A 41647-nucleotide genomic window follows, 5' to 3' on the forward strand; every position below is an offset into this window, starting at 1 on the left:
CCCGCCGTAGTTCACGTCGAGCACGCCGATGCCCCGGCTCGTGAAAAAGGCGATCTTGCTGTCGGCGACGCCCGCGACGTGTGCCGTCGGTCCGCCGTGGACGAACACGATATAGGGCGGTCGTTCCCCCTCGGGCGCCCGCATGTCGGGGTTCGTCGGTGGATAGTCGAACGCGTGCACCGGTCCGTGGGGGCCGTCGAAGCTCACGGCGCGGCTGGTCGGAAGGAAAGGCAGGATGCCGGCATCCACGGTCTCGCCGACGACCTGGCGCGCGGTGCCGTCGGCGTCGACGAGCCAGAGCCCCGTCGTCCCGGGTGCGGAACCGGATACGAGGACACGGGTGCCGTCGCACGCTTCGACGGTGAGGCGGGAGCGCGCGGGGAGCGACACCGGCGTCACCTCGCCCTCGGCGGAGATCCGTACGAGACTGTCGTCACCGTGGGTCCGGACGGCGAGGGCATCGCCCCCGGCGAGGGCAGCATGCCAGCGCGCGCCGAGGACCCAGAGCGGTCCGCCGGTGTCGGCGTCGGCGGGTGCGAGCGCGGTGGGCGCAAGGTCGGCATCAAGCCGCACTTCCCACAGATTCCACCGCCCGGTCGGATCGTCGAGATACCGGATGACCTCGTCGCCGATCCATTCGGGCTGCAGAGCGGCAGTGCCACCGGATGTGATCGTCGTCCACTCCGATACGGTGCCGTGCTCGATACGCCCGACGCACACCTGTGTGCGGTCCCAGGGCATATCCGGGTGGTCCCAGGCAATCCAGGCGAGCCGGTCACCACGGGGTGAGAGAACCGGCTGGGCGACGAACGCGCTCCCGGCGACGAGTGCGGCGATCTCGGGCTCGTCACCCGTGCCGATCGCGACGATCGCTCGGGCGGGGAGGGGTGTGTCGTCGTGGCGCTCCTGCACGGCCAGCAGGACCCCGACCTGCCAGCGCAGCCCGCCGTAGCGGACATTGGGCGCCGGGGGCGTGAGCGCGCGCGGGGCGGTACCTGGGCGTTTCATCCATACGCGTTGGTCGGACTTCTCGACGAAGAAGAGGTCGCCGTCCTCCGTCACCGCCCACGATCCGCCGCCGTACTCGTGCACGCGCGATCGGGCGTTCCACGGGGCCGGCAACATGTCCTCGATCCGGCCATCGGCGTGCCGCCGCCGCACGGTCGTCCGTCCGCCTTCAGTCGGCACCGATTCACCCCACCAGACCTGGTCTTCCACGAGGGCGCCGCCGTCCCGTCGCGGAGCAGAGCTCGAGGCCCAGGTGGCGCTGAGCGGGGAGGGCCAGGAGCCGAAGGGCAAGACGGTGACCATTCCTCCACGCTACGCGACGTCACACCGCGTCATACGGCTGCAGCGGCCCCGCGCCGGTCGTAAAGTGGTGCCATCGACGCTCGAACCCCCGACCGGGGAGCCGAGCAGCCCGCCGGCCTCGTGCCCGGGCAGGAGCGACAGCCGAGCCCGGCACCCGTCCGCGATGACACCGCCTTCGGGCGTGCGTCCGCGGCCGCCGGCCCATCTGATCACCCTGACCGAAAGTGCATCATGCCTGTCGAGACCCCCGCATCCGCGGTGCCCTTCTCGTTCGAGATCTATCCGCCGCGTCATCCGGAGGGAATGCCGGCGTTGCGGGAGACGATCGGCCACTTGGCCGCCGCGGGCCCGCAATTCATCTCCGTGACTTTCGGCGCAGGCGGGTCGACGACCGACCGATCCCTCGAGGTGCTCACGCACATCCTGCACACGACCGCCGTGCCGCCCCTCGCACATGTGACGTGCGTCGGGTCGACGTATGCCGACGCGACTCAGGTGATCCGCACGTTCCTCGATGCCGGCATCACCCGGTTCCTGGCGCTTCGCGGTGATCCCCCCGCCGGGGCGGTGGACGGCGAGCCGCTTCTCGGCGATCTGGAGAGCGCCGCTCAGCTCGTCCAGTTGATCGATCGGGTGCAGGCCGAACGCGCGGCGTATGCCGAACGAGACATTCCGGGCGCCCCGGGAGCGGTGAGCGTGGCCGCCCCCACCAAAGTGGAGATTTCCGTCGCCGCGTTTCCGAACGGGCATCCGCGGTCGCGGCACCGGTTCGAAGACATCGATGCGCTCCTGGCCAAGCAAGCGGCCGGTGCTCGATCGGCGATCACCCAGCTCTTCTTCCGTGCTGAGGAGTACCTCGACTTCGTGGGCCGCGCGCGATCGGAAGGCGTCACCATTCCGATCCTGCCGGGAATCATGCCGCTGACGTCGCCCTCGCGACTGCGTCGGGTGCTCGAGCTCACGGGAGACCCGCGGCCGACCGAGTTCGCCGACGCGCTCGAACATGCGCCGGATGCCGCAGCCGCCCGCAGGATCGGCCTCGCTCACGCGGCCGCTCTCGCCCGAGATGTCGTCGACGGGGGAGCGCCCGGCATCCACCTTTACGCCTTCAACAACCACGACACGGTGCTCGCGGTCCTCCGCGACGCGGAGCTTGCCCCGCACCTCCATACCCAGGAGAGCTCCGCATGACCGCCGAATTCCCCTCCGGCACGATTCTCGGCTACCCGCGTATCGGCCATCGCCGCGAACTCAAGGGTCATCCATTCGCGACGACCAGCCGCTCGGTGAGACCGCCGACCAGGTGGCGCTCGCCCTCCGCGACGAAAGGCGATTGCGGCAGGGGATGCCGACGTCATGTCGATCGAGGCAGCGCGCAGTCGCGGTGAAGTGATCGGAGATGTTCGCGCCGTCGTCAGCGCGTAGCTTCTCCGCGCCCGGCGTCGATGAGATCTCCCTCGTCGGCGTCGGGCACCTCGGGCGCGTCGTTGCTCGCGATCGCGAGTTCGTCGGGTCGCCGCTGGGCGAGCTCGAGCAGCCAGCCGACCACGAGCGCGACGATGACCACCACCCGCACCAGACCCGGTATGAGCGGGCGCAACGCCAGGAGCCAGACGATCGCGAGAGCGATCACGAGGCCGCGCACGAGCGCACGCGATCTGCCGAGCCACTCACCGAACCTGCCGGTGTTCAGGCCCAGCGCGGCGAGATGGCGGCGGGCAGATGCGTTGACACCATCGGTGAACGTGCGGGTTCTGTTCGCCGCGGTGGACCCGCCCGACACCCAACCCGCGATCGCGATGACCACGCCCGCGAGGCACCGATCCCGAGGGTCGCCGCAAGGGAGCCTGCCCCGATTGCCAGACCGATGCCCGAACCGAGAATCGCGGTGCTACGGCGTCGCGCGACCAGGATGCCCGCGACGAAGAACGCGAGGCTCACGATCGGCAGCCACCAGCCGACGGCCACCGCGAGGGCGTACACGGTCCGCACGAGCGCCACGTTCTCGCCGGTGCCGATGATGACGCCCCTGTCGACCGCGGGGATGAGGCCCGCGATGCCCACGCCTTGATCGACCAGACGGGTTTGCACTCGTGACACGATCTCGCCGAGCTGAATTCCCAGCCCCTCGCTGGTCTGCACGACGATTCCGCCGCCGTCCGAGGTCGCGGTTGTCGTGAGGGCCTGGTGTGCGCCGCGCAACGTCGCGGCCCACACGTCGGTGAAGGCATCCGAGCGCACCACCTCGGTCACGCCGCGGGCGACCAGTCCTTCCACACCAGACGCCGCCGGGCCGCGCAAAAGGTCGAGCGCGTCTGCCCTCGGCGAGGATCACCCGTGCCCACGCGGCGACGATCGAGACGGGTACGAGAATCGCCGCGATGACGATCAGGACGGTCGACAGGACGGCGCGCCACCGCCGACGATGCGGCGGTCGTGTGCCGGGCATCGCGTGGGACAGGCGAGCGTTCTCCGCCTCGAGTTCGCGCACGCGTGCTGCAAGTGACGAGACATCCGAGACGTCATCGGTGGTGGCCATGACGCCATTGAGGCCCAGCCGCGCGTGCTTGTCTGCGGAGCCGCGATGATCACACGGCGCGGAGGACCGCGACAACACGCCCGAGCACGACGGCGTCGTCGCCGAGGATCGGTTCGAACGCGGTATTGCGGGGCAGCAGCCACGTGTGGCCGTCGCGCTGACGGAATGTCTTCACGGTCGCTTCACCGTCGAGCATCGCCGCGACGATCTCGCCGTTCGCGGCGGTCGGCTGCGACCGCACCACCACCCAATCGCCATCACAGATCGCGGCATCGATCATGGATTCGCCGCTGACCTTGAGCATGAACAGATCGCCCTTTCCGACGAGCTGGCGGGGGAGGGGGAAGATCTCCTCGACCTGCTGGTCGGCCGTGATCGGCACGCCCGCCGCAATGCGCCCGACCAGGGGCACCATCGCGGCGTCGGCGACCGCCGGCGCCTCGTCGGCGGGATTCTCCGTGGCGCTCCCTGGAAGATCGATCAGCACCTCCATCGCGCGGGTCTTGCCGGGGTCCCGGCGGAGGTAGCCGCTGAGCTCGAGCTGGTTGAGCTGGTGGGTCACGCTGGACAGCGACTTCAGCCCCACGGCGTCGCCGATCTCTCGCATGCTCGGCGGGTAACCGTGCCGCGCGATCGAGCGCTGAATGACCTCGAGGATGGCCAGCTGCTTTTCGCTCAGGCTCTTGCGCCGGCGGGTTTGCGGCTTCTCGCGGGAAGCTCCGGTGCTGTCCATGTCGCGCTCCTTTTGTTGCGGCTCTGTGGCGGTGGGGAAGACATCGTCTTCGAATGTCGGAGGTCAGTGATGGGGTCTTGTTATCGAAACCGTATCCGGTATCGCAGAACTCGCCCGGCAAGCCTTCGCGTGTCGTCTTCGATTCATGTGCGATCCGGAGGGTCTTGACAGTTGTCCTAGTTCGAAGATAGCTTTGGAAGAGAGGTTCGCATCCAGTTCTCCCGGCCGAGAACTCGGATGCGAATCTCTCCACCCATCCGAGGCACAGCCCCGAGGAGCAGACATGAGCACCATCGACTTCGCCGCTTTCACCGCACCGTCGATCACCGCGCCGCCCCGAGCCGCGCGTCCGACGCGACTGCGTCTCACCGTCCGCGGTCGACGGGTGCTCGCATTCCTCGCCGCTCTTCCCGCCGTTGTGGCGCTGAGTATCGCGATCGTCTCGGGCGGCGGTGCGCTGGCATCGGAGGAGACCAACGCGCTCGCGGGAACGTTCGAACACGTCACCGTGATGCCGGGTGACACGCTCTGGTCGATTGCCGAGTCCGCGGCGCCCACGGCGGATCCGCGCGATGTGGTCGACGCGATTGTGCGCCTCAACGCGCTCGCGTCGGGTCAGCTCGAGGCGGGGCAGACCATCAGCATTCCGCTCGAGTACACTGCGGGCAACTGAGCTCGGGGAGTGTGACGCTTGACGCGCCCTACGATGGAGACGTGGCTGTACGTCTCGATGACCTTCCCCTCCGCGATGACCTTCGCGGTCTGACGCCCTACGGAGCACCGCAAGCTCCGCTCCCGGTCGCTTTGAACGTGAACGAGAACACGCATCCGGTTCCCGAAGACGTCGCCGACGACATTCTGGATGACATCGCACACGCGCTGCGGGACGTCAACCGCTACCCGGATCGTGAATTCACCGCGCTGCGGGAGGGATTCGCCGGCTATCTCGGACACGGACTCACGCGGGATCAGATCTGGGCGGCCAACGGATCGAACGAGGTGCTGCAGCATCTGTTGCAGGCTTTCGGCGGACCTGGCCGTACGGCATTCGGGTTCTCGCCGACGTATTCGATGTACCCGTTGCTGACACGTGCGACCGGGGCCTCGTATGTCTCCGGTGTTCGCGCGATGGACTACACGATCGACGCGGATGACGCTGCACATCAGATCGACCAGGCGGACCCCGACGTCATCTTCCTCTGCGCTCCGAACAACCCGACCGGCACGCCCCTGCGGCTCGATGTCATCGAGGCGGTGTACGAGGCCAGTCGCGGCATGGTGATCGTGGATGAGGCGTATCAGGAGTTCGCGCCTCGCGACGAGCGTTCTGCGTTGACGCTCCTCCCCGGGCGGGAGCGACTCGTGGTCTCGCGGACGATGAGCAAAGCCTTCGCCTTCGCTGGCGCGCGCGTCGGATATCTGGCCGCCGACCCCGCGGTGATCGACGCGCTCCGTCTCGTGCGATTGCCCTATCACCTCAGTGCCCTCACTCAGGCTGCGGCGACGGCGGCGCTCCGACACGCGCCGGCCATGCTGAGCATGGTCGAGGACATCGTCGGGCAACGGGACAGAATCTCGGCGACCTTGGCTGCTCTCGGCTATGAGCCCTACGAGAGCTGGACGAACTTCGTTCTGTTCGGTGGAGTGGATGACCCCGCAGCGACCTGGCAGGGTCTCTACGACCGTGGTGTCCTCATCCGCGACGTGGGGATCCCGCACAGCCTGCGTGTCACAGCCGGGACCGAGTCGGAGTCGACCCTGTTCCTCGACGCACTGGCATCACTCGGACAGTGAGGACGCACCCGTCTCGATAGAGTGGGGCGATGAGCATTTCCGCGCCCCGTACCGCGTCGATCCGGCGTGCGACGAGCGAGTCGACCGTTGAGTTGGATCTGGATCTCGATGGCACGGGTCAGAGTCACATCGATACATCCGTCCCGTTCTTCAACCACCTGCTGACCGCGTTCGCCAAGCACTCGCTGACGGATCTCACGGTCCGGGCGTCCGGTGACACCGACATCGACGCACACCACACGGTCGAGGACGTCTCGATCGTTCTCGGGCAGGCGATCCGCCAGGCGCTGGGCGACAAGGTCGGAATATCGCGGTACGGCGATGCTCTGGTGCCGCTCGACGAGGCCCTCGCGCAGGCCGTCGTCGACATCAGCGGCCGCCCCTACCTCGTGCACGAGGGCGAACCCGCGGGCTTCGAGTACCACCTGATCGGCGGCCACTTCACCGGCTCGCTCGTGCGGCACACGTTCGAGGCCATCGCGTTCCAGTCGGCGATGACGGTGCATATCCGCGTCGTGGGTGGCCGCGACCCGCACCACATCGCCGAAGCGGAGTACAAGGCATTCGCCCGCGCGTTCCGCCAGGCCAAGTCTCTCGATCCGCTGGTCTCCGGCATCCCGAGCACGAAGGGCGCTCTGTGACAGACGCTTCGCGGCCCCTCGTCGCTGTCCTGGACTACGGTTCCGGCAACGTCCACTCTGCGGTGAAGGCGCTCGTCGCCGCGGGCGCCGACGCCCGACTCACCGCGGATCGCGGACTCATCCAGGACGCCGCGGGGCTTCTCGTTCCCGGCGTCGGCGCCTTCGAAGCCGTCATGAGCGCCCTGCGTGCGAGTCGTGGCGACGAGGTGATCGAACGGCGGCTGGCCGGAGGTCGCCCCGTCCTCGGGATCTGCGTCGGCATGCAGGTGCTGTTCGGTCGAGGTGTCGAACGCGGCGTCGACACCGAGGGTCTGGGGCAGTGGCCAGGCGTCGTGACGGAGCTCGATGCTCCCGTGCTCCCGCACATGGGCTGGAACACGGTGCGCGCGGGGGAGGGATCCACACTCTTCCGCGGGATCGAGCAGGAACGGTTCTATTTCGTGCACTCATACGGCGCCCAGCAGTGGCACCTCGATGTCATCAAGCCGTTCCGAGCTCCCGTGCTGAGCTGGTGCGACTACGGCACGCCCTTCCTGGCCGCGGTGGAGAACGGGCCGCTGACGGCAACGCAGTTCCATCCGGAAAAGAGCGGGGATGCCGGCATCCGTCTGCTGGGTAACTGGATGTCCACCCTTCCGCAGGCGGGGTAGTCTCTCTCACTGTGCATGCGCGACCCCATGCGCGCTCATCGACCCCCACTTGGAGCCATGAACGATTTCGCGTCCACCCCTGAATTGATCCTGCTGCCGGCGGTCGACGTCGCAGACGGGAAGGCCGTCCGCCTCACCCAGGGCGCCGCCGGAACCGAAACCAGCTACGGCGACCCCGTCGATGCGGCCCTGACCTGGGCACGCGACGGTGCGCAGTGGATCCACTTGGTCGACCTCGATGCGGCCTTCGGTCGGGGCAACAACACCGCGGTCATCCGCAAGGCGATCAAGCAGCTCAAGGGCGTGCAGGTCGAGCTTTCCGGCGGCATCCGTGACGACGCGACGCTCGAAGCGGCGCTGGAGTCCGGTGCGACCCGCATCAATCTCGGCACCGCGGCGTTGGAGAACCCCGAGTGGGCGGCCGATGTGATCGGGCGGTACGGCGAAGCGATCGCCGTAGGACTCGACGTCCGTGGCACGACGCTCGCCGCGCGTGGGTGGACCCGCGACGGCGGTGACCTCTGGCAGGTGCTGGACCGGCTGGAAGATGCGGGGTGCAGCCGCTACGTCGTCACCGACGTGACCAAGGATGGCACGCTGCGCGGCCCCAACCTCGAGTTGCTGCGCGAAGTGACCTCGCGCACCACCAAGCCGGTCGTCGCCTCGGGCGGTATCTCGAGCCTTGATGACATCGCGGCTCTGCGTGAGCTCGTGCCCCACGGTGTCGAGGGCGCGATCGTCGGCAAAGCGCTGTACGCGGGCGCGTTCACGCTCGCCGAGGCGCTGGATGTCGCCGGGGACTGATCACTCCGCGGACTCTGCCGGAGTTCCGTGGGAAGGGCGCAGCTTCGACGCGAACCCGCACGCCGGTGACGACGGATCGGCGGACCCGACGTTGCAGGCGGCGTTGACGGCGTTCCGCAGTGGTGCGGGGTCGGCGTCCGCGATCGTCGCGGCTTATGCTCGCGCGCGCGTGTTGATCCCCCTGGTTGCAGACAAGGGCGATGAGGGCGTCGGGCCGACGGGGCTCCGCGTCGACAAGACGCAGGAACTGTCGATCGTCACGGTCGCTGCGCCCGACGGACGGCGTGTGCTCCCCGTGTTCACCTCGGTCGCCGCAATGTCGGCGTGGGATCCGCTGGCACGCCCCGTCCCCGCCGACGGTGTGCGGACGGCCCTCTCCGCAGCGGCCGACGACACGGATCTGATCGTGATCGACCCGGGCACTGAGAACGAGTTCGTGTTGCGGCGACCCGCCGTGTGGGCGCTGGGCCAGGGGCAGGCCTGGGAGCCCGCGCACGAGTCTCCCGAGGTGTTCACGGCGCTGCAGGAGAGCATCGGGAGCGAGCTTGCCGTTCTCGACCTCGCCGTTGCGTCCGGCGATCCGGAAGGACGCTTGCACGGGCCCGAACTGATCGTCCGCCTGCACCTGGTCGACGGGCTCGACAGGGCACAGCTCGATGCCGTCCTCCAGCGCCTCGCGGCGCGTTGGGCCGCCGATGATCGCATTGCGGTGCTCGTGGATTCCCTGACAGTCAAGCTCGTCCGCGCCTGACCGCCGCGCCTTGTCTCCCGTGCCTGTCCCGCGAGACCGCGCGTGTGTCCGCTAAAGCCGCGGACATCGGGACACGAGCGCGGTCTCGCGAAATGAGGGACGGCGCCCGCCTGCGGTTTCCGCGCAGATCTGCCGCGAAACCGCCAGTCAGGTGACCGGGAGGGTCAGGTGACGGGGCCGGTCCACTTCTCGCCAGGTCCCTTGCCGATCTCATCGGGGATGACCGATGCCTCGCGGAACGCGAGTTGTACCGAGCGGAGTCCGTCGCGCAGAGACCGGGCGTGCATGTCGCTGATCTCGGGCGCGGCGGCGGTGATGAGGCCCGCGAGCGCGTTGATGAGCTTGCGCGCTTCGTCGAGATCCTGCTGGGTCTCGGGATCGTCGGCGAGTCCGACCTTCACCGCCGCGGCGCTCAGCAGGTGGACGGCGGCGGCGGTGATCACTTCGACCGCCGGCACGTCGGCGATATCGCGGGATGCCGCGGACGCGGCCCGTTCTTGTTCCTCCCACCGGGCGATGCGCTCGGCATCCTGAGGATCGTCGCGGTCGGAGGATGCGGGGTTCGTGGCCACGGGTTGCTCTCTGCTAGACTCAGCGGGCACCGGAGTGTTCTACTCCGGATCGAAAGAGGATCACATCCCACCCGCGCTTGCCGCTCCAGGCTACCGGGTCACGCACTCCGCCTCGTCCGCGAGGCTGTCCAGAACATCGGATGCGGGTGCGAGAAGGACGAAGCCGACGCGTGCGTCGTGCGGGGTGGTCGTGATGCTCTTCCGCCCGAGACACACTCCTGTGTGTCCGGTGGCCGCCACCGCACGAAGAGGAGTTCCGCACATCAGCGATCCCCGCACCAACGACCGCATCCGCGTTCCCGAGGTCCGCCTCGTCGGACCCGCAGGTGAGCAGGTCGGCGTCGTCCGTATCGAGGTCGCGCTGCGCCTGGCTCAGGAAGCCGATCTCGACCTGGTCGAGGTCGCTCCGGACTCGAAGCCTCCCGTCGTCAAGATCATGGACTACGGGAAGTTCAAGTACGAAGCCGCGCAGAAGGCGAAGGAAGCGCGCCGCAACCAGGCGAACACGATCCTCAAAGAGGTTCGTTTCCGCCTGAAGATCGACAATCACGACTACGAAACCAAGCGCAAGCGCGCCGAGGGCTTCCTCAAGACCGGCGACAAGGTCAAAGCCATGATCTTGTTCCGCGGTCGCGAGCAGTCCCGTCCCGACCAGGGCGTGCGCCTACTGCGGAAGTTCGCCGAGGATGTGGCTGAGTTCGGCACCGTGGAGTCCAACCCCACGATCGACGGACGCAACATGGTCATGGTGATCGCGCCGCACAAGAACAAGTCCGAGGTCAAGACCGAGCAGAACGCCCAGCGCACTGCCAACCGCGAAGCCGCACGCCAGGCGCGTACGGGTTCGGACACGGACGCCACGGACGAATCCGCTTCCGCGGAGTAATCCCCACAGACTCCGGCCCGCCGGATCCACAACGAAGGAAAAATCATGCCGAAGCAGAAGACCCACTCGGGTGCCAAGAAGCGCTTCAAGGTCACCGGAAGCGGCAAGCTCATGAAGCAGCAGGCCGGGATGCGCCACAACCTCGAGGGCAAGGCCAGCAAGCGCAAGCGTCGCCTCAACGGCGAGCAGGTCCTGGCCCACGGTGACGCCAAGGTCGCCAAGAAACTCCTCGGTCACTGAGTACCGACGCACGTTAGGAAATAGAAGAAATGGCTAGAGTCAAGCGGGCGGTAAACGCCCACAAGAAGCGTCGCGTCATCCTGGAGCGCGCCTCCGGTTACCGGGGTCAGCGTTCGCGCCTGTACCGCAAGGCGAAGGAGCAGGTCACCCACTCGCTCGTCTACGCGTACCGTGACCGTCGCAAGCGCAAGGGCGACTTCCGTCGCCTCTGGATCCAGCGCATCAACGCTGCGAGCCGCCAGAACGGCCTCACGTACAACCGCTTCATCCAGGGTCTCGGCCTCGCCGGTGTCCAGGTCGACCGTCGCATGCTCGCCGAGCTCGCGGTCAACGAGCCGGCGACCTTCGCGTCGCTGATCGCGACCGCCAAGGCTGCACTGCCGGCCGACGTCAACGCTCCGCGCGTCTGACACGTCGCCGCATCATCGAAGGGCGTCTTCCTCCGGGAAGGCGCCCTTCGTCGCATCCGGAGAACGTCGCTGTGCGGCCCTATGCTGAGATCGTGCTCGAGAACCCGCGTTCCCCCCGCGTGCGCGCGGTTGCCAAGCTGACCAAGCGAAGCGCGCGGCAAGAGACCGGACTCTTCCTCCTCGAGGGACCGCAGGCTGCCCGCGAAGCGCTGGCGTACCGTCCCGATACCCTCATCGAGGTGTTTGCGACGCCGGCCGCGATGGAGCGGCATCCCGACCTCCGCGACGCCGCCCGGGACGCGGGTATCGACGTCGAGTTCACGACCGAGGCGGTTCTGGATGCCATGGCCGACACGGTCACGCCGCAGGGCATCGTCGCGGTGGCGCGCCAATCACCGACCTCGCTGAAAGACATCTTCGACGGCACGCCCACACTCATCGCGATCTGCGAAGAAGTGCGTGATCCAGGCAACCTCGGCACCATCATCCGAGCAGCGGATGCGGCCGGCGCGGACGCGGTGGTCCTCACCGGGCGGACTGTGGATCCGTACAACCCCAAGGTGGTCCGCGCCACGACCGGCTCGCTGTTCCACGTGCCTGTCGCCGTCGGCGCCGACCTCGTGTCGACCATCGAGCGCGCGCACGCCTCGGGCCTGCGGGTGATTGCGGCCGACGTCGGAGGAGACGACTTCCTGACTCGACGGGACGTCCTTCGTGAGCCGACGGCATGGCTCTTCGGCAACGAGGCACGGGGTCTCGAAGACGATGCGCTCGCGCTGGTCGATCTCTCGTTGCGGCTGCCGATCTACGGCCGCGCCGAATCATTGAACCTCGCCACTGCGGCAAGCGTCTGCCTGTACGAAACCGCCTTCGCGCAGCGCGCCGATCGCTGAGCGAATTGTTCCGGGCGGGTTACGACTCGGTCAAGATCCTGTGGAGAGCTTGAGTTTTTTCTGAGCGTTCTGCTTAGGCTGACCCCATGGCGACACCCGATCCTGCCCCCGCGACGTCGAACATCACCGTGCGTCGGGGCGACCCGCTCGTCGTGGTGAGCGACGTGCAGAAGCACTACGGCGAGTTTCAAGCGCTCACCGACGTGAACCTGACGGTCAATCGCGGCGAGGTGGTTGTCGTCATCGGGCCCTCCGGCTCAGGGAAGTCGACCCTGTGCCGCACGATCAACCGCCTGGAGACGATCACGAGCGGTTCGATCTCCATCGACGGCACCGAACTCCCCAAGGAAGGGAAGGGACTCGCCGCGCTCCGTGCCGACGTCGGAATGGTCTTCCAGTCGTTCAATCTCTTCGCCCACCTCACGATCCTCGACAACGTCACGCTCGGGCCGATCAAGGTTCGAAAGATGAAGAAGGCGGATGCCGAGCGCGAGGCGATGGTGCTTCTGGAACGCGTCGGCGTCGGGCACCAAGCATCCAAGCTTCCTGCGCAACTGTCCGGTGGTCAGCAGCAGCGCGTCGCGATCGCGCGCTCCCTTGCGATGCAGCCGAAGGTGATGCTCTTCGATGAGCCCACCAGCGCACTGGACCCCGAAATGATCAACGAGGTACTCGACGTCATGGTCGGACTCGCCCAAGACGGCATGACCATGATCGTTGTCACCCACGAGATGGGTTTCGCCCGAAAAGCCGCCGATCGCGTGGTCTTCATGGCGGACGGCAAGATCCTCGAAGACGACACTCCCGAAGAGTTCTTCACCCACCCGAAGACGGATCGGGCCAAGGACTTCCTCTCCAAACTCATCACGCATTGATCGATGTCCGCGGCCTTGTACCGGTCGCGGAGCTCTGAAAGAAACGAAACCAGGAGGACTCCACATGCGTAAGACACGGATCAGCATGACTCTGGCGGGAGTGGCACTTGCCGCACTCGCCCTCGCGGGCTGCAACAGCGGAACGCCGGGCGCCGCTCCCTCCGACGGCGGTACGGACGAAGGCACGGACGAGGGAACGGCCTGGTTCGAGGTCGCCTCCGATGTCGCGCTCGAAGGCAGCCCGACGTTCGACAAGATCAGTTCGGCCGGCAAGGTCGTGGTCGGCGTGAAGGAAGACCAGCCCGGTCTCGGCTACCTCGACGTCGTGAGCGGTGAGCGCACCGGCTTCGACATCGACATCGCCCGTTGGATCGCGGCGTCGCTCGGCATGGATGAGGAGGACATCGAGTTCATCCGTGTCGACTCGTCGGCGCGCGAGCAGTCGATCGTCAATGGCGACATCGACTACTACGTCGGCACCTACTCGATCACCGACAAGCGCAAGGACGTCATCGACTTCGCCGGCCCGTACTTCATCACCGGTCAGGGACTGCTCGTCGCCAGCGACAGCGAGATCACCGGCGAGGGTGACCTCGACGAGACCACCAACGTGTGCTCGGCGACCGGCTCCACCCCGATCCAGAACATCCGAACGAACTACCCGAACGTCCCCACCACGGAGTTCAACAGCTACTCCGAGTGTGTGGAAGCGCTCGTCAACGGACAGGTCGCTGCCGTCACGACCGACCAGGCGATCCTGATCGGGTACGCAGCGCAGCAGCCGGATGAGCTCAAGGTCGTCGGTGAGCCCTTCAGTGAAGAGCGCTACGGCGTCGGCATCACCAAGGGCGACTCCGTCCTGCAGGACCACATCAACACCCTCTTCACCGACGGGGGCGAGATCTGGCAGGCGATCTTCGACAAGAACCTCGGTTCGTCGGGCATCGAAGTCACCCAGCCCGCCGTCGACTGACAGTGCCGCCGGTGACAGGAGCGTGAGCCGCTCCTGTCACCGGCGCTCTCCGCTCCATCCGAGAAGGGCAGGCGCATGGGCGTCATCTTCGATCACCTCCCCATCTGGGGAGAGGCGATCACCAACACGCTGATCCTGTTCTTCGGTGGCGCCGTGATCGCTCTCGTGCTCGGCACGATCGTGGGTGCCGCGCGCGTGTCGCCGGTGCCGATCGCCCGGGCCGTAGGCACGGTGTACGTGAACACCATCCGCAACACGCCCCTCACGCTGGTGTTCTTCTTCTTTGCCTTCGGCTACCCGCAACTCGGGCTTCCGAAGCTCGACTTCACGCTCCTCGGCGTCGTTGCGCTCGGCATCTATACGGCCACGTACGTGGCCGAAGTCCTTCGGTCCGGTATCGGCACGGTCCCGGTCGGACAGGCGGAAGCCGCCCGGGCGATCGGTCTGCCGTTCGGCCAGGTGATGACGCTCGTCGTCCTCCCGCAGGCGTTCCGTTCGGTTGTGCCGCCGATGATGAGCGTCTTCATCGCGCTCCTGAAGAACACGACGGTCGCCGCCGGATTCTCCGTCGCCGAGCTCGGTCGTATCCGCGCGGTCATGAGCGAGCAGGGCGAGAACGCGCTCGAAGTGCTCCTCTGGGTCGCGGCCATCTTCGTCGCGCTCGTGCTGCTGCTCTCGTGGGTGCAACGATCTCTCGAGAACCGATGGAGGGTGGCGCGATGACTTCCGTGCTGTACGACGTCCCCGGACCGCGGGCGGTCCTCCGGAACCGGCTGATCGGTGTCGTGACCGTTCTCGTCATCTTGGCGCTGCTCGGTTTCATCATCTACCGCTTCGCGGAGACCGGTCAGTTCTCGGCAGAGAAGTGGTACGTCTTCACGTTCTCCACCGTCTGGGTGCAGATCGCCGAGGCGACGGGTCGTACCCTCGCGGCGTTCGGAGCCGCGGCCGTGCTCGCCCTGCTGTTGGGATTCGTGCTCGCGATCGGGCGGATGTCCGATCACGCGTGGGTGCGAGTGCCGATCACGGCGATCGTCGAGGTTCTTCGTGCCGTCCCGGTCCTCATCATGATGCTTCTGATGTACTACGGGCTCCCGGTGCTCGGCGTGGACGTCGAGGTCTACTGGGCCGTCGTGATCCCGCTCATGCTCTACAACGGCTCGGTCCTCTCCGAGGTCATCCGCGCCGGCGTCGAAGCGCTGCCCAGCGGGCAACGCGAAGCGGGCTATGCCCTCGGTCTGCGCAAGAGCGGCGTGATGCAGCTGATCCTGCTGCCCCAGGCGATCCGCGCCATGCTCCCCGTGATCATCGCGCAGCTCGTCGTCACGTTGAAGGACACCGCTCTCGGGTTCATCATCACGTATCCCGAGTTGCTCTCGTTCGCGAAGCTGATCGGCAGCCAGGGCACGTACAACCGGCCGATCCTGCAGGCGGCGCTCGTGGCGGCAGCCATCTACATCGGCCTCTGCCTCATCCTGTCCGGGATCGCGAAGTGGGTGGAGATCCGTCTCCGTCGCTCGCCGCGCGCTGTCGCTGCCGCCGACAATCTCGCACCGCTCACGCACGAGGGCACGACCAACACGGAGCTCATCGCGGCTCAGCGGGCGCAAGGCCGGCGTCGCCGCGGCTGATCCACTCGAGCCCGGAGCGGGCTGCGCGCGCCGGTAGACTCCTCTCTTGTGTCTGACGCACCCGAGATCACCGCCGACGCCGTCGAAGCCGCCGTGAGCGCGGCGCTCGCGGCCTTCGCCGCCGTATCGTCCACAACCGAACTCAAGGCCGCCCGCTCGGCGCACATCGGTGAGAGTTCTGCGCTCGCGCAGCTCAACGCGCGGATGCGGGATGTGCCGAACGATCAGAAGGCCGCATTCGGCAAGCTCGTCGGAGCGGGCCGCGGCCGCGTGACGCAGGCGCTCGCCGCCCGAGAGGCCGAGTTGGCCGAGGCGGAGACGGCGGCGAAGCTCGAAGCCGAACGGATCGACATCACCGCGGCTCCCCAGCGCGCGCGGGTGGGCGCACGGCATCCGCTCACTCTGTTGCAGGACCAGGTTGGCGACATCTTCGTCGGGATGGGCTGGGAGATCGCGGAAGGCCCCGAGCTCGAGCACGAGTGGTACAACTTCGACGCGCTGAACCTCGACGCCGACCATCCGGCACGGCAGATGCAGGACACCTTCTACGTCGATCCCGTTGCCGCGCATCTGCTGCTACGCACCCAGACGAGCCCTGTGCAGATGCGGTCGATGTTGACGCGGGACCTCCCGATTTACATCGTTTCGCCCGGCCGCGTGTACCGCACAGACGAGTTCGACGCGACCCACCTCCCCGTCTTCAGCCAGTTCGAGGGGCTCGTGATCGACAAGGGGATCACGATGGCGCACCTCCGCGGCACGCTCGATCACGTCGCCCGTGCGCTCTTCGGCGCCGAGGCGAAGACCCGCCTGCGCGCCAACTACTTCCCCTTCACCGAGCCGTCCGCGGAACTCGACCTCTGGCACCCGACCTTCACCGGCGGTGCCCGGTGGATCGAGTGGGGTGGATGCGGCATGGTGAACCCGAACGTCCTGCGGGCCGCAGGGATCGACCCGGAGGAATACTCCGGATTCGCGTTCGGCATGGGAATCGAACGGACGCTCATGTTCCGTTCGGATGTGAAAGACATGCGCGACATGGCCGAAGGCGATGTGCGTTTCAGCGAGCAGTTCGGAATGGTGGTCTGATGCGCATCCCGTTGTCTTGGCTTCGTGAGTACGTCGATGTCCCCGCCGGCACGACACCCGAGGACGTGCTGGCCTCGCTCGTGTCGGTCGGATTCGAGGAGGAGGACGTCCACGGATTCGGGCTGACCGGCCCGATCGTCGTCGGGCAGGTCGTCTCCTTCGACCCTGAACCGCAGTCCAACGGCAAGACCATCCGGTGGTGCCAGGTCGATGTCGGTGCTTCCCACGGGGGAGTCCGCGGCATCGTCTGCGGTGCCGGCAACTTCTTCGCCGGTGACAAGGTCGTCGTGACCCTGCCCGGAGCCGTGCTGCCCGGCCCCTTCCCGATCGCCGCTCGCAAGACCTACGGTCATGTCTCGGACGGCATGATCGCGTCGGCTCGCGAACTGGGCCTCGGCGACGAGCACGACGGCATCCTGCGGCTCGTCGAACTCGGCCTCGACCCCGAGATCGGTACCGACGCGATCGCGCTGCTCGGCCTCGATGATGTCGCGGTCGAGATCAACGTCACCCCCGACCGCGGATACGCGCTGTCGTTGCGCGGCGTCGCCCGCGAGTACGCGCACGCGACGGGTGCGGCCTTCCGCGATCCCGGAGACCGGGATTTCGAGGATCTCGCGCAGCCGACGAGCGGGTTCGACGTCGCCGTCGTCGACGATGCGCCGATCCGCGGCCGCGTGGGCGCGAGCGAGTTCGTCGTCCGCGTCGTCCGTGGCGTCGATCCGACCCAGCCGACGCCGGCGTGGATGATCGCGCGGCTCCAGCTCGCCGGCATCCGCTCGCTCGGCGTGCTCATCGACATCACGAACTACGTCATGCTGGAGCTCGGCAATCCGATCCACGGCTACGACCTTGATCGACTGACGGGCGGCATCACCGTCCGGCGCGCGCGAGCGGGGGAGCACCTCACGACGCTCGACGGCAAAGACCGCGCGCTTTCGGCCGAGGATCTCCTGATCACCGACGACTCCGGTCCGATCGGGCTCGCCGGAGTCATGGGCGGCGCGACGACCGAGATGACCGACGCGACCCGCGACGTGCTGATCGAAGCGGCGATCTTCGACACCGTGACCATCGCGCGCAGCGCCCGTCGACACAAGCTGCCCTCCGAGGCATCCAAGCGCTTCGAGCGCGGCGTCGATCCCCTCATTCCCTTCGTGGCCGCCCGGCGCGTCGCGGACCTGATGGTGGCCCACGCCGGCGGCACGCTCGGCGAGGAGGGCGGCGCGTTGTTCGCCGAGGTCTTCCTCGAGGCGATCGACCTGCCGCGGGGCTTCCCCGCGGGTCTCATCGGTGTCGACTACACGGATGCCGAGGTCATCGGCGCGCTCGAGACCATCGGCGCAGAGGTGACGGAGGACGGCGAGACCCTCACCGTGATCCCGCCGTCGTGGCGTCCGGACCTCACCGACAAGTGGACGCTCGCCGAGGAGGTCGCCCGCATCACGGGGTACGACCGCATCCCGTCCGTGCTGCCGATTCCGCCCTCGGGCCGCGGCTTCACGTCCGCGCAGGCCGGCCGGCGTCGCGTCGCGAACGCACTGGCCGCTTCCGGTTTCGTCGAGACGCCCTCGTTCGGATTCACCACCGAGGCACAGAATGACCTGCACGGGTCACCGTCGGGAGAGCACCTGCCCTCGATGAGGCTCGCGAATCCGCTCGACGGCCAGGCGCCGTTCCTTCGGCGCTCGCTCGTCCCCGGCCTCCTCCAGGTCGCGCACCGCAACGAGGCGCGCGGACTGACGGACCTGGCGTTGTTCGAAACCGGCGCCGTCTTCCTCCCCGAGGTGGGTGTCACATACGGCACCGAGACCGTGCCGCCGGCAGCCGTGCGACCGGATGCCGCGACCCTCGCCGCACTCGATGCCGCGATCCCGCCGCAGCCGCGCCATGTCGCCATCCTGCTGACCGGCCTCCGGGTCGCCAAGCAGCCGGGTCAGCCGGCAGAACCCTTCGACGTGGCCGATGCGCTGGACGCCGTCCGCACGATCGCCGTCGCGGCCGGGGTCGAGATCACTGTCGCGCAAGCGGCCCGCGCGGCGCTCCATCCCGGTCGCACCGGTGTGCTTCTGGTGGACGACACCGAGGTCGGCTACGTGGGCGAACTCCTGCCGGCCGTTTCGGCGGCCGCCGATCTGCCCGGGAGGGTGATCGTCGCCGAGCTCGACCTCGATCTCGTGCTCGACCTCGCGGGTGAGAAGGTCGTCGCTGCGGCGCTGTCCGGATACCCTGCGGCGACGCAGGATGTGTCCCTCGTCGTGGATGCCGCACTCCCGGCGGCCGGTGTGCGGGCTGCGCTCGCCGACGGCGCCGGGTCGTTGCTCGAGTCTGTGCGCCTGGTGGACGACTATCGCGGTGCGGGTCTTGCGGAGGGGACGAAGAGCCTGACGTTCGCGCTCCGTTTCCGTGCCGATGACCGGACACTGACGGCAGCGGAGGCGTCGGAAGCGAAGCTCGCTGGCGTCGCCGCGGCTGCGGAGCGGTTCGGGGCGGCGATCCGCGAGTAGTCGCGGAGGAACTAGCGCGAACCCCAATTCCACGCGGGGACGTCCATGAACCCCTGGCCGGCGACGTCGGTACCGGCAGGCCCTGGCGTCAGTTCGATGCGAGCGCGCTCGCCGACGCCGTCGACGAGCGCCGGCGCGTGCGAGACGACGATGACCTGTGTGCGTTCCGCCGCGCGAACCACGAGCCGTGCGAGCGCGGGAAGAAGTGTGATGTGCAAGCTCGACTCCGGCTCGTTCAGCACGATGAGTGGCGCGGGGCGCGCCGGAAGCAGGGCGGCGCAGAGCAACAGGTAGCGCAGCGTGCCGTCGGACAGCTCCGCCGTCTCGAGCGGGCGCAGAAGACCCGGCTGCTGCAACGTCAGCCGGAACAGCCCGTCGGAACTCTCGACGCGCACGCGGCTTCCCGGAAATGCCTCGTCCACTGCGCGGTCGAGATCGGCGCCGAAACCCGCCTGGACGACGGTCTCCCAGACGGCGGCGAGGTTCGATCCGTCGTGGGCGAGGGTGTGTGACCGCGTGCCGACCTGAGGCCGGCGGGCGGGAGCATCGGCATCCACGCGAAAATGGTCGTAGAACCGCCACCCGCTCATCATCCGGCGCAGCCCCAACAGTTCCGGGGCGGTGTCGCCGTCGGCGAGGTCGGTGACGATGCTTTCGTACGGGGCGAGCTTCTGGTCGAGATTCGTCCATGCGCCCTCACGCACCCGCGTGTTCTGTCGGGTCCGGTCGATCAGCAGCGTCGACGGTTTCGCCACCGTGCCGGCGAACACCTGCTCGCGCTTGATCTCGGGGTCACGGGCGAACGGATCGCCTCGCTCCGCCTGCGGGATGCCGAGGTCGACGAGATAGCCGAGCTCGTCAGACGCGAAGCCGAGGCGCACCGCAACGGGTCCCTTCCGCACGGTTCCCTGCGTGCCGCCCGACTCCGCCCCCGCCCACAGCAGCGACGGGAGCCCGCCCTCGCGCGCGACCGCGCCGACGAGCTCGCCACGCGCCGCGGAAGCGAGCAGGCGCAGCGCGCGATACAGGTTGGATTTTCCGGAGCCGTTCGGTCCGGTCACGACGGTCAAGGGCGCCAGCGGCACGATGACATCGCGCAGCGATCGGTAGCCGGCCACGGCGAGGGTCTTCAGCATCCTTCCACTGTGCCAGGAGCCTCCGACGTGCCCGCCGGATAGTGTCGAGTGTGTGACTGATCTCTCCGCGGCCTCCTCGTCTCCGCCGGCTCTGCAGCTTCGCGGCCTCGTCAAACGGTTCGGCGAGAAGTCCGCGGTGGCCGGAATCGACCTCGATGTGCCGGCGGGATCCTTCTTCGGCCTCGTAGGTCCGAACGGGGCCGGCAAGACGACGACGCTGTCGATGGCGACGGGGCTGTTGCGACCGGATGCCGGTGCCGCCTGGGTGCACGGCGTGGACGTCTGGGCTGATCCCGTGCGCGCCAAGTCGGTCATTGGCAACCTCGCCGACGGTGTGCGCCTGTTCGACCGTCTCACGGGGGAGCAGCTGATCACCTACACGGCGATGATGTTCTCTCTGCCGCGGCCGCAGATCCCCGGGCGGGTGTCGGACCTCATCGAGATGATGGACCTCCGCGAGTCGGCTGGCACGATCGTCGCCGACTATTCCGCCGGCATGACCAAGAAGGTCGCGCTGGCGTGTGCCCTCGTGCATGCGCCGCGGCTGCTCGTGCTGGATGAGCCGTTCGAGTCGGTCGATCCCGTCTCGGCGGCGAACATCGAAGACGTCCTGCGCGGCTACACCGCCTCGGGTGGCAGTGTGATCGTCTCGAGTCACTCGATGGATCTCGTCCAACGGATGTGCGATCACGTCGCGGTCATCGCTGCCGGCCGTGTCTTGGCCGCCGGAACCGTCGATGAGGTGCGTGGCGAGCAGAGCCTGCAGGATCGGTTCGTCTCGCTGGTCGGTGGACGCCACACGAGCGAGGGGCCGCAGTGGTTGCGACAGTCCTGAGCCTGCGATACCGGATCCTCGGCAACTCACTCGCCCGCAGACCGTGGCAGCTCGTCGGCTTCTGCTTCGGTATTGTCGGCGCCCTCTCGGCCCTCGCCCTCGCCGTCGCGACGTTCGTCGGTGTCGCCGTCGCCGACTCCGCCGAACTGTCGCGCGTTGTCGTGGTCGTCGGGGGATCGGCGCTGTTGTTGGGCTGGCTCCTCGGACCGCTCCTGATCGCGGGGACCGAATCGACGGTCGACGCGAAGCGCCTCGCGCCGTTCCCGCTGACGACCGCGCAGGTGATGCGCGCGCTCGCTGCGACGGGGCTCACCGGGGTTCCCGGGATCGTCACGACTCTGGCGGCGCTCGCGACAGTGATCGTGTGGATCGCCTGGCCCGTGGCCGCGCTCGCGGCCGTGCCGGCAGCCCTCGTCGGTGTCCTGACGTGCGTCGTCGCGACGCAGGCTATGGTCGCCCTGAGCGCCGGCCTGGGCGGCAGCCGGCGCGGCCGAGAACTCATCGGCACGGTGGTTCTTGCCGTTCTCATCATGACGGGGCCGATCCTGACGGGCGTGCTCGCACTCGTCAGTGGCACGAATGATCTGGGGAGCCGATTCGCGCAAGCCGCGGCTGTACTCAGCTGGACACCGCTCGGCGCAACGTGGGCTGTCCCGGCCGACATCGCCACCGGTGACCTGCTCGCCGCGCTCGCGAAGGCGGCGATCGCGCTCGCCACCCTGGGTGTGGTGTGGTTCCTCTGGGCGCGTGCCCTCGAGCGCTCCACCTCCGCCACCGCGCGCCCGGCTCCCCGTGTCGCGAGACCCGGTGCACTGGGCCTGTTCGGATGGATGCCGACCGGCGGCATCGGCGCGACGTGGGCGCGGTCGTTGACGGCATGGACGCGGGATCCCCGCTATCTGCGGCAACTGCTGGTCGTGCCGCTCTTTCCCGTGCTGTTCGCCTTCACGTCGGGGATCGACGGCGCCATGTTCGTCTCCTCGGCGGTCATCGTCGCCTTCGTGATCGCGATCGCCGGCTACGCCGACATCTCGTACGACGGCACGGCGTATGCGTCGGTGTTGGCGACCGGCATCCCCGGGCCGGCGGACCGTCTCGGCCGCGCGCTGGGGTCGGCCTCCATCGGGATCCCGCTGACGCTGCTCACGGCCGTCGTCACGACCACGCTCGCCGGAGCGCTCGGACATGTGCCGGCCATCGCGGGCGCGGCGCTCGGGATCCTGCTGACCGGCTACGGGGTAACGGCGGTGTCGTCTGCAATGGTCATCGCGCCTGTGCCGGCACCGGGCGACAGCCCGTTCAAGAGCGTGCCGGGCCAGACTTTCGTCGGCGGTCTGCTGGTGTTCCTCGTCTGGGGTGCCAGCATGCTGCTGGCATCACCCGCGATCGTGCTGGCCATCCTGTCAGCGGCGGTGGGGCAGCCCGCCCTGGGCTGGGTGGCGCTTGTGACCGGGCTCCTCGTCGGGGGAGGGATCGCGGCGGCCGGCATCGCGATCGGCGGGCGGACGCTCAACCGCACCGGCCCCGATCTCCTCATGAAGATCAAGGCGCTTCCGACCAGCTGAGCAGCGCTCCTCGATTTGCGATGCCGAAGGTCGCAGCGCTAACCTCGCGGAATGTCCTCGACCGCAGCTTCCGTCGTCTCGACGGTGTTGCGCGCGCGTCGACGTCTGTCCGGCCGCCGACTCTAGGCGACCCTGCGCGCTCCCCGCCTGTACGGGTCGAGCCGTCGGTTCGCCGCTTCGGGCCCTATCCAGACGACACGTCACGAGACAATAAGGTGGGACAATGACCTATTCGGTCGCCGTTTCCGGCGCTTCCGGCTATGCAGGGGGAGAAATCCTGCGGCTCCTCGCGGCGCACCCCGACGTCGAGATCCGCACCGTCACGGCGCATTCCAACGCGGGTCAGCCGTTGATCGAGCATCAGCCGCACCTGCGGTCACTTGCGCACCTGACGCTGCAGGCGACGACACCCGAGATTCTCGCCGGCCATGACATCGTCTTCCTCGCGCTCCCGCACGGGCAGTCAGGCCAGTACACGGACGCGCTCGACGATGTGCCGCTCGTCATCGACGCGGGTGCGGATCATCGCCTGACCTCGGCGGATGCGTGGGACGCGTTCTACGGCGGAGACTTCCACGAGCCGTGGGCCTACGGCGTCCCCGAACTTCCGGTCGGCGGCGCACACCAGCGCGCACACCTCGTCGGCGCGACGCGGATCGCGGCGCCGGGCTGCAATGCATCGACCATCGCTCTCTCGCTCGCGCCGGGTGTCGCGGCCGGAGTCATCGATCCGAGCGACATCGTCTCCGTCCTCGCCGTCGGCCCCTCGGGGGCGGGAAAGAGTCTCAAGGCGAATCTGTTGGCGAGCGAGATCCTCGGCTCCGCGAACCCGTACGCCGTGGGGGGCACGCACCGGCACATCCCCGAGATCCGACAGGCTCTGGCTGCCGCCGGTGGCGAGGACATTCGGATCTCTTTCACTCCGGTGCTCGTGCCGATGAGTCGCGGCATCCTCGCGACCTCGACGGCGCCGATCGTCGACGGGGCGACGGATGCCGAGATCCGCGCCGCGTGGGAAGACGCCTACCGCGAGGAGACGTTCGTGCAGGTTCTTCCCGCAGGACACTTCCCGCGGACGGCGGATGTCCTCGGCGCCAACACCGCTCTTATGGGCCTCGCGATCGACCGGGCCGCGAACAGGGTCGTCGTCGTCACCGCGGTCGACAATCTCGTCAAGGGCACCGCTGGTGCCGCCATCCAATCGATGAACATCGCCCTCGGCCTCCCCGAGGATCGGGGCCTGAGCGTGAACGGAGTGGCACCGTGAGCGTCACCGCACCACAGGGTTTCGACGCATCCGGCGTCGCGGTCGGCCTGAAGTCGACCGGCAAGAAGGACGTCGCCGTCGTCGTCAACCGGGGACCGCGGAAGGCCGCAGCTGCCGTCTTCACGAGCAACCGTGCCAAGGCGAACCCGATTCTCTGGTCACAGCAGGCGATCGCCGACGGCGTGGCCGAGGCCGTCGTCCTGAACTCCGGCGGAGCGAACTGCTTCACCGGAAGCTTCGGTTTCCAGACCACACACCAGACCGCCGAGCGGGCGGCTGAACTGCTGGGTGTGAGCGCCGGGGACATCATCGTCTGCTCGACAGGCCTGATCGGCACGGGCGACGAGGTGTTCCGTGCGCGAGTGCTCGACGGCGTCGAGCGGGGTATCGCGGAACTCTCGCCGACCGGCGGCGACGCTGCCAGCGAGGCGATCATGACCACCGACTCACGGGCGAAGCGCGCTGTGCACACGCACGAGGGGTGGACGGTCGGGGGAATGGCCAAGGGCGCGGGCATGCTCGCGCCGGGGCTTGCGACGATGCTCGTCGTCATCACGACCGACGCCGATCTCTCGGCGTCCGAACTCGACACCGCGCTCCGCCATGCGACGCGGGTGAGCTTCGACCGGCTCGATTCGGACGGGTGCATGTCGACCAACGACCAGGTGACCCTCCTCGCGAGCGGGGCTTCCGGCCTTCACCCCGAGCTGCCCGTGTTCACGGCGGCATTGACGAGCGTCTGCCTGGATCTCGCCGAGCAGCTGCAGGGCGATGCCGAAGGCGCCAGCCACGACATCGCGATCGAGGTCGTGCGTGCCGCCTCGGAAAGCGATGCCGTCGAGGTCGGCCGGGCGGTCGCCCGCAACAACCTGTTCAAGGCCGCGATCTTCGGAAACGACCCGAACTGGGGCCGGGTTCTGGCCGCCATCGGCACGACGACGGCGGCCTTCGATCCGTATGACGTCGACGTCTCGTTCAACGGTGTGCGCGTCTGCACGGCCGGCGGCCCCGACCGGCCCCGCGAGGATGTCGATCTGACTCCGCGCGCGACCCGCATCCTCATCGACCTCAAGTCGGGAACGGATACCGCCACGATCCTCACCAACGACCTGACGCACGACTACGTCCACGAGAACAGCGCGTACTCCTCATGACCGATCTTCAGCAGACCACTCCGGAAGAGGCGGCGGTCAAAGCCGGCGTGCTCATCGAGTCACTCCCGTGGCTGCAACGCTTCCGCGACCAGATCGTCGTCATCAAGTACGGCGGCAACGCGATGGTGTCCGAAGAGCTGCAGGACGCGTTCGCTCAGGACATCGCCTACCTGCGGTTCGTCGGAGTCAAGCCCGTCGTCGTGCACGGTGGGGGACCGCAGATCTCGCAGATGCTGGACCGTCTGTCGATTCCGAGCGAGTTCAAGGGCGGATACCGGGTCACGAGCACCGAGGCGATCAGTGTCGTCCGGATGGTGCTCACCGGACAGATCAACCCGCAGCTTGTCGCCCGTATCAACGCGTTCGGTCCGTTCGCGACGGGGCTTTCCGGTGAGGATGCCGGGCTCTTCGGCGGACGCCGCCGCGGGGTGATCGTCGACGGCGCGGAACACGACCTCGGGTATGTCGGCGATGTCGTGGAGGTCGATCCGCAGCCGGTCCTCGATCAGTTGGCCGCCGGGCGTATCCCGGTGGTGTCGTCGATCGCCCCCGACCTCGATAACCCGGGGCATTCGCTCAACGTCAACGCGGATGCGGCCGCGGCGGCTCTCGCCATCGCACTGCAGGCGACCAAACTCGTCGTCCTGACCGATGTGCCCGGCCTGTACGCGGATTGGCCGAACCGTGACTCGCTCGTCTCGCATTTGACGGCGACGCAGTTGCGCGAGATGGTGCCGACGCTCGAATCGGGCATGATCCCGAAGATGCAGGCGTGCTTGGATGCGGTCGACGGCGGCGTCGATACGGCCGCCATCATCGACGGTCGTCAGCCCCACTCGGTACTGGTGGAGATCTTCACAGAACACGGAATCGGAACAGAGGTGGTGGCGGGATGAGCGCGGCAACAGAGGCGACGAGCTGGCGGGACGATGCCGCACGCGATCTGGTGCGCAACGCCGGCGATCGCTTCGCTCTTTTCACTCGTGGCGAGGGATCACACCTGTGGGATGGTGACGATAAGCGCTACCTCGACTTCCTCGGCGGCATCGCCGTCACCTCGCTCGGGCACGCGCATCCGGTCTTCGTCGAGGCGGTCAGCCGGCAGGCGGCGACCCTCACGCACGTGTCGAACTTCTTCGCAACACCGCCTCAGCTTGCGCTCGCCGCCCATCTGAAGCGGCTCGCCGGCACAGGAGAATCGGGCCGGGTCTACTTCGGAAACTCCGGCGCCGAAGCCAACGAAGCAGCCTTCAAGCTCGCCCGACTCCAGGGTGGTACCGAGCGCCCGCGCATCCTTGCCATGCGAAACGCCTTCCACGGTCGCACGATGGGAACGCTCGCGCTCACCGGCAAGGACTACATGCAGGCGCCGTTCCTGCCAATGGTGCCTGGGGTGGAGTTCATCGAGTCCACTGTCGAGGCGCTCGAAGAGGCGCTCGACGAGCGTGTCGCCGCGCTCTTCGTCGAGCCCATCAAGGGCGAGGCGGGAGTCATCGACCTCCCGGACGGCTACCTCGCGGCCGCACGGGAGCTCACGACCCGCCACGGCGCCCTGCTCATCGTGGACGAGATCCAGACCGGCGCGGGCCGGACCGGTGAGTGGTTCGCCTTCCAGCGCGACGGCATCACGCCCGATGCGATCACCGTCGCGAAGGGCATCGGTGGCGGGTTCCCGATCGGTGCGCTGATCACGTTCGGCGCGGCGAGCGAGCTCTTCTCGCCCGGCACGCACGGCTCGACGTTCGGTGGCAATGCGCTCGCGACGGCGGTGGCTTCGGCCGTGCTCGGCGAGATCGAACAGGCCGGGCTCGTCGACAACGCTGCCGTCCGAGGGGAGCAGCTTCGGGCAGCGATCACGTCGATCGACTCGTCGCTCGTGGTCGGATGCCGGGGCCGAGGGCTGCTGATCGGGATCGCCCTGGCGCACCCGATCGCCGGGGCGGTCGTCGCGGCGGCGCAGCAGCACGGCCTGATCATCAACGCGGCCAACGACACGACCATCCGCATCGCCCCGGCGCTGACGATCGGCGACGTCGAGATCGATGAGTTCCTCACGTTGTTCACCCAGACCCTGCGGACGGTCGAGGATGCCTTGCTCCTGGACCAGCCCGCATCCACGACACCCACGGAGGTGCCCGCATGACCCGTCACCTGTTGCGCGATGATGACCTGACCTCGGCCGAGCAGGCCGAGATCCTCGATCTCGCGCTGGCATTGAAGAAGGACCGCTGGAAGCTCACTCCCCTGGAGGGGCCGCAGACCGTCGCCGTCATTTTCGACAAGTCGTCGACGCGCACGCGGGTCTCGTTCGCGGTCGGCATCGCGGACCTCGGTGGATCGCCGCTCATCATCTCGACGGCCAACAGCCAGCTGGGCGGCAAAGAGACGCCCTCCGATACGGCGCGCGTGCTGGAGCGTCAGGTGGCGGCCATCGTTTGGCGCACGTACGCTCAAGCGGGGCTCGAGGAGATGGCACGCGGCACACGCGTGCCGGTCATCAACGCGCTGAGCGACGACTTCCACCCCTGCCAACTGCTCGCCGACCTTCTGACGATTCGGGAGCACAAGGGGGAGCTCGCCGGGCTCACCCTCACGTTCTTCGGCGATGGTCGCTCCAACATGGGACACTCGTACCTCCTCGCCGGGGTGACCGCCGGCATGCACGTGCGCGTCGCCTCGCCCGAGGCCTACGCACCGCGGGCCGACGTGGTGGCCGACGCGCAGCGGATCGCTGCGGAGACGGGCGGTTCGGTCACGCTGTCGGCCGATCCGCTCGAGGCGGCCGCCGGTGCGGATGTCATCGTCACCGACACGTGGGTCTCGATGGGCAAGGAGGAGGAGAAGGCGTCGCGCCTGCGTGACCTCGGACCCTACAAGGTCACCGCCGACACCATGGCACACGCCGATGCCGGGGCGATCTTCATCCACTGTCTGCCCGCTGACCGCGGGTACGAGGTCGACGCCGCCGTCATCGACGGACCGCAGAGCGTCGTGTGGGATGAGGCCGAAAACCGTCTGCACGCGCAGAAGGCGCTCCTGGTATGGCTGCTGCGTCAGCAGTGACGATCACGTGAACACCGCCGAGCGCGGTCGGTCTTTCCTCGACGGCCCGTCCCGGCTGCAGGGGATCGACCTGGCGCGCGCCCTGGCCGTGTGTGGCATGTTCGCGGCGCATCTGATCGCGTTGCCGCTTCCTGTCATCGGCGATCCTGCCACGTGGATCGGGGTGGCCGGGGGGCGATCCTCGATTCTGTTCGCGACGTTGGCGGGCGTCTCGCTCGCGCTCATCACGGGGGGTCCGACACCCATCACGGGTCCCGCACGCACGACGGCGCGGTTGCGTATCGTCGTGCGTGCCGCGCTGCTCTGGATCATCGGCATCCTGTTGATCGCCACCGCCGTGCCGGTCTACGTCATTCTCCCGGCGTATGCGCTGCTCTTCGTCCTCGCGCTGCCGTTGCTCGGGTGGGGCGCCAGGGCGCTCTGGATCATCGCGGGAGCGAGCGCCCTCACGCTGCCCTGGCTGCAGCCGGTGTGGAACGCCCTGCCGATCTGGCAGGGGATGGTCGGCAATGATCTGTCGCTGATGCTCGGCTGGCACTACCCGTTCACGTTGTGGATCGTCTTTCTGGTGGCGGGGCTCGCGATCGGCCGGTCCTCTCTCCGCGCGGGGCGGACCCAGGTGTGGCTCCTGATAGGGGGTGCGGCGGCGGTCGTGCTGGCGGCGATCGCGGATGCCGTCTTCACCGCACAACCGGACACCTACCTGGCTGCAGTCTGGACCGCCGAGGAACACACCGGTGGCCTCCTCGAGGTCGTGGGCTCGGGCGGCGGTGCGGTCGCGACGATCGGTGCGTGCCTTCTGCTGTGCCGAACGCCGGTCTCCACCGTGCTCCTCCCGCTCCGCGCGGTCGGCGCCATGCCCCTGACGGCATACGTCGGCCAACTGGTCGCGTGGGTCATCGTGGCCGCGCTGCTCCTCGGTGACGTGGAGGATCTGACGGGGTTCCGATCTCTGTCGCCCTTCTGGCCGTTCGTGATCGCGACGATTCTCTTCTGCACCTCCTGGGCGCTCGTTGTCGGGCGGGGTCCCCTCGAGGGGCTGCTGGCTGTCTGTTCCCGTCGCCTCGTTCCGGCCGCGCGCTGACTGGCGCCGTCCCCGCCCGTATCGGGGTGAACGGCCGCCGCCGATAGGCTGAGCAGGTGACTTCCTCGACCTCCCACGGCACGAACGACGGCGCCCTCTGGGGTGCCCGTTTCGCCTCCGGCCCCTCTCCCGAACTGGCCGCGCTCAGTCGTTCGACCCATTTCGACTGGGTCCTCGCTCCCTACGATCTGGCCGGTTCTCACGCGCACGCTGTGGCCCTGGCCGCTGCCGGATACCTCACCGCCGACGAAGAGACCCGCATGCATGCCGGCCTCGACGCCCTGGCTGGTGCGGTGGAGTCCGGCGCTCTCGTCGCCCAGCCCGGTGACGAAGACGTGCACGGCGCGCTCGAAGCCGCCCTGATTGCCGAAGTGGGTGCCGAGCTGGGCGGCAAGCTCCGCGCCGGCCGCAGTCGCAATGACCAAATCGCCACGCTCGTCCGGCTGTACCTCCGCGATCATGCATCGGTCATCGCCCGCGACGTCCTCCGCGTGATCGACGCGATCGTCGCGCAGGCCGAGGCGCATCCGGCGGCCATCATGCCGGGTCGCACACACTTGCAACACGCACAGCCGGTCCTGCTCGCCCACCACCTCCAGGCGCACGCCTGGCCGCTCGTGCGCGACCTGGAGCGGCTCCGGGACTGGAGCGTGCGAGCATCCGTCTCGCCCTACGGCGGGGGAGCGCTCGCCGGATCCACGCTGGGCCTGGACCCGCAACTCGTTGCGGATGAGCTGGGCCTTGCCCGGCCGTCGGAGAACTCGATCGATGGCACGGCGGCACGCGATGTCGTGGCGGAGTTCGCCTTCATCACGGCCATGATCGGCATCGACCTCTCTCGTTTCGCGGAGGAAATCATCCTGTGGAACACGCGCGAGTTCGGTTTCGTCACGCTCGATGACGGGTACTCCACGGGTTCCAGCATCATGCCGCAGAAGAAGAACCCCGACATTGCCGAACTCGCCCGTGGTAAGGCGGGCCGTCTGATCGGCAATCTCGCGGGCTTGCTGGCGACGCTCAAAGCGCTTCCGCTGGCGTACAACCGTGACCTGCAGGAAGACAAAGAGCCGGTCTTCGATTCGGTGCAGACGCTCGAGGTCGTCCTGCCCGCATTCGCGGGGATGATCGCCACTCTGCGCTTCGACGCCCATCGGATGGCCGAGCTCGCCCCTCAGGGCTTCTCGCTGGCGACGGACGTCGCCGAGTGGCTCGTCAAGCGCGGTGTGCCGTTCCGTGACGCCCATGAGATCTCGGGTGCTCTTGTCCGCGCGTGCGAAGAGCGCGCGATCGGCCTCGAGGATGCCGACGACGCTCTGCTCGCAGAGGTGTCGACGCATCTTTCCCCCGAGGTACGCGAGGTTCTCACGATCGAGGGATCAGTCGCCAGTCGTACGGGGGTCGGGGGCACGGCTCCCGTGCGCGTCGGTGAACAGCGCGCGGAATTGGTTGCACGGGCCCAGAGTGCGGCTGCCTCCCTGATCAATCCTGAATATCGACTTTAGGCTTATTTTTGTGATTTATCAGTGATACTCTCATGTCATGAGTGTCGCTGTGATCGCCGACATCGTCGGCTCCCGTGGCCTGGCCGATCGAGCGGTGGCGCAGCGCATCATCGACCAGAGCGTCCTGACCGTCGAGCAGGATTTCCCGTCCGCAGAGCGTCCGCTGCAACCCACGGTCGGTGACGAACTTCAAGGCGTGTACCCGACGGTGACCGCCGCGATGTCGGGGCTCCTGTTGCTGCGGCTGGTCTTGCCGGAAGGGATCGACTGCCGCTACGGGATCGGCATCGGAGCGCTGATCGAGGTGCCGTCGCGGGTCGGTGCGCTGGCCGAGGGACCGGGATGGTGGGCGGCGCGCGAAGCGATCGACATCGTGCACGCACGTCAGGCGCGATCCGTTCGGGGGTCGCGCACGTGGATCGTGGCTGCAGATGAGGCGGATGCTGTCGGCACTCACGTCGCCAACGCCTACGTGCTCGCGCGTGACCAGGTGATCAGCGAGATGAGCGAGCGGACGAGGCGGCTCACCTACGGCCGGCTCCTCGGCCGCACCCAGGGTGAGCTTGCTCGCAGCGAGGGGATCACCCAGTCGGCCGTGTCCCAGGCTCTTGCGACGGCCGGCGCCGGGGCCCTCATCGAGGGCTTCGCGCAGTTGCAGATCGCGGGAACAGCGGCGGGCGAATCCTGATCACCAGATCGCGAGTCGGAGCACTCCGGCGACCGCGCATGCCCACAGCAGGCTCGCCAACGTCCCGACGATGAATCTCTCCCGTGCGGCGGGAGTCGCCAGCTCCGTGAAGCGTCCGACTCCCTTGACGGCGACGACCACGGCGATCACCGCGGGGAAGCCGGCAAGGACCCCCAGGATGACCGAGAGGCGTTCGAGGTAGCCGATCGTGAGGCCGCCGCGCAGGATTTCCTCCTGGCGCGGGCTCGATTTCTCGGACATGAGTTCGACGAGGATCCCTCCGCGCGTTCCCTCCGCGGTGCGGCCGCCGTCGGCGACGGCGAGCACCCACCGCGTGAACGGGTCACCGCCGACGGTTCCGAGCGCCGTCCCCACGAGAGCGAGGATCGCGCCGAACAGCAGCGGCACGTTGTAGGGGAGGACCGTCACCGAGATGAGACAGAGCACCACCAGGCCCGCGGCGATCACGAGGGGGACACCGCGGGGTCTGCGCAACGAGACGGTGACCAGCACCAGTGCCCCGCACAGCGCGAGGAACAGGAAGATCACGACCAGGGTCGTGGTGAGGACGTCGGCAGAGGCAGCCACGTCGTCAGTCTGACACGCCCTCCCGACGCCGTCCGGGTGCCACACGGCGGGCAGCGGCCCCGCTGATAGCCTGGAGCGCGTGTCTGAACCCGCCGTGAACACCGCACCGACCGCCCTGGAACCCGCCAACGACCCGGCGTTCGAGAACGTCTGGGACGAGATCGTCTGGCGCGGACTCGTGCACGTCTCGACCGACCAAGAGCAGCTCCGGGAACTCCTCGGCGGAAGCCCCATCACCTACTACTGCGGGTTCGACCCGACGGCCCCGAGCCTGCACCTGGGCAATCTCGTCCAGCTGCTGACGATGCGCAGGCTCCAACTCGCCGGACACCGGCCCCTGGGGCTCGTCGGGGGATCCACGGGTCTCATCGGTGACCCGCGTCCCTCTGCCGAGCGCACGCTCAACACGAAAGACACGGTGGCGGAATGGGTCGGCTACCTGCGCTCGCAGGTCGAGCGGTTCTTGAGCTTCGAGGGTGAAAACACCGCGCGGATGGTCAACAACCTCGACTGGACCGCGCCGCTGAGTGCGATCGACTTCCTCCGCGAGATCGGCAAGCATTATCGGGTCGGCACGATGCTGAAGAAGGATGCCGTCGCCGCCCGCCTGAACTCGGATGCGGGCATCAGCTACACCGAGTTCAGCTACCAGATTCTGCAGGGGATGGACTTCCTCGAGCTGTACCGACAGTACGACTGCGTCCTGCAGACCGGCGGATCCGATCAATGGGGCAACCTCACCAGCGGGACGGACCTCATCCACCGCGTCGAGGGTGCGTCGGTCCACGCGATCGGGACGCCGCTGATCACCAACAGCGACGGCACGAAGTTCGGCAAGAGCGAGGGCAACGCGATCTGGCTGGATGCCGCGATGTGCAGCCCGTACCGCATGTACCAGTTCTGGCTCAACACCGACGATGCCGATGTCATCGCCCGCATGAAGATCTTCACGTTCCTCACGCGCGCCGAGATCGAGGAGCACGAGCACCTCGTCGCTGCCGAGCCGTTCCGTCGCGCAGCGCAGAAGCGGCTCGCGCGAGAGGTGACGACATTCGTCCACGGGCCAGCGGCCACCGCTGCCGTCGTCGCGGCATCCGATGCGCTGTTCGGTCAGGGAGATCTCACGACCCTCGATCCGGAGGTTCTGCGCGCGGCGCTCGCGGAGTTGCCGAACGCGGAAATCCCCGCGGGAACCGCGGTCGTCCAGGCGCTCGTCGACACGCAGCTCGTCGCGTCGCTCTCGGAGGCGCGCCGGGCGATCGCGCAGGGCGGCGTGAGCCTCGACGGTGTCAAGGTCGACGATGAGGCGGCGGCCGTTGCGGGTTCGCTGCCGGGTGGGGTGTCCGTGCTGCGGCGCGGCAAGAAGACCCTCGCGGGCCTCTTCGTCACTGCCGTCTGACCGCTGACGGATGCCGTTCACCCCCGCGCACGCCGTCGTCGCGCTGCCGTTCCTGCGCACTCCGCTGCTTCCGGCCGCGATGGCGATTGGCGCAATGGCGCCGGACCTTCCGCTGTTCGTGCGGGGGACGGCCATCAGCTACCAGGCGACCCACACCAACGTGGTGCTCTCGACCATGCTCGCCATGGCTCTCTTGGCACTGTGGTATCTGGTGCTGCGGCCTGCCGTTCGGGAACTGACGCCGAGGCCGATCGCCGCTCGCCTGCCGGGGGAGTGGGATGCCACCGGATCAGCCGCGTGGTCTGCCGTGCGTGCGTCGCGCCCGGGCGCCGAGCGGCCGATCTGGGGGCGTCCGCTCGTGTGGGTCATCAGCGTGACTGTGTCGCTCCTGCTGGGAGTGCTTTCGCACATCGCGTGGGATGCGTTCACGCACGAGGGTCGGTGGGGGCTGAGCGTATTCCCCGCGCTCGCCCAGCAGTGGGGCCCGCTGGCCGGCAAGTGGGTGCAGTACGGATCGGGCGTGGGCGGCCTTCTCCTGCTCGCCGTCATCGGTGGCGTGTGGCTACGGCGACGACCGACATCGGACGTCCGCCGCGTGCTTCCCGATGCGGCGCGGGCGCTGTGGTGGATCTCCCTTCCGCTCATCCTGGTCGTCGCGTGGGTGTGGGGGAGCATCACCTTCGGCGCATTCACATCCGAGTGGACCCCGCAACACCTGGCCTACCGGGTGCTCCCCCCGGCGTGTGCCGTTTGGGCGGTCCTCACGCTGGCGCTGGCTGTGGGCATCCTGATTGTGCGTCGCACCGCCGTTCGAAAATAGCGACGGCGCGGGTGGCGCGGTAATGTGAACGTACACATCGAGGTGAGGCGCGTGAACGAAACTGGCGAGGAACGCACGCGGACGGCGAGTATCCGCGATGTCGCCCGCGCCGCCGATGTGTCGTATCAGACCGTGTCGCGCGTCCTGAACGATCATCCGAGCATCCGGCCGGCTACCAAGCAGCGTGTCCTGGATGCGATGGAGGAACTGCGCTATCGGCCCAACCAGGCCGCGCGTGCTCTGGTGACGAGTCGATCGAGCACGCTCGGTGTGATCCTCGGCTCGCGCGGTGAATACGGCCCGACCTCGTCCCTCGCCGCGCTCGAGGACTCTGCGCGGGAGCAGGGATACTGGGTCAACTCCGCGTATCTGCGCGACACGAAGCCCGAAACAATCCGGGCCGCCGTCGAACATCTCCGCCGACAATCGGTCGAGGGGATCGTCGTCCACGCGCCGCAAGTGCGGGTCTTCGACATCCTGGCCGAACTGAACGTCGATATTCCCTATCTCGGCCTGAATACCGCTGAACGCGGCATCGTCGAACTTGCCGAGGACCAGGTGCGGGGCGGTCGGATGGCGACCGAACACCTCATCGAACTCGGACACGTCGAAATCGTGCACGTGGCCGGCCCCCAGGACTGGATCGAGGCGGAGAGTCGGATGCGCGGATATCTGCATGCCCTGTCCGACGCCGATCTCCCCACGCGCGCGCCGATCCTCGGGGACTGGACGGCGGATTTCGGATACCGCGCGGCGTTGGAACTGTCGCATCGTCTTGATTTCACGGCCGTCTTCGCGGCCAACGACGCGATGGCGATCGGATTGATGCACGGATTCCGTGACGTGGGCATCGATGTTCCTCGACGCGTGAGCATCGTGGGGTTCGACGACATTCCTCTCGCGGCACATAGTTGGCCTCCGCTGACGACCGTCCACCAGCAGTTCGCGAGCCTCGGCCGTCGCGCCGTCGCCGAACTGTTGCGACTGATCAACGCCGACGACGCGCCGCCGCTGGTCGCCTCGATCGAACCGAGTCTGGTGGTCCGCGCCTCCACGGCGCCGGCGTTCGGCCACCAAAAGTGACGCTTCGATAACGGCCCCATCCGTGGATTGACACCACGGGTGGAAAGGTGCACGATGAGTGAGCAATGTGAACGGTCACATTTAGCCGCCCCGCAACGAACGCGGAACGGAAGACGAGGAGGTCGCGCCGCATGACCGACGCAGTCCCGATTCTGGAGATGCGCTCCATCACCAAGGAATTCCCCGGGGTCAAAGCCCTGTCCGACGTGTCGATCACCGTAGGTGCCGGCGAGATCCACGCGATCTGCGGCGAGAACGGCGCCGGCAAGTCCACGCTCATGAAGGTGCTTTCCGGTGTTTACCCCCACGGCACCTACTCGGGGGAGATCTGGTTCCGCGGCGGCGTTGTGGAGTTCAAGGACATCCGAGCGAGCGAGAACGCCGGCATCGCGATCATCCATCAAGAACTCGCGCTGATCCCGGAGCTTTCGATCACCGAGAACATCTTCCTCGGCAACGAAATCGAACGCGCGGGCATCATCGACTGGTCGGCCGCACGCGGCCGTGCGGTCGATCTGCTGGCCCGGGTGGGGTTGCGTGACGATCCGGACACCCAGATCAAGCACCTGGGTGTCGGCAAGCAGCAGCTGGTCGAGATCTCGAAGGCGTTGGCGAAGGACGTCAAGCTGCTCATCCTCGATGAGCCGACTGCGGCGCTGAACGAAGACGACTCGCAGCACCTGCTCGATTTGATCCTGGGCCTCAAGGGCAAAGGCATCACGTCGATCATCATCAGCCACAAGCTCAACGAGATCGAGCAGATCGCCGACGCGATCACCATCATCCGCGACGGCCGCACGATCGAGACGCTCGACGTCCACGCCGGTGGCGTCGACGAGGACCGCATCATCCGCGGGATGGTGGGTCGGTCGCTCGAGAGCCGGTACCCCGATCGCACTCCGCACATCGGCGACGTGTTCTTCGAAGTGCGCGGATGGACTGTGCGGCACCCGCAGATCGCCGAGCGCCTCGTGTGCAAGGGATCGAGCATCTCTGTGCGCAAGGGCGAAATCGTCGGCCTTGCGGGTCTGATGGGCGCCGGCCGCACCGAGCTCGCCATGAGCCTCTTCGGCCGTTCCTACGGCGTGTACGAGTCCGGTCAGATTTTGATCAACGGCAAGGAAGTCGCTCTGAAGGACGTCCAATCCGCGATCGATCACGGACTGGCCTACGTGAGCGAGGACCGCAAGGTGCTCGGCCTCAACCTGCTGGACACGATCAAGCGATCGATCGTCTCGGCCAAGTTGCGCAAGATCGCGAAGCGCGGCGTGATAGACCCGTACGCCGAAAGCGATGTCGCGGACGACTACCGTAAGCGGCTGCGCATCAAGACCCCGAGCGTGGACGTGGGTGTCTCGAAGCTCTCCGGCGGCAACCAGCAGAAGGTCGTTCTGGCGAAGTGGATGTTCTCAGATCCCGATCTGCTGATCCTCGACGAACCGACCCGCGGGATCGACGTCGGAGCCAAGTACGAGATCTACACGATCATTCAGCAGCTGGCCGCACAGGGGAAGGGCGTCATCCTCATCTCGAGCGAACTGCCCGAACTCCTGGGCATCTCCGACCGGATCTACACGATCTTCGAGGGGCAGGTCACCGATGACCTCCCCGTAGCCGAAGCAACACCCGAGAACCTCATGCGCAGCATGACCTCCGCACGACAGAAGGCAGGGCGATGAGCACCGAAACGGTCCCCACGAAAAGCACAGGCGGCCTGGCCGACCTGAAGAAGATGTTCGGAGCCGGCACGTCCTCGCTCCGTCAGTTCGGCATCCTCGCGTCACTCATCGCGATCATCCTGGTCTTTCAGGTCTGGACCGGCGGCACCACCTTGTCGTCGCAGAACCTGATCAACGTCGTCAGTCAGCAGTCCTACATCCTGATCCTCGCGATCGGCATGGTGATGGTCATCATCATGGGTCATATCGACCTGTCCGTCGGGTCGGTCGCCGCGTTCGTCGGCATCATCGTCGCGAAGTCGATGAGCGAGTGGAACGTGCCGTGGCCGTTCGCGATCGCCATCGGCCTGGTCGTCGGCGTGCTCGTCGGAGCCTGGCAAGGATTCTGGGTCGCGTACGTGGGTGTGCCTGCGTTCATCGTGACTCTTGCCGGCATGCTGATCTTCCGCGGTGCCAACCAGGCGATCGGTCAGTCGACCACGACGCCGGTACCACCGGAGTTCAGCTTCATCGGGTCTGGATATCTGCCGGAGTTGCCGATCGCCGTCCCCTTCAACGTGCTGACCATGCTCCTCGGCCTCATCGGGGTCGGGTGGATCGTCTACAACGAGCTCCGTCTGCGCCGCCAGCAGGCCCGGATCGGCACGCAGTCCGCACCGCTGTGGGTCTCGGCGCTCAAAGTCATCGTTCTCTCGGGTGCGATTCTCTGGGCTGCGTGGTTGTTCGCGACGGGCCGCCCGGGAACCAGCTTCCCGATCTCCGGTGTGATTCTGCTCGTGCTTGTGGTCGTCTACTCGTTCGTCACGAACAGCACCGTGTTCGGCCGTCACATCTACGCCGTGGGTGGAAACCGCATGGCCGCAGCGCTCTCGGGCGTCAAGGATCGCCGCGTCGACTTCTTCGTGATGATGAACATGTCGGTGCTCGCCGCCGTGGCAGGAATGATCTACGTCGGGCGCGCCACGGCCTCCGGTCCGCAGGACGGAAACGGCTGGGAACTCGACGCGATCGCCGCGGTCTTCATCGGTGGAGCGGCGGTCTCGGGCGGCATCGGCACCGTGATCGGGTCGATCATCGGCGGTCTCGTCATGGCATTCCTCAACAACGGACTCCAGCTGGTCGGAGCCGGTGCCGACACCGTGTCGATCACCAAGGGGCTCGTTCTGCTTCTCGCGGTCGCGGTCGACGTGATGAGCAAGCGTCGCGGTGGTCCGTCCATCATCGGACTCCTCACACGTCGCCGCGATAAGACCGCAGAGTTCCCCACCAGTGTCCCCGCCGTCACTCCGACGTCGGGAACGAACGAGTCGAGCCAGCCGGCCGACCTTCCCAAGGGCTAGTCCCGGGGCAAGCTCGCCTCACCCCTCACAAGAGAAAGTGACGAATCAATGAAGAAGATCGCTCTCGCGGCTGCCGCCATGGCCGCCGTCGCGGCGCTGGCGCTCACCGGCTGCTCCGGCGGTGCGCGCACCGACGCGGCCAGCACGGACGCTGCTGCTACCGGCTTCGCCGCAGACGCCACGATCGGCGTCGCGCTCCCCGACAAGACCTCCGAGAACTGGGTGCTCGCGGGTGACCTGTTCACGTCGGGCCTGACGGATGCCGGATTCAAGCCGGACGTGCAGTACGCACCGGCCACGAACACGGTCGCCGAGCAGCAGAACCAGATCTCGGCCATGATCACCAACGGCGCGAAGGTCATCGTGATCGGTGCGAAGGATGGCAAGCAGCTGGGCACGCAGCTCCAGCAGGCTGCCGACGCCGGCGTCAAGATCATCGCCTACGACCGCCTCATCGAGAACACGCCGAACGTCGACTTCTACGTCGCGTTCGACAACTTCAAGGTCGGTGAGCTGCAGGGTCAGGCGCTCCTCGACGGTCTCGAGGCGCGCTCGGGTCACGGCGCTCCGTGGAACATCGAGCTGTTCTCGGGTTCGCCCGACGACGCGAACGCCGCAGTGTTCTTCGATGGTGCGATGAAGGTGCTGCAGCCGAAGATCGACGACGGCACGCTCGTCGTCGTCTCGGGCCAGACCGAGGTTGCGCAGACCGCGACCCAGGGCTGGAAGGCGGAGAACGCTCAGAGCCGCATGGACTCGCTCATGGTCGCGAACTACGCGTCGACTCCGATCGACGGTGTGCTCTCGCCGAACGACACGCTGGCACGCGCCATCATCACCTCGGTGAAGCAGGCCGGTACCGACATCACGAAGTTCACCGTCACCGGTCAGGACTCCGAAGCCGAGTCGGTCAAGTCGATCATGGCCGGCGAGCAGTACTCGACGATCAACAAGGACACGACGCTCCTGGTTGCGCAGACGATCGACATGATCATCTCGCTCCAGAAGGGTGAAGAGCCCGAGGTCAACGACACCGAGCAGTACGACAACGGTGTGAAGGTCGTTCCGGCCTTCCTGCTGCCGCCCGTCATCGTCACGGGGGAGAACGCGGCCGAGGCATACGCCAACAGCCCGAAGCTCCTCGAGATCGTGAACGCCGCGCAGTAAGCGGCCTCTCGTCTCATCGGACGGCCCTCGCTTCTCGCAAGCGGGGGCCGTTCGGCGCTCGCTCTAGCGCCACACGGGTTCGTCGCCGCCCCAGGGCCGTGGAGCGCGGAAGGCTGCGGGCCCTCCCGAATACTGCACCGCCGGCGCCGCGGTGCGGAGGAGCTGCCCCTGCACCAGGAATTCCTGCAGGTGCGCCTGCGAATCGCTGTCGCGGATGTCGGCCGTCGGTGTGGTGTGCCGCGGCAACCCGATGAGTTCTGCGGCGACGCGTCGCAGTGACGTCTCCGCGAGCCACGAACCACCCTCTGTTGCTCGCCGTACGAGGAGATCGATCGCGGCAGCGGCCAGGAGGTAGCCGGCGCTATGGTCCAGCGCCTGCGCCGGGAGCGCGCCGGGGGCGGTCGTGGCCGACTCGAGCAGCGCGATACCGCTTTCGGCCTGCACCAGACTGTCGAAGCCACGCCGCTGCGGATCACCCCAGGCGCTCAGCTGAAGGACGATGACGCCCGGGCGCGCGAGAGCGAGCGCCGTGGGGGAGAGGCCGAGCCGTGCGAGCGCCGCCGGACGATAGCCCAGGGCGACGACGTCCGCGTCCGCGAGAAGTCGGGTGAGTTGCGCTGCGCCCTCGTCGCTTCCCACGTCGAGGAGGGCGGACCGCTTGCCGTGGCCCGTGTCGAGATGCTGTGCGGATAGTTCGGGCAGGAAGGGTGGATCGATCCGGAGAACATCGGCACCGAGAAGCGCCAAAGTGCGGGTCGCGATCGGACCCGCGATCACCCGGGTGAGGTCGAGGACGCGGATCCCGCGGAGGGGAGCGGCGCGCGCCGCATCGGGGAGGGGACGAGGGCGCGCCGCACCGAGCTGAGTGACGGCAACCAGGGGATGCCGACGCAGCGCGTCATCGACGGTGGGATCCGGTACGCGCACCGCGACGCACAGGCCGCCCGCGACGCTGATCGCACGCACGGCGGATGCGGATGTCCAGCGGGCGAGTTCATGCGCGACCGCGTCGACGTCGGCATCCTCGCTCAGCCGCAGAGCACTCGCGAGTGCGGCGCGATGGTGGGGGTAGTTCGCGTGGGTGCGCACCCACCCGTCCGCCACACGGAAGAACGCAGACAAGGGAGCGAAGGCGACAGGTGGGCGGCCGCCCACGCGGAGCCAGCGCTCGCTCGTATAGGCCGTGGCCACACGGTCCGCGTCGAGCTGGACGGGCCCCACCACGTCGGCTGCGCGCATGGCGGCCCGCGTGACCGCGGAAACAGCGCGCTCCGCGAGCGCCGCAACATTCGTCCGCGAGGGCAGGGGGACCGGGCCGTTCATGGCCACACGATAGTCCCGAGGGCGCACTTTCAGCTCCCGATCTGGGAGAACGTGCGGAAGCATTCGAGGCGACACGCCCGGGATGAGACCAGGATTTGCCCGATCTGTAACCCCCGCGTAACTTATTACTTGTTCGCCCCACAGGGAAGAGCGAAAGGCCGGAAGGCCTCGCCCCCTCAAGTGGAGAGCCACCCCAACCCAAACCTCTCGGAGAGAGAACAAGACCCTTTGGTCTAGGTCGGGATCACACTTCGTGAGATGCTCTGTCATCGCCGGATCGACGACGTTCAGTCGGAAATCGCCGGTTTGACAAGCGCCGAGCGAAGTGTAAGATAGAGAAGTTGCCCTGCGGGCGAGGCTGGAAGGCTGAGTTGCAGGAGTATCCGATCCTTGAGAACTCAACAGCGTGCACTTGTCAAATGCCAAATAACCTCAACCTCATTTCGGTGGGGTGAGATTCCTTTGGATCAAGTCCAGTCCTTCTTCCGGAGGGGCTGGCGTTATGGATTGTCAGTGATGGCATCTTTTTGGTCAGTTCAAACTCGCGGAGATGAACCTATTCCGGTTTGTTGATGCAGCATTCTTTTACGGAGAGTTTGATCCTGGCTCAGGATGAACGCTGGCGGCGTGCTTAACACATGCAAGTCGAACGGTG

Annotated in this window: 41 protein-coding genes and 1 rRNA gene (1 of these 42 only partly in view); 34 read left to right on the forward strand and 8 right to left on the reverse strand. The window is 67.4% G+C overall.

The features are described 5' to 3' along the window. On the reverse strand, positions 1-1311 hold the 5' portion of the coding sequence (locus Q0653_RS09340; RefSeq protein ID WP_298944355.1) for a prolyl oligopeptidase family serine peptidase. The gene continues 603 nt to the left of window position 1, outside the view; the window shows 1311 of its 1914 coding nt (coding positions 1-1311); it begins with the start codon at positions 1309-1311; its stop codon lies beyond the left edge, outside the window. Positions 1312-1542: 231 nt separating this feature from the next. Here Q0653_RS09340 and Q0653_RS09345 point away from each other — a divergent pair, with 231 nt between their 5' ends. After that, the gene (locus tag Q0653_RS09345; protein ID WP_298944356.1) at positions 1543-2502 is read left to right on the forward strand and encodes a methylenetetrahydrofolate reductase; all 960 of its coding nucleotides are present in this window, start codon (positions 1543-1545) and stop codon (positions 2500-2502) included. A gap of 223 nt (positions 2503-2725) precedes the next feature. On the opposite strand, the gene Q0653_RS09350 is transcribed toward Q0653_RS09345, so the two are convergent. From Q0653_RS09350 to lexA, 3 genes are all read right to left on the reverse strand, one after another. Continuing rightward, entirely contained in the window at positions 2726-2956 is a 231-nt protein-coding gene (locus Q0653_RS09350; RefSeq protein ID WP_298944357.1) for a hypothetical protein, read from the reverse strand. 44 nt (positions 2957-3000) lie between these two features. Further along, positions 3001-3588, reverse strand: a complete 588-nt coding sequence (locus Q0653_RS09355) for a hypothetical protein (RefSeq protein ID WP_298944358.1) — start codon at positions 3586-3588, stop codon at positions 3001-3003. Between the two features lie 311 nt (positions 3589-3899). Next, on the reverse strand, positions 3900-4583 hold the full coding sequence (gene lexA, locus Q0653_RS09360; protein ID WP_298743709.1) for a transcriptional repressor LexA: 684 nt from the start codon (positions 4581-4583) through the stop codon (positions 3900-3902). Positions 4584-4866: 283 nt separating this feature from the next. Between lexA and Q0653_RS09365 the strand changes: the two genes are divergently transcribed. From Q0653_RS09365 to Q0653_RS09390, 6 genes are read left to right on the forward strand one after another with little or no spacing between them, the layout of a single operon-like run. Next, the gene (locus tag Q0653_RS09365) at positions 4867-5256 is read left to right on the forward strand and encodes a LysM peptidoglycan-binding domain-containing protein (RefSeq protein WP_298944359.1); all 390 of its coding nucleotides are present in this window, start codon (positions 4867-4869) and stop codon (positions 5254-5256) included. Between the two features lie 41 nt (positions 5257-5297). Further along, positions 5298-6377: a histidinol-phosphate transaminase gene (locus Q0653_RS09370; protein ID WP_298743712.1), complete on the forward strand. Its 1080-nt coding sequence runs from the start codon at positions 5298-5300 to the stop codon at positions 6375-6377. Positions 6378-6406: 29 nt separating this feature from the next. After that, positions 6407-7018 carry an imidazoleglycerol-phosphate dehydratase HisB gene (gene hisB, locus Q0653_RS09375; RefSeq protein WP_298743714.1) on the forward strand — a complete coding sequence of 204 codons (612 nt, stop codon included), beginning with the start codon at positions 6407-6409 and terminating at the stop codon, positions 7016-7018. Then, positions 7015-7668: an imidazole glycerol phosphate synthase subunit HisH gene (hisH, locus tag Q0653_RS09380; RefSeq protein WP_298743716.1), complete on the forward strand. Its 654-nt coding sequence runs from the start codon at positions 7015-7017 to the stop codon at positions 7666-7668. The genes hisB and hisH overlap by 4 nt, the downstream gene beginning before the upstream one ends. Positions 7669-7725: 57 nt before the next feature. Beyond that, positions 7726-8472, forward strand: coding sequence for a bifunctional 1-(5-phosphoribosyl)-5-((5-phosphoribosylamino)methylideneamino)imidazole-4-carboxamide isomerase/phosphoribosylanthranilate isomerase PriA (gene priA / locus Q0653_RS09385; protein ID WP_298743718.1), 747 nt, complete (start codon positions 7726-7728; stop codon positions 8470-8472). After that, positions 8456-9223, forward strand: a complete 768-nt coding sequence (locus tag Q0653_RS09390) for an SseB family protein (RefSeq protein WP_298944360.1) — start codon at positions 8456-8458, stop codon at positions 9221-9223. The genes priA and Q0653_RS09390 overlap by 17 nt, the downstream gene beginning before the upstream one ends. 164 nt (positions 9224-9387) lie before the next feature. Here the strand turns inward: Q0653_RS09390 and Q0653_RS09395 are convergent, their stop codons facing one another. After that, on the reverse strand, positions 9388-9795 hold the full coding sequence (locus Q0653_RS09395) for a DUF1844 domain-containing protein (protein ID WP_298944361.1): 408 nt from the start codon (positions 9793-9795) through the stop codon (positions 9388-9390). Positions 9796-10024: 229 nt separating this feature from the next. Here Q0653_RS09395 and infC point away from each other — a divergent pair, with 229 nt between their 5' ends. From infC to pheT, 10 genes are all read left to right on the forward strand, one after another. Next, positions 10025-10681, forward strand: a complete 657-nt coding sequence (gene infC, locus Q0653_RS09400; RefSeq protein WP_298743724.1) for a translation initiation factor IF-3 — start codon at positions 10025-10027, stop codon at positions 10679-10681. 45 nt (positions 10682-10726) lie between these two features. Next, positions 10727-10921: a 50S ribosomal protein L35 gene (rpmI, locus tag Q0653_RS09405; protein ID WP_261606443.1), complete on the forward strand. Its 195-nt coding sequence runs from the start codon at positions 10727-10729 to the stop codon at positions 10919-10921. 29 nt (positions 10922-10950) lie between these two features. Beyond that, positions 10951-11331, forward strand: coding sequence for a 50S ribosomal protein L20 (gene rplT, locus Q0653_RS09410; protein ID WP_261606444.1), 381 nt, complete (start codon positions 10951-10953; stop codon positions 11329-11331). A 92-nt stretch (positions 11332-11423) separates the two neighbouring features. Continuing rightward, the gene (locus Q0653_RS09415) at positions 11424-12224 is read left to right on the forward strand and encodes an RNA methyltransferase (protein WP_298743728.1); all 801 of its coding nucleotides are present in this window, start codon (positions 11424-11426) and stop codon (positions 12222-12224) included. A gap of 86 nt (positions 12225-12310) precedes the next feature. Beyond that, positions 12311-13099 carry an amino acid ABC transporter ATP-binding protein gene (locus tag Q0653_RS09420; RefSeq protein WP_298743730.1) on the forward strand — a complete coding sequence of 263 codons (789 nt, stop codon included), beginning with the start codon at positions 12311-12313 and terminating at the stop codon, positions 13097-13099. A 64-nt stretch (positions 13100-13163) separates the two neighbouring features. After that, positions 13164-14072 carry a glutamate ABC transporter substrate-binding protein gene (locus Q0653_RS09425; RefSeq protein ID WP_298743732.1) on the forward strand — a complete coding sequence of 303 codons (909 nt, stop codon included), beginning with the start codon at positions 13164-13166 and terminating at the stop codon, positions 14070-14072. A gap of 75 nt (positions 14073-14147) precedes the next feature. Next, a complete protein-coding gene (locus tag Q0653_RS09430; protein ID WP_298944362.1) occupies positions 14148-14795 on the forward strand; it encodes an amino acid ABC transporter permease in 648 nt (215 codons plus the stop codon). Then, complete coding sequence (locus Q0653_RS09435; RefSeq protein ID WP_298944363.1) at positions 14792-15703, forward strand: amino acid ABC transporter permease; 912 nt, start codon at positions 14792-14794, stop codon at positions 15701-15703. Before Q0653_RS09430 ends, Q0653_RS09435 begins: the two co-directional genes overlap by 4 nt. 48 nt (positions 15704-15751) lie before the next feature. After that, positions 15752-16792, forward strand: coding sequence for a phenylalanine--tRNA ligase subunit alpha (gene pheS / locus Q0653_RS09440; RefSeq protein ID WP_298944364.1), 1041 nt, complete (start codon positions 15752-15754; stop codon positions 16790-16792). Further along, positions 16792-19299, forward strand: coding sequence for a phenylalanine--tRNA ligase subunit beta (gene pheT / locus Q0653_RS09445; RefSeq protein WP_298944365.1), 2508 nt, complete (start codon positions 16792-16794; stop codon positions 19297-19299). The genes pheS and pheT overlap by 1 nt, the downstream gene beginning before the upstream one ends. Before the next feature lie 11 nt (positions 19300-19310). Here pheT and Q0653_RS09450 read toward each other — a convergent pair whose 3' ends face one another. Then, on the reverse strand, positions 19311-20435 hold the full coding sequence (locus Q0653_RS09450) for an AAA family ATPase (RefSeq protein ID WP_298944366.1): 1125 nt from the start codon (positions 20433-20435) through the stop codon (positions 19311-19313). 52 nt (positions 20436-20487) lie between these two features. Between Q0653_RS09450 and Q0653_RS09455 the strand changes: the two genes are divergently transcribed. From Q0653_RS09455 to Q0653_RS09500, 10 genes are all read left to right on the forward strand, one after another. Further along, on the forward strand, positions 20488-21270 hold the full coding sequence (locus Q0653_RS09455; protein WP_298944367.1) for an ABC transporter ATP-binding protein: 783 nt from the start codon (positions 20488-20490) through the stop codon (positions 21268-21270). After that, entirely contained in the window at positions 21252-22835 is a 1584-nt protein-coding gene (locus Q0653_RS09460) for a hypothetical protein (protein ID WP_298944368.1), read from the forward strand. Before Q0653_RS09455 ends, Q0653_RS09460 begins: the two co-directional genes overlap by 19 nt. Before the next feature lie 223 nt (positions 22836-23058). Continuing rightward, a complete protein-coding gene (gene argC / locus Q0653_RS09465; protein ID WP_298944369.1) occupies positions 23059-24102 on the forward strand; it encodes an N-acetyl-gamma-glutamyl-phosphate reductase in 1044 nt (347 codons plus the stop codon). Continuing rightward, positions 24099-25256, forward strand: a complete 1158-nt coding sequence (gene argJ / locus Q0653_RS09470) for a bifunctional glutamate N-acetyltransferase/amino-acid acetyltransferase ArgJ (RefSeq protein WP_298944370.1) — start codon at positions 24099-24101, stop codon at positions 25254-25256. The genes argC and argJ overlap by 4 nt, the downstream gene beginning before the upstream one ends. Further along, positions 25253-26152 (forward strand): acetylglutamate kinase, encoded by a 900-nt coding sequence (gene argB / locus Q0653_RS09475; protein ID WP_298743752.1) that lies wholly within the window; start codon positions 25253-25255, stop codon positions 26150-26152. The genes argJ and argB overlap by 4 nt, the downstream gene beginning before the upstream one ends. After that, positions 26149-27399: an acetylornithine transaminase gene (locus tag Q0653_RS09480; RefSeq protein ID WP_298743753.1), complete on the forward strand. Its 1251-nt coding sequence runs from the start codon at positions 26149-26151 to the stop codon at positions 27397-27399. The genes argB and Q0653_RS09480 overlap by 4 nt, the downstream gene beginning before the upstream one ends. After that, positions 27396-28319, forward strand: a complete 924-nt coding sequence (gene argF, locus Q0653_RS09485; RefSeq protein ID WP_298743754.1) for an ornithine carbamoyltransferase — start codon at positions 27396-27398, stop codon at positions 28317-28319. Before Q0653_RS09480 ends, argF begins: the two co-directional genes overlap by 4 nt. A 7-nt stretch (positions 28320-28326) precedes the next feature. Beyond that, the gene (locus Q0653_RS09490) at positions 28327-29403 is read left to right on the forward strand and encodes a heparan-alpha-glucosaminide N-acetyltransferase domain-containing protein (protein WP_298944371.1); all 1077 of its coding nucleotides are present in this window, start codon (positions 28327-28329) and stop codon (positions 29401-29403) included. Between the two features lie 56 nt (positions 29404-29459). Next, complete coding sequence (argH, locus tag Q0653_RS09495; RefSeq protein ID WP_298944372.1) at positions 29460-30905, forward strand: argininosuccinate lyase; 1446 nt, start codon at positions 29460-29462, stop codon at positions 30903-30905. A gap of 37 nt (positions 30906-30942) precedes the next feature. Next, a complete protein-coding gene (locus tag Q0653_RS09500; protein ID WP_298944373.1) occupies positions 30943-31593 on the forward strand; it encodes a SatD family protein in 651 nt (216 codons plus the stop codon). Here the strand turns inward: Q0653_RS09500 and Q0653_RS09505 are convergent, their stop codons facing one another. Continuing rightward, the gene (locus tag Q0653_RS09505) at positions 31594-32181 is read right to left on the reverse strand and encodes a hypothetical protein (RefSeq protein ID WP_298944374.1); all 588 of its coding nucleotides are present in this window, start codon (positions 32179-32181) and stop codon (positions 31594-31596) included. Between the two features lie 79 nt (positions 32182-32260). Here Q0653_RS09505 and tyrS point away from each other — a divergent pair, with 79 nt between their 5' ends. The 6 genes from tyrS (at position 32261) to Q0653_RS09535 (ending at position 39669) form a co-directional block, all read left to right on the forward strand. Continuing rightward, the gene (gene tyrS / locus Q0653_RS09510) at positions 32261-33580 is read left to right on the forward strand and encodes a tyrosine--tRNA ligase (RefSeq protein WP_298944375.1); all 1320 of its coding nucleotides are present in this window, start codon (positions 32261-32263) and stop codon (positions 33578-33580) included. Positions 33581-33590: 10 nt separating this feature from the next. Beyond that, entirely contained in the window at positions 33591-34400 is an 810-nt protein-coding gene (locus tag Q0653_RS09515; protein WP_298944376.1) for a DUF4184 family protein, read from the forward strand. 51 nt (positions 34401-34451) lie between these two features. Then, entirely contained in the window at positions 34452-35483 is a 1032-nt protein-coding gene (locus Q0653_RS09520) for a LacI family DNA-binding transcriptional regulator (protein WP_298944377.1), read from the forward strand. A 131-nt stretch (positions 35484-35614) separates the two neighbouring features. Beyond that, complete coding sequence (gene mmsA, locus Q0653_RS09525) at positions 35615-37162, forward strand: multiple monosaccharide ABC transporter ATP-binding protein (protein WP_298944378.1); 1548 nt, start codon at positions 35615-35617, stop codon at positions 37160-37162. Further along, a complete protein-coding gene (gene mmsB / locus Q0653_RS09530; RefSeq protein ID WP_298743771.1) occupies positions 37159-38502 on the forward strand; it encodes a multiple monosaccharide ABC transporter permease in 1344 nt (447 codons plus the stop codon). The genes mmsA and mmsB overlap by 4 nt, the downstream gene beginning before the upstream one ends. A gap of 48 nt (positions 38503-38550) precedes the next feature. Further along, positions 38551-39669 carry a sugar-binding protein gene (locus Q0653_RS09535; RefSeq protein ID WP_298743773.1) on the forward strand — a complete coding sequence of 373 codons (1119 nt, stop codon included), beginning with the start codon at positions 38551-38553 and terminating at the stop codon, positions 39667-39669. A gap of 63 nt (positions 39670-39732) precedes the next feature. Here Q0653_RS09535 and Q0653_RS09540 read toward each other — a convergent pair whose 3' ends face one another. Then, positions 39733-40992, reverse strand: a complete 1260-nt coding sequence (locus Q0653_RS09540) for a CoA transferase (RefSeq protein WP_298944379.1) — start codon at positions 40990-40992, stop codon at positions 39733-39735. Between the two features lie 584 nt (positions 40993-41576). On the opposite strand from Q0653_RS09540, the gene Q0653_RS09545 reads away from it, so the two are divergent. After that, positions 41577-41647, forward strand: a 16S ribosomal RNA gene (locus tag Q0653_RS09545); the annotation flags it as partial.

This window comes from uncultured Microbacterium sp., from assembly GCF_947488465.1.
GTDB lineage: Bacteria > Actinomycetota > Actinomycetes > Actinomycetales > Microbacteriaceae > Microbacterium.

Bases quoted from the DNA above. Each gene is read 5' to 3' on its own strand.
- Q0653_RS09420 (WP_298743730.1), top strand. From the start codon at position 12,311: ATGGCGACACCCGATCCTGCCCCCGCGACGTCGAACATCACCGTGCGT.
- Q0653_RS09425 (WP_298743732.1), top strand. From the start codon at position 13,164: ATGCGTAAGACACGGATCAGCATGACTCTGGCGGGAGTGGCACTTGCC.
- argB (WP_298743752.1), top strand. From the start codon at position 25,253: ATGACCGATCTTCAGCAGACCACTCCGGAAGAGGCGGCGGTCAAAGCC.
- lexA (WP_298743709.1), bottom strand. From the start codon at position 4,583: ATGGACAGCACCGGAGCTTCCCGCGAGAAGCCGCAAACCCGCCGGCGC.
- rplT (WP_261606444.1), top strand. From the start codon at position 10,951: ATGGCTAGAGTCAAGCGGGCGGTAAACGCCCACAAGAAGCGTCGCGTC.
- Q0653_RS09535 (WP_298743773.1), top strand. From the start codon at position 38,551: ATGAAGAAGATCGCTCTCGCGGCTGCCGCCATGGCCGCCGTCGCGGCG.
- rpmI (WP_261606443.1), top strand. From the start codon at position 10,727: ATGCCGAAGCAGAAGACCCACTCGGGTGCCAAGAAGCGCTTCAAGGTC.
- Q0653_RS09540 (WP_298944379.1), bottom strand. From the start codon at position 40,992: ATGAACGGCCCGGTCCCCCTGCCCTCGCGGACGAATGTTGCGGCGCTC.
- Q0653_RS09450 (WP_298944366.1), bottom strand. From the start codon at position 20,435: ATGCTGAAGACCCTCGCCGTGGCCGGCTACCGATCGCTGCGCGATGTC.
- Q0653_RS09345 (WP_298944356.1), top strand. From the start codon at position 1,543: ATGCCTGTCGAGACCCCCGCATCCGCGGTGCCCTTCTCGTTCGAGATC.
- Q0653_RS09430 (WP_298944362.1), top strand. From the start codon at position 14,148: ATGGGCGTCATCTTCGATCACCTCCCCATCTGGGGAGAGGCGATCACC.
- Q0653_RS09480 (WP_298743753.1), top strand. From the start codon at position 26,149: ATGAGCGCGGCAACAGAGGCGACGAGCTGGCGGGACGATGCCGCACGC.
- argF (WP_298743754.1), top strand. From the start codon at position 27,396: ATGACCCGTCACCTGTTGCGCGATGATGACCTGACCTCGGCCGAGCAG.
- mmsB (WP_298743771.1), top strand. From the start codon at position 37,159: ATGAGCACCGAAACGGTCCCCACGAAAAGCACAGGCGGCCTGGCCGAC.
- priA (WP_298743718.1), top strand. From the start codon at position 7,726: ATGAACGATTTCGCGTCCACCCCTGAATTGATCCTGCTGCCGGCGGTC.
- Q0653_RS09435 (WP_298944363.1), top strand. From the start codon at position 14,792: ATGACTTCCGTGCTGTACGACGTCCCCGGACCGCGGGCGGTCCTCCGG.
- Q0653_RS09500 (WP_298944373.1), top strand. From the start codon at position 30,943: ATGAGTGTCGCTGTGATCGCCGACATCGTCGGCTCCCGTGGCCTGGCC.
- Q0653_RS09390 (WP_298944360.1), top strand. From the start codon at position 8,456: ATGTCGCCGGGGACTGATCACTCCGCGGACTCTGCCGGAGTTCCGTGG.
- argC (WP_298944369.1), top strand. From the start codon at position 23,059: ATGACCTATTCGGTCGCCGTTTCCGGCGCTTCCGGCTATGCAGGGGGA.
- mmsA (WP_298944378.1), top strand. From the start codon at position 35,615: ATGACCGACGCAGTCCCGATTCTGGAGATGCGCTCCATCACCAAGGAA.
- Q0653_RS09365 (WP_298944359.1), top strand. From the start codon at position 4,867: ATGAGCACCATCGACTTCGCCGCTTTCACCGCACCGTCGATCACCGCG.
- pheT (WP_298944365.1), top strand. From the start codon at position 16,792: ATGCGCATCCCGTTGTCTTGGCTTCGTGAGTACGTCGATGTCCCCGCC.
- hisB (WP_298743714.1), top strand. From the start codon at position 6,407: ATGAGCATTTCCGCGCCCCGTACCGCGTCGATCCGGCGTGCGACGAGC.
- Q0653_RS09515 (WP_298944376.1), top strand. From the start codon at position 33,591: ATGCCGTTCACCCCCGCGCACGCCGTCGTCGCGCTGCCGTTCCTGCGC.